At 71.0% G+C, this 45,233-nt stretch carries 33 protein-coding genes and 3 pseudogenes (1 of these 36 only partly in view); 16 read left to right on the forward strand and 20 right to left on the reverse strand.

Annotated features, from left to right (window positions below; translation table 11 throughout):
• The 4 genes from QIS99_RS23335 to QIS99_RS23350 form a co-directional block, all read left to right on the forward strand.
• Window positions 1-947, forward strand: the 3' portion of a protein-coding gene (locus QIS99_RS23335) for an AraC family transcriptional regulator (protein ID WP_282515564.1). The gene continues 91 nt to the left of window position 1, outside the view; the window shows 947 of its 1,038 coding nt (coding positions 92-1,038); its start codon lies beyond the left edge, outside the window; the stop codon is at window positions 945-947.
• Window positions 948-1,101: 154 nt separating this feature from the next.
• Window positions 1,102-2,343, forward strand: coding sequence for an MBL fold metallo-hydrolase (locus tag QIS99_RS23340; RefSeq protein ID WP_282515565.1), 1,242 nt, complete (start codon window positions 1,102-1,104; stop codon window positions 2,341-2,343).
• Window positions 2,340-3,329, forward strand: coding sequence for an SDR family oxidoreductase (locus QIS99_RS23345; RefSeq protein WP_282515566.1), 990 nt, complete (start codon window positions 2,340-2,342; stop codon window positions 3,327-3,329). The genes QIS99_RS23340 and QIS99_RS23345 overlap by 4 nt, the downstream gene beginning before the upstream one ends.
• An 86-nt stretch (window positions 3,330-3,415) precedes the next feature.
• On the forward strand, window positions 3,416-4,825 hold the full coding sequence (locus tag QIS99_RS23350) for a lipase family protein (protein WP_282515567.1): 1,410 nt from the start codon (window positions 3,416-3,418) through the stop codon (window positions 4,823-4,825).
• 125 nt (window positions 4,826-4,950) lie between these two features.
• Here QIS99_RS23350 and QIS99_RS23355 read toward each other — a convergent pair whose 3' ends face one another.
• From QIS99_RS23355 to QIS99_RS23365, 3 genes are all read right to left on the reverse strand, one after another.
• Window positions 4,951-7,245, reverse strand: a complete 2,295-nt coding sequence (locus tag QIS99_RS23355; protein ID WP_282515569.1) for a UvrD-helicase domain-containing protein — start codon at window positions 7,243-7,245, stop codon at window positions 4,951-4,953.
• Window positions 7,242-14,195, reverse strand: coding sequence for a DEAD/DEAH box helicase (locus tag QIS99_RS23360; RefSeq protein WP_282515570.1), 6,954 nt, complete (start codon window positions 14,193-14,195; stop codon window positions 7,242-7,244). Before QIS99_RS23360 ends, QIS99_RS23355 begins: the two co-directional genes overlap by 4 nt.
• A 185-nt stretch (window positions 14,196-14,380) precedes the next feature.
• Window positions 14,381-14,848 (reverse strand): ATP-binding protein, encoded by a 468-nt coding sequence (locus tag QIS99_RS23365; RefSeq protein WP_282515571.1) that lies wholly within the window; start codon window positions 14,846-14,848, stop codon window positions 14,381-14,383.
• Window positions 14,849-14,993: 145 nt separating this feature from the next.
• Here QIS99_RS23365 and QIS99_RS23370 point away from each other — a divergent pair, with 145 nt between their 5' ends.
• Both QIS99_RS23370 and QIS99_RS23375 read left to right on the forward strand, forming a co-directional pair.
• Window positions 14,994-15,878, forward strand: coding sequence for a helix-turn-helix domain-containing protein (locus QIS99_RS23370; RefSeq protein ID WP_408909614.1), 885 nt, complete (start codon window positions 14,994-14,996; stop codon window positions 15,876-15,878).
• A complete protein-coding gene (locus QIS99_RS23375) occupies window positions 15,875-16,075 on the forward strand; it encodes a DUF397 domain-containing protein (RefSeq protein ID WP_282515572.1) in 201 nt (66 codons plus the stop codon). The genes QIS99_RS23370 and QIS99_RS23375 overlap by 4 nt, the downstream gene beginning before the upstream one ends.
• A 57-nt stretch (window positions 16,076-16,132) precedes the next feature.
• Here the strand turns inward: QIS99_RS23375 and QIS99_RS23380 are convergent, their stop codons facing one another.
• From QIS99_RS23380 to QIS99_RS23420, 9 genes and pseudogenes are all read right to left on the reverse strand, one after another.
• The gene (locus QIS99_RS23380) at window positions 16,133-21,766 is read right to left on the reverse strand and encodes a DNA methyltransferase (RefSeq protein ID WP_282515573.1); all 5,634 of its coding nucleotides are present in this window, start codon (window positions 21,764-21,766) and stop codon (window positions 16,133-16,135) included.
• Between the two features lies 1 nt (window position 21,767).
• Complete coding sequence (locus QIS99_RS23385; protein ID WP_282515574.1) at window positions 21,768-24,878, reverse strand: helicase-related protein; 3,111 nt, start codon at window positions 24,876-24,878, stop codon at window positions 21,768-21,770.
• Window positions 24,879-25,018: 140 nt separating this feature from the next.
• Complete coding sequence (locus tag QIS99_RS23390) at window positions 25,019-26,248, reverse strand: serine/threonine-protein kinase (protein ID WP_282515575.1); 1,230 nt, start codon at window positions 26,246-26,248, stop codon at window positions 25,019-25,021.
• 173 nt (window positions 26,249-26,421) lie between these two features.
• Window positions 26,422-26,751, reverse strand: a pseudogene (locus tag QIS99_RS23395) (hypothetical protein); the annotation flags it as partial.
• 95 nt (window positions 26,752-26,846) lie between these two features.
• Complete coding sequence (locus QIS99_RS23400; RefSeq protein ID WP_282515577.1) at window positions 26,847-26,990, reverse strand: hypothetical protein; 144 nt, start codon at window positions 26,988-26,990, stop codon at window positions 26,847-26,849.
• Window positions 26,991-27,216: 226 nt separating this feature from the next.
• Entirely contained in the window at window positions 27,217-27,660 is a 444-nt protein-coding gene (locus QIS99_RS23405; RefSeq protein ID WP_282515578.1) for an MFS transporter, read from the reverse strand.
• 230 nt (window positions 27,661-27,890) lie between these two features.
• Window positions 27,891-28,697: an SDR family oxidoreductase gene (locus QIS99_RS23410; protein ID WP_282515579.1), complete on the reverse strand. Its 807-nt coding sequence runs from the start codon at window positions 28,695-28,697 to the stop codon at window positions 27,891-27,893.
• Between the two features lie 162 nt (window positions 28,698-28,859).
• On the reverse strand, window positions 28,860-29,615 hold the full coding sequence (locus QIS99_RS23415; protein ID WP_282515580.1) for an SDR family NAD(P)-dependent oxidoreductase: 756 nt from the start codon (window positions 29,613-29,615) through the stop codon (window positions 28,860-28,862).
• A gap of 113 nt (window positions 29,616-29,728) precedes the next feature.
• Entirely contained in the window at window positions 29,729-31,174 is a 1,446-nt protein-coding gene (locus tag QIS99_RS23420; RefSeq protein ID WP_282515581.1) for an MFS transporter, read from the reverse strand.
• Window positions 31,175-31,472: 298 nt separating this feature from the next.
• Here QIS99_RS23420 and QIS99_RS23425 point away from each other — a divergent pair, with 298 nt between their 5' ends.
• Window positions 31,473-31,976 (forward strand): MarR family winged helix-turn-helix transcriptional regulator, encoded by a 504-nt coding sequence (locus QIS99_RS23425; RefSeq protein ID WP_282515582.1) that lies wholly within the window; start codon window positions 31,473-31,475, stop codon window positions 31,974-31,976.
• 582 nt (window positions 31,977-32,558) lie between these two features.
• Here QIS99_RS23425 and QIS99_RS23430 read toward each other — a convergent pair.
• Entirely contained in the window at window positions 32,559-32,942 is a 384-nt protein-coding gene (locus tag QIS99_RS23430; protein ID WP_282515583.1) for an ArsR/SmtB family transcription factor, read from the reverse strand.
• 149 nt (window positions 32,943-33,091) lie between these two features.
• Between QIS99_RS23430 and merA the strand changes: the two genes are divergently transcribed.
• The 4 genes from merA to QIS99_RS23450 all read left to right on the forward strand — a co-directional run bounded on the left by merA (window position 33,092) and on the right by QIS99_RS23450 (window position 36,613).
• Window positions 33,092-34,528: a mercury(II) reductase gene (gene merA, locus QIS99_RS23435; RefSeq protein WP_282515584.1), complete on the forward strand. Its 1,437-nt coding sequence runs from the start codon at window positions 33,092-33,094 to the stop codon at window positions 34,526-34,528.
• Between the two features lie 49 nt (window positions 34,529-34,577).
• Window positions 34,578-35,057, forward strand: a complete 480-nt coding sequence (locus QIS99_RS23440; protein ID WP_282515585.1) for a MerR family transcriptional regulator — start codon at window positions 34,578-34,580, stop codon at window positions 35,055-35,057.
• A 105-nt stretch (window positions 35,058-35,162) separates the two neighbouring features.
• On the forward strand, window positions 35,163-35,801 hold the full coding sequence (gene merB, locus QIS99_RS23445) for an organomercurial lyase MerB (RefSeq protein ID WP_282515586.1): 639 nt from the start codon (window positions 35,163-35,165) through the stop codon (window positions 35,799-35,801).
• A 212-nt stretch (window positions 35,802-36,013) separates the two neighbouring features.
• Window positions 36,014-36,613 carry an NUDIX hydrolase gene (locus tag QIS99_RS23450; protein ID WP_282515587.1) on the forward strand — a complete coding sequence of 200 codons (600 nt, stop codon included), beginning with the start codon at window positions 36,014-36,016 and terminating at the stop codon, window positions 36,611-36,613.
• A gap of 142 nt (window positions 36,614-36,755) precedes the next feature.
• On the opposite strand, the pseudogene QIS99_RS32380 reads toward QIS99_RS23450, so the two are convergent.
• The 4 genes and pseudogenes from QIS99_RS32380 to QIS99_RS23465 all read right to left on the reverse strand — a co-directional run.
• A pseudogene (locus QIS99_RS32380) lies at window positions 36,756-37,109 on the reverse strand (ATP-binding cassette domain-containing protein); the annotation flags it as partial.
• Window positions 37,110-37,156: 47 nt separating this feature from the next.
• A pseudogene (locus QIS99_RS32385) lies at window positions 37,157-37,468 on the reverse strand (ABC transporter ATP-binding protein); the annotation flags it as partial.
• A gap of 468 nt (window positions 37,469-37,936) precedes the next feature.
• Complete coding sequence (locus QIS99_RS23460; RefSeq protein ID WP_282515588.1) at window positions 37,937-38,350, reverse strand: DNA-binding protein; 414 nt, start codon at window positions 38,348-38,350, stop codon at window positions 37,937-37,939.
• Entirely contained in the window at window positions 38,332-38,616 is a 285-nt protein-coding gene (locus QIS99_RS23465; RefSeq protein ID WP_282515589.1) for a hypothetical protein, read from the reverse strand. Before QIS99_RS23465 ends, QIS99_RS23460 begins: the two co-directional genes overlap by 19 nt.
• Window positions 38,617-39,015: 399 nt before the next feature.
• Here QIS99_RS23465 and QIS99_RS23470 point away from each other — a divergent pair, with 399 nt between their 5' ends.
• A complete protein-coding gene (locus QIS99_RS23470) occupies window positions 39,016-39,291 on the forward strand; it encodes a hypothetical protein (protein WP_093723595.1) in 276 nt (91 codons plus the stop codon).
• The gene (locus QIS99_RS23475) at window positions 39,288-39,695 is read left to right on the forward strand and encodes a PIN domain-containing protein (RefSeq protein ID WP_282515590.1); all 408 of its coding nucleotides are present in this window, start codon (window positions 39,288-39,290) and stop codon (window positions 39,693-39,695) included. Before QIS99_RS23470 ends, QIS99_RS23475 begins: the two co-directional genes overlap by 4 nt.
• Before the next feature lie 184 nt (window positions 39,696-39,879).
• Here the strand turns inward: QIS99_RS23475 and QIS99_RS23480 are convergent, their stop codons facing one another.
• Window positions 39,880-40,740, reverse strand: coding sequence for an ABC transporter permease (locus QIS99_RS23480; RefSeq protein WP_282515591.1), 861 nt, complete (start codon window positions 40,738-40,740; stop codon window positions 39,880-39,882).
• Window positions 40,737-41,657, reverse strand: a complete 921-nt coding sequence (locus tag QIS99_RS23485) for an ABC transporter ATP-binding protein (protein ID WP_282515592.1) — start codon at window positions 41,655-41,657, stop codon at window positions 40,737-40,739. The genes QIS99_RS23480 and QIS99_RS23485 overlap by 4 nt, the downstream gene beginning before the upstream one ends.
• A gap of 133 nt (window positions 41,658-41,790) precedes the next feature.
• Between QIS99_RS23485 and QIS99_RS23490 the strand changes: the two genes are divergently transcribed.
• Entirely contained in the window at window positions 41,791-42,963 is a 1,173-nt protein-coding gene (locus QIS99_RS23490) for a sensor histidine kinase (RefSeq protein WP_282515593.1), read from the forward strand.
• Window positions 42,960-43,616, forward strand: a complete 657-nt coding sequence (locus QIS99_RS23495; RefSeq protein ID WP_282515594.1) for a response regulator — start codon at window positions 42,960-42,962, stop codon at window positions 43,614-43,616. Before QIS99_RS23490 ends, QIS99_RS23495 begins: the two co-directional genes overlap by 4 nt.
• Before the next feature lie 144 nt (window positions 43,617-43,760).
• Here QIS99_RS23495 and QIS99_RS23500 read toward each other — a convergent pair whose 3' ends face one another.
• Window positions 43,761-44,234 (reverse strand): NUDIX hydrolase, encoded by a 474-nt coding sequence (locus tag QIS99_RS23500; RefSeq protein WP_282515595.1) that lies wholly within the window; start codon window positions 44,232-44,234, stop codon window positions 43,761-43,763.
• A gap of 241 nt (window positions 44,235-44,475) precedes the next feature.
• On the opposite strand from QIS99_RS23500, the gene QIS99_RS23505 reads away from it, so the two are divergent.
• Window positions 44,476-45,233, forward strand: a 758-nt coding sequence (locus tag QIS99_RS23505) for a TetR/AcrR family transcriptional regulator (protein WP_282515596.1), incomplete at its 3' end; no start/stop codon positions are given.

Below are 45,233 nucleotides of genomic sequence, written 5' to 3' on the forward strand. Positions count from 1 at the left end.
TCGCGATCCCCGCGGCCGCGCTCACCTCCGAGGAAGGGCTCGTCCCGATCGACGCCCACGACCTGATGCTGGACGCGGTCGCGCGTGACCTGGACTGCCCCGACTTCGGCCTCCGCCTCGCCGACACCCAGGACGTCAGCATCCTCGGCCGCCTCGCCCTCGCCATCCAGGCGTCCTCGACCCCGGCCGAGGCGCTCGACTGCGCCTCGCGGTTCCTGTTCGTGCACAGCCCGGCGCTGCGGGTCGGCGTGGAGCCGGATCCGCGGGGGCGGCGCGAGGTGGTCGCCCTGACGTACCGGAAGGACCTGCGCGACTCCCCGTACTCCCCGCAGGCCACCGAGCTCGGGCTCGGGGTGTTCCACCGGGTGGCGGCTGCCCTGGCCGGGGGGCTGCGGGGGCTGCGCTCAGTGGAGCTGCCGCACCAGCCCCTGTCGCCGGTCGCCCGGTACACCGGGTTCTTCGGCGCGGACGTGAAGTTCGGCTGCCCGACGGCCGCGCTGCGCGTCGAACGGCGGCTGCTCGACGAGGAGTTCGAGGGCGCGGACGAGACGATCCGCAAGCTCGCCCTCGACTACCTGGCCAGTCACCACACCGACCCGGAGGAGCTGGTCTCCACCCACGTACGACGGACCCTGGCCGGCAGCATCGGCGCCAACCCCGCCTCCCTCGCCCAGGTCGCCCGGCTGCTCGCGCTGCACCCGCGCACCCTGCAACGCCGCCTCGCCGCCGAGTCGACCACCTTCGCCGAGATCCTCGAAGACGTCCGCAGGGACCTCGCGCTGCGCTACCTCACCACCACCGACCTGCCGTTGGGCCAGGTCGCCGCGATGTCCGGCTTCGCCGACCAGTCCGGCCTCAGCCATGCCGTACGACGCTGGCGCGGCACGAGCCCGAGCGAGGTGCGGCGCCGGGTGCGGCCCCGGGTGCGGGGCCGTCGCCCGCACTGAGCCCGGCCGCGCGTACCGAGCCCGGCCGCGCGTACCGAGCCCGCCCGCGCGTACCGAGCCCGCCCGCGCGTACCGAGTTTGTCGCGCTGGAACAAATCCCGCCGCCCGCGGCCCGGCATCCTGCTGGCTCGACAGCGACAGCGAGGAGTAGTCCATGGCGACAGCCGGAACCGACCAAGGAACCGACCGAGGAACCGACCGAGGAACCGACGACCACCTGACCGCGATCGGCGCCCGGCCGATCCCCGAGTTCGACGGCGTGCACGACGTGTGGCCGCGCGGCGACCGGCTGCGGGCGGTCCGGGAGGCCGCCGCCGCGTACAAGGAGCGCTTCAAGGCGCAGGGCCGGGTGCGGGCCGTGAAGTCGGTGGACATCGCGGCGGCCCCGTACCCCGTGAAGTACGCCTTCCACGACGCCGTCTCGGTGCCCACGCTCCCGCTGATCTCGATGATCAACCGCATGATCGTGGTGCAGTACGAGGACTTCGACGGCCGGGCCCGCACCCTCGTGTTCGAGCCGACGGTGCCGGACGGGTCGGCGGAGGCGCCGTTCTACCGCAACCTGCAGAAGCTGACCGCCAAGGTCCCCGGCGGCAGGCTCCTGGAGCGGGTGGTCCTCAAGTACTACGCCGAGCCCGGCGACGTACTGCGCCGCCTCGGCCTCACCCCCGACGACATCGACTTCTGCACCTTCGACCACCTGCACGTCCAGGACCCGCGGATGATCCTGGGCTCCACCGAGGTCATCGAGGGCGAACACGCCCCGCGCCGGGCGCTGTTCGGCGGGGCGCGGATGCTCGTGCACCGGCGCGAGCTGGACACGCTGCGGTCCCTGCATCCGATGCAGTGGGCGTGGTACGTGGACGGCGGGCTCGGCGGCGTGGACCCGGAGCAGTTCGTCGCCTTCGACGGCGACATCGAACTCGGCCCCGGCATAGCCCTGTTGTGGACGCCGGGTCATACCGACGGCAACCACTCCCTCGTACTGAACACGCCGGACGGGGTGTGGGTGTCGTCGGAGAACGGCATCTCCCTGGACAACTGGCAACCGGAGCTGTCCCGCATCCCCGGAGTGCGGCGCTACGCCAGGGAGTTCGGGCGCGAGATCTGCCCCAACGCCAACACCCTTGAAGACTCTCTCGACCAGTACGACTCGATGGTCAAGGAGAAGACCCTCGCCGACCGCTGCAAGGCCGACCCGCGCTGGCTGCAGATCCTGCCGTCGACGGAGCTGGCCCCGTGGAAGCGGTTCTGGCCGGTCGTTCCGACGTACGTCCACGGCGGCATCGCGTACGGGACGATCACGGGCGGGACGAACGCGGGCGGGACGAGCGCGGGCGGGACGAGCGCGGGCGGTACGAGCGCGGGCGGTACGGTCACGGGCGGTGCGCGGTGACCGCCGCCAGCGCGGGCGCGGTCGTCACGGGCGCGGGGCGCGGCCTCGGCCGACTGATCGCCGCGGAGCTGGCCGGGCGCGGCCACCGGGTCCTGGTCACCGACGTGGACGCGGACGCGGCCCGCGCGACGGCGGACGAGCTGGGGCCCCAGGTCTCCTGGGCGGCCGTGGACGTACGCGACGAGACCCAGGTCGCCGCCGCCCGGGACCGCATCGTGCGGGAGGCCGGGCGCCTGGACGTCTGGGTCAACAACGCCGGTGTCCTGGCAACCGGCCCCGCCTGGGATCAGTCGGCCGACGTACGCCGCCTGATGGTCGAGGTCAACGCGCTCGGCACCGTCAACGGCACGGTCGCGGCGATCGAGGCCATGCGACGCAGCACCGACGCCGGAGGCGGCACCGGCGGCACCGGCGACACAGGCGACACAGGCGACACAGACGGCACTGGCGGCACCGGCGACACAGACGGCACAGGCGACACAGGCGACACCGGCGACACAGGCGACACAGGCGACACCGGCGGCACCGGCGGACACATCGTCAACGTCGTCTCGCTTGCCGGGCTGACCCCGGTCCCCGGCGAGGCGGTGTACGCCGCGTCCAAGCACGCCGCGCTCGGCTTCAGCCTCAGCACCCTCGCCGACCTGCGCCTCGCCGGGATCAGGAACATCCGGATCTCCTGCGTCTGCCCCGACGGCATCTGGACCCCGATGCTCCACGACAAGCTCGACGACCCCGGCTCGGCGCTGTCGTTCTCCGGCAGGCTGCTCAGGCCCGAGGAGGTCGTCGACGCGGTACGCCAGGTCCTCGACCGGCCCCGCCCGGTCACCGCGGTCCCGAGGGGGCGGGGACTGCAGGTCCGGCTCGCCGCCGCACTCCCCTCGCTCGGCCTGCGAGCGCTCCCGCTGGCGGTGGCGCGGGGGCGGCGGGTGCAGCGCAGGATGCTGGCGCGGCGATCGGCGCCGGGGCGTCGGCCGAACCGGTAACGTCACGCCCCTTTCAACCAGCCGTTACCTCCCGTAACTTACTCCGCGGTAGCCACCTGTGTTCCACTTCACGCACTGGGGGAATCATGCACCGGAGGTACTCCGGCCTGGCGGCCGCGGCCGCCGTCACCGCCCTGACACTCGGCACGGCGCCGACCGCGACGGCCGCGACGGCCACGACGGCCACGACGGCCACGACGGCCACGACCGCCGCGACCGCCGCTCCGGACGCGGTCCAGTCCGGGCGGCAGCACACCGGGGCCACGTCGGACGACGACCCCTTCTACCGCTACGACGGCAGCAAGCCGCTCTCCTCGTACCGGCCCGGCGACGTACTCAAGAAGCGCACCCTGAACTACCACCTCGTCGGCATCCCCACCCCGCTCCGCGCGACCCAGCTGCTCTACCGCTCCACCGACGCGCAGGGCAGGCCCTCGGCCAACGTCACCACCGTGGTCCGCGCGCCCGGCGGAGACGGCACCAAGGCCGTGTCGTACCAGTCGTTCTACGACTCCCTCGACCCGGCGCACGGCCCCTCCCGCGCCATCGCCGGCGACGTCTCCCTCGGCGGGCTCATCCCCAACGCCGAGGCTCTGGTCATGGCGCCTCTCCTGGCCCAGGGGTACGACCTCGTCATCCCCGACACCGAGGGCCAGACCGCCGACTTCGCGGCCGGACCGGGGTACGGGACGGCCACCCTCGACTCGATCCGCGCCAGCACCAGCGCCGCCGCGCAGACCGGTCTGGACGGCGAGACGAGGTTCGGCCTGCTCGGCTACTCCGGCGGCGCCATCGCCACCAACTGGGCGGTCGCCCTGGCCCCCGACTACGCCCCCGAGGTCGACGAACGGCTCGTCGGCTTCGCCGAGGGCGGGGTCCTGGTCGCGCCCGCCCACAACCTCAAGTACGTCGACGGGGCGCTGGTGTGGAACGGCGTCCTCCCGATGGCGGTCATCGGCGTCGCCCGCGCGTACGACATCGACATCGAGCGGTACCTGAGCGAGCGGGGCCTGGAGGTCTTCAAGGAGCTCGAACACGCCTCGATCGCCGACGCGTTGGGCCGCTACCCGGGCATGACCTGGAAGGACCTCGCCAAACCGGCGTACGAGAACCCCAACTCCATCCCCGCCTTCCTGGAGGCCGTCAACAAGATCAACCTCGGCGAGGCCCCCACCCCGACCGTCCCCGGCTTCATCGGCCAGGGCAACGCGGGCCACCTGGAGGGCACGCTCAACAACCCGCCCGGCATCGGCACCGGCGACGGCGTCATGGTCGCCGGCGACGTCCGCGCCCTGGCCCGCCAGTACTGCGCCACCGGCAACCGCTCCATCAAGTACGAGCAGTACGACGCCCTGAGCCACATCACCGCCATGCCGTACTGGGCCCCGCGAGCCATGACATGGCTGACGGCCCGCTTCAACGGCGAGACGGCTCCGAGCAACTGCGGGAGCATCGCGCCGGGGAACTCCTTGGAGCCGGAGCGGCCGGGCAACTGACGGAACGCGGAAGGGCCGTCACCGACCCGCATCAGGACAGTTCAAGGGCTCGCCGGGCTTCACGGGCGAGCCCTTGAGGCGCGAGTCGACCGTCACAGGCGAGCCCTTGAGGCGCGAGTCGACCGTCACAGGCGAGCCCTTGAGGTGCGAGTGGCCCCGGCAGGTCCGAGTGGCCGCAGGAACCGGCTCGGCTCACCGCTCCAGAAGATGGCGAGCGCGTCACGAGCCCGGGTCGCGGCGACGAACAGGAGAGAGCGGGCCATATTGAGTTCGCGGCGGTGACGCGTCGTGTCGTTCTTCTGCCAGGCGTCGACCGAAGCGCGGGGGACCAGCCCTTCACGGACGCCCGCGATGATCATGCATCGGTACTCAAGCCCCTTGAAGCGGTACATCGTGCCGATGTGTACGCCTTCATCGCTCTTCGGGCCGTCCCTGGTGATCTCGGTGGACGTGATGCCGCGCTGCGCGAGCCGGTAGGCGACCTGCGTGACCATGTCGTTCGTCGGGACGCAGACGGCGACGGACTCACGGGCGATGTCGGCCCACTGCTTCACCTGGTCCACGATCAGGTCGAGCTCCCTGTCCCAGTCGGGAGCCGAGCGCAGAGTGGGGCGCCTGCCACGCAGGACGGAACGGTAGCCTGCCAAGTCCTCGCCGGAGCCGTCGAGATCGTCGTAGTCGGTGCCTTCCAGGAGGCCGATGGCGGAACCGAGGATCTCCCTGGTGGTGCGGTAGCTGAGGGTCAGCCTGGCGGAGCGGCCGCGGATGTTGACGCCGAGACTGCCGAGGGTGACCTGATTGTCGTAGATGCGCTGGTGGGTGTCGCCGACCAGGAAGATGTCGTTCGGCTGCCCTTCGGGAACCATGGCCCGCAGCATCTTCCAGTGGGCGGCGCTCAGGTCCTGGGCCTCGTCCACCACGATGTGGCGGTAGCGGTAGCGCAGCCAGGCCCCGGAGCCGGCTTCGAGGTGGATGTTGTCCAGGCCGCCCCGTTCGTCCTGCTGCCGGGCCTTCGCCTCGATCTTCTGCTTGCGGTGGATCTCCAGCTGGGCTGCTCGTTCGGCGACTTGACGGTGGGTCTCCACGCCCAGGGCATCGAGACGCTGGGTGTAGCGCTCGGCGAGCTGCCAGATCTCGGCCCGCTCGGCCCTGCTGATGCTTCGTCCACGGCCGGCGCGGCGGACCCGGAAGTAGTCGGCACGCGATCCCACGGCCTGGCCGAGGATCACCTGGTTCCACTCGTCGCTGAGGAACTCGGCGTCCCAGCGGGTCTCGCCGGTCTCCGCGAGCATCTGCCGCCACTCCCGCAGGGCCGCCAGGTCTTCGAGCCTGCGTTTGGCGTTGCCCGGATCGGCTTCGCGCACCACCCGGGTCGCCAGCTGGTCGACGTGCAGGATGTCCACGCGGGCCAGCGTCTGAGGGCCGCCGAGGGACAGGAGCCGGGACCGCAGGTCGGCGGCCAGGTTCTTGTTATACGTCGTGAACAGCACCGGTTTGGTGTGTCCGGCGGGGAGCTGGTCCACCAGGTGCTTCACGCGGTGCAGGGCGACGATCGTCTTGCCCGTGCCGGGGCCGCCGCCCACCCGCGCGGGGCCCGAGTAGGTGCGGTGCACGAGCTTGGCCTGGGTGGGGTGGAGGAAGACCTTCCAGCGGCCGAAGTCGCCTTCCTCCAGGATGCTTTCCAGCGACGCGTCGTCGGTGATGACCGCGACCGCGGACCGGCCGACGGCCGCCTGCCAGTCCTCGGTGTCCAGCTTCTCCGGCTCGACCGCGACCGGCTCGGTGACCTGCTGCCTGACCTTCTCGTACGGGACGCCGTCGCGCAGCCGGAACAGCACCTCGCCGGTGTGGCGCGGGGCGTACTCGGCGAGGCCGCGCAGCTCGTCGTCCGTCGTCAGCTTGAGCACGATCGGGATGAGCGGTTCGACCACACCGAGGTCGGCGAGCTGCTGCGCGGTGTACTCCGCGAACAGGGGCGTCTCGGGGGGCGGCGCGGGCGGCGCGGGCGCCAGGGGTGCCTTGGCGGTCGGTTCGGGCGCGGGCTTGCGCAGGACGTCTTCCTCGACGACCTGCAGGTCCACGTACTCGATGGCGCCCGTGACCTGGTTGATGCCGTAGGTGAGCCGGTCGAGGTGGGCATCGACGTGGCTGCGGTGTCTGACCGCGACGAGCAGCCAGTCGTTGTGGCCGAGATGGAGGAGGAGTGCCCGGTGGTCCTTGTTGACCCACGCCGACCACAGGCGGCGGTCGTCCTTCAGCGACGTGAGCCGGAAGCTGCCCGCCTCGGGGTTGCGTCGGAAGTCGTGCTGGAACCTGTAGACGGCGTCGACGACCGGCTGGTCCAGCTTGACGATCTCCTTGTCGGCCTTGTCGAGGAGGCGCAGCGTCGCGCCCTTGGTCGGTGCTCCGGCGCTGGTCATCGGTCCTGCTCCTCGGTGTCGTGCGCCTCGGGGTGTCGCGCCTCGGGGTGTCGCGGTGCGGGGTGTCGCGCTGCGGGGTGTCGCGGTGCGGGGGTGGCCTGCGGGTCCGCCAGCAGCCCGGCCAGGCTCCCGGGGTCCCACTCGGGTGCGGTCCGCACCGTCCAGCCCGCCCGCGCGTAGGCCCGGTCGCGGTCCTCGGCGTCCGGGTCCGTGCCGTCGGGGCCAGGCGCATGCGCGAGTACGACACCCAACTGCCGCTTCGGCCATGCGAGTTCGGTCGGCCAGGCCGCGTCTCCCAGTTCGTATCCCGCTTCCGGGGCGGGGGCGCCCAGGGCTGCCAGCTGTTCCGCGAGGTCCGCCAGGCCCGGTTCGTCGACCAGGTACGGCAGCACGTCCGCGTCCCAGACCGGGTCCCGCGTGGTTGCGGTGGCGGACGGTTCCGGCTTCGGCTCTGCGGGAACCTCCGCGGCCTCCGCGGCCTCCGCGGCCTCCGCGGTCTCCGCGGTCTCCGGGGCCTCCGCGGCCTCCGCGGTCTCCGGGGCCTGCGCCTGGTACCGCCCGCGCTCGGAGGTGAGCCAGCCCGCTCCCCCGGTCACGGCCAGCTCCAGCGGGTCGAAGCCGGGCAGCTGGCCGACGGCCAACTGGACGCCGTCTCCTTCCCCTTCGTTGAGGAACTGCAGCAGGTTGGTCCAGTACAGCCAGGACCGCCAGCGCCTGCGGTGGGCCTCCTCGGGGCCCTGGAAGGCCTGCTCGGTGTCGTCGAGGACGGTGATCGCGCTCCAGACCGCCCCGGCTTGTCCCCGGCGCAGGTCGAGGACGATCGTGAGCGGGCAGCCGCCGGCATCGCGCGTGGCCATGACCTGCACCGCGCCCTGCCCTCCGGACAGCTTCTCGCCGTGCAGGGCGGCCTCGATGCGGCGGCCGATGTCGGGGCCGTCGGCGAGTGCCCTGCTGGTGGCCGGGACCGCGGCGAAGGCGGCGAGTGCGCTCTGCGTGCGCCGGCGCCACCGGCCGTTGTCGGGGTCGGTCAGGTAGGCGATGAGTGTGTCGATCGGGTTGGTCCAGACGTAGCGCCGGAGGTCTCGGGGGTCGCCCTGGTGCAGGCGCCGGTGCAGGTCCTGGGCGGTCTTCTGCGCCCCGTTCTGGTACGGAATCCAGGCCGGGTCGGCGGGGGGCCGTCGCTGCCCGGTCCACACCTGCACGTCGTCCCACGTGAACTGGAACACCTGCCAGCCCTGTTCGGAGCGGAGCCGGGTGCGCTTGGCCGCGTCGCCCGCGATGCGGTTGCGGTCGCGGTGGGCGTGGTGGCGGTACCCGTCCAGGTAGACCGCGACGCGCCGCCGGTCGTCGTCGAGGCTGCGGAACACCACGTCCGGGATGGTGAAACCGAGGTCGGTCTGGGTCTCCATCCGCCAGCCGGTGACCGTGCCGTCCGGCGCCTTGAAGCGGAGCGTGATGTCGCGTTCCCCGTCCGGGGTCAGCGCGTTGCGCACGCTGACCTCGTCGACCTCCTCGGCCCAGTCGAGCAGGCCGCGGCGGAACAGCGCTTCCAGCTCGCTCTCCAGCTGCGGTACGAGGGTGACGTCGCGGGTGGTTTCCGTCTCCTTGACGTTCCAGCCGTCCCGGTCCCGGCCGAAGAGTTCGCCGAGCATGTCGAGGGCGTGCTCGCGCGAGACGAGTTCGTACTCGCCGTTCTCGACATGCCGCAGCAGACAGCGGTGGCAGGCGGGCCGCCCCTCGGCGAGGCACACGCAGGTCTCGATGGTCTCGCGGGCGCGGTCGAGCACCTCGCGCAGTCCGTCCGGCCCGGCGAGGCGATGGAGGTAGCCGGTGCCGCCGGGCAGCGTGTCGTAGAGCACGAGGAAGTGCCTGCGTACGTCACGGTCACCGCCCGCGTCGTCGGGTACGGAGTCGGTGACGACGGCGAGGTGGTCCGGGTCACCGCCGTAGGCGCGGGCGATACCGGCCAGCAGCAGGGCCTTGAAGGAGACCAGGCGTTCCTGCGTGTGGGCCGTGACGGCCGGGATCAGGATGCGCAGGGCTTCGGTGCGCAGTTCGTGGGCGAGCAGCAGCTTCACCCCGGCCTGTGCCGCGTGTGCGGCATCGCCGCTCCCCCGCAGATGGGGGCACCAGGGCCGGTGGTACCGGCCCAGGCGGAGCGGGGCGCCCGGCACCAGCGCGTCGTGGTCGGCGGCGGGCCCGCCGTCGGCGTCGGCGAAGCCGCAGCTGTCGCACACCCAGAAGGGGTTGAGGTTCACCCTCTGTCCGGCGACGGCGGTGTCCGCCCCGGGGTCGGTGCGCAGCGCCCCGACGTTGAGGTGGCGGACCATGGCCCGCCGGGTGAACTCCCAGCCGAACGTGGCCTTGTCGTGCCGCCAGGCCTGTTCGATGTCGTTCCTGTCGATGTCCACGGCGGGGATGACCGTGTAGTGCCCGCGCTCGCGCTCGTCCCGGTCGTCGCGCACGCGCACGTCGTCGCGCTGGTCGCGCGCGTACACACGCTTCGGGACCAGGACCTTGTGCAGGCAGCCGACGTCGCCGATGGCCGTCGACGCGCAGCGCGGGCAGGCCGAGGTGTCCTGTTCGGCGCGGTGGGTGCGGACGTGCCCGCAGTCCGGGCAGACGCGCCACCACAGCCAGGTGGGGCGGCGTGGGCTGCCGATGTCGAGGCCGGAGATGCGGTGCTTGTAGCCCTGGACGTAGTAGTGGTTGCCCGGAGCGAAGTCCTTCAGGGCGAGGCGTGCCGAGCGCTCGTATCGCAGTGGCTTGCTGCAGTATTCGGTCTCGGGCCCCTTCAGGGTCTGCTTCTCCTCCTTCCAGCTGAGGGTGGCTTCGAGTTCGGTCGTGGCGTCGATGAGGCTGTAGTTCGGCAGCAGTCCGAGGTCGACGAGCGCGGCGTGTGCGGTGCCGTTGCCGATGGTGCGGGCCTGTTGGTTGACCGCGCGTCGCTCGGCCCGCAGTTCGCGGCCCTGCCGCTCGTGGTCCGGGTCGCCGTCGGTCAGCTGGTCGTGGGCCTCGTCGATCGCCTTGACGCGGCGCTGCAGCTCGCGCCGTGCGGCTTCCCATGCCCTGTGGGCCTTGTCCAGGGCGCCCCGCAGGCCCTCGGTGGCGTACTCGGTCAGCTCGGCGCGGGCCTGCGGGCTCACGCCGGTGCCGCGCTTCTCGTCGTACGGCGGGAAGAGCGCGAGGAAGTCCGCGGCCAGACGTTCACCGTCGGCGAGGGCCGCCTCGGTGAACTCGGGCAGCCAGGCCGACTCGCCGAACAGGTAGGACGCGAGACGCGGCAGCGGAAGAACCGCGTCCCGCCCGCCGCCGGGGAGGAGCAGCCTTCCCGCGCCGGCCAGGTCGAGCAGGTGGGCGAGGTACTGGCGGCGCAGGATCTCGACCGCCGAGAGGAAGCAGCCGGGCGGCTGGATGTCCCCGGCGATCATCATGGTGGGGTCGTCGAGGTAGTAGCGGTCCCGGGGGCCGCGGTCGACCATGGTGAGCAGGTACGCGTTACCGGTCTTGCGGCCCGCGCGCCCCACCCGCTGCGCGTAGTTGGCCGGCCCCTTGGGCAGGGAGGCGAGGACGACGGCCGACAAGTCGCCGATGTCGATGCCGAGTTCGAGGGTGGGCGTGCAGGACAGGACGTGCGGGTTGGCGTAGTGGACGTCGGAGCCGTCCCGGAACGCCTTCTCGACCGCTTCCCGCTTGGCGCGTCCCAAAGTGCCGGTGTGTTCCGCGGTGTTGATGGTGTACACCCCGGCTTCGCGGTACATGCGCCGGTAGAAGTCCTCGGTGAAGTCCCTTCTGCGGATGCCGCTTTCGAGGTCGCGTCCGGTGCGGAGCAGTCCGCGGCAGCGGTAGGTGGGGCAGGTCTGGCCCTGCCACCGGTCGGCGAGGTCGGGGTGGACGGTCTGTTCCCAGGAACAGACCGGGCAGTGGGCCGAGGCTTCGGCGACGGTGTCGTCGGCGAGCTTGCGGACCTGGACGTGACCGGGCTGCAGGCCGTAGACGCGGGTGGCGCCGTCCTTGGCGGTGTGGACCGACAGGACGTCGCGCTCGGCGAGGCCGGGCAGCAGCCGCCGCAGGAATTCGTTGGCGGCGTCCGCCGAGCGCACCCCGAGGGCGCGGCGGGTGAAGTCCTGATACCAGCCGAGCCGCCCGGTGACCACGTCGAAGTCGTCGCTGCCCTGCTTCGGGCCGCCGAGCAGGAAGGCGGGCGCGGAGACGCCCCGGGGGAAGGCGGGCGTGCCGGGCTTGCGGCCGGGCCCGATGAGCCAGCGCCGCACGCCCGCCTCGTCGATCCAGCCGTCCAGCCAGGCGTGCCGGATCGCGCCCCGGGTCCGCAGCCGTTCGACCAGGCCGCGCACGTAGCCCACGTACCGGGCGTGGTCCGGCAGCGAGCCGTCGGGCAGCGCGATGTCTCCGGGGGTGGTGTGCAGCAGTTCCCGTACGAGCTCGCCGACGGCGTCGGGGTCGGGCAGCGGGACGTCGGCGGCGACGGTGCGGGTCAGTTCCAGGGTGCGGCCCTGCCGGGACCGGAGCCCGAACTCCATGACGGCGGCGAACGCGAGCCGCTGGGCGATCAGTTCCCAGGTGCGCTTGGAACCACGGCTGCGCCCGGCGAGCAGGGTGTCGACCCCGCGGAAGACATGCAGATCGGGCGGGATGACGGCGGTCTGCACGGCCTTGCTGTCGACCACGTCGGCGATGATGTCGGCCGCGAGGTCACTCAGCCTGACCGGCTCCTGTTCGTCGATGCGGCTGGCGAGCAGGGAGCGGAAGGAGAAGGTGTACGAGCGGGAGGCTACGTATCCGGCCCGGTGCGCGGCGTCCTGCACCGAGTCGTTGAACAGGAGGGTCTTGTTCTCCTTCAGGTTCTTGTCGAGTTCTCCGCCGGTGAAGAGCTGGGTGAGGGCGGCCGCGGCGAGCGAGGCGAGGCCGGTGCCCAGGTAGCGGATGGCGTTCGAGGTGCGGCAGGCCGGGCATTCGTCGCGCTGCGCGGCCCGGTCACCGGCCAGGTCGACGACGACGAAGGCCGCGTTGTGCAGCGGCTTGGCCACGCGGCCCGCCGCCCCTTCCCCGCGGCCCGCCGCCTCTTCCGCACCGTCTGCGGCGGGTGCGGCGGGTGCGAAGTCACGCTCGGGCGAGACGGGACGCAGCCGCCCGGAGCCCCCGTCGAGCACCATCACCGTCGGCCCCGCACCGCGCCCCGTGTCCTGGGCGAACGCCGCGTCGTACGTCTCCTTCGCGGTCGCCGCGATCATGTTCCGTACGCGGCGCTTGTCCCGGCCCACCGAGGCGGAGCGGATCTTCGCGGCCCGCAGCTCCAGCTCCGACGGGTCCGCCTCCGGCGACAGGGCGGCCCAGCCGGAGCGGCCGCATTCGCGGCAGTAGACGGCGGGCAGGAAGACCTGCGCGGGTTCGGGGGCGCTGTCGTCCGCGGGCTCGGCCTCGCCGGCCTGCCCGGCACTGCTCTCCCCCACCGGGCCCTGACCGGCCGCGCCGCGGCTCCGCCCCCGGGCGAGGCGTCCGCCGGAGGCCACCCGCTCGTCGTCCCAGCGGAATTCGGCCCGTGCGCCGCTGATCCCGCGCAGGACGCGGGACACCGACCGCACCCAGTGGTGGATCTCGATGGACAGCAGCGGCCGCGACGGAACGTCCGGGTCCCGCGCCATGGACAGCAGGCCGACGTACCGCGCGAGTGCCTGCGCGGCGATGTCCGGCCGCTGCTGCACGGCGACGCCCCAGTGGTACGCGTACCGCGGCAGGACTTCCATGACTTCGGCCAGGGTGCGCGGCCGTCCGTCGAGGATCTCCAGGACCGCCGAGGTGAGCCTGTGCCTGCGCAGCAGTCCGCCGAGCTCGGCCGGGCTCAGGTCGCTCCTGCCGGTGAACTCCGCGATCAGCCGTTCAAGGGCCTGGGCGTCGCGGGTCGGGTCGCCCAGCGCGGCGATCGCCTGGGGGTCCGGGAACGGCAGCGTGAAGTCGGCATCCCCGGCGAACTCCCGCACACTGTGCCGGTCTTCGCCCACCACCGCCTCCGGCGGGAAGGGCACGCCGAAGACCTGCTCGGCCACCTCCAGCATCCCGCCACTCGCCCGGCCCTGAGGCACCGCGCCCCCCTCGCCCAGGGTGGCGGACGTGGCGACCGGGCAGACCCGGCCGAGCGGACGCCCCGGCTCGGCGAGTCCGGCCAGGGCGCCGAGGCGGCGGAGCAGCATCGCCACGTCGGTGCCCTGTGCGCCGTCGTACGTGTGGAACTCGTCCAGGACCACGTACGCGAGCGAGCCGCCCTGCCACAGCGGCTGGTCCTCGGCACGCTGGAGCAGCAGGTCCAGCATCTTGTAGTTCGTGATCAGGATGTCCGGGCGGGTGCGCCGGATCTCCTCCCGGTCCACCGCCACCCGCGGGTTGGCCTGCTTGAACTCCTTCGACGGGGTGTCGCCGACGTACAGCCCGGCCCGCACACCCGCGTCCCGCAGCCGGGTGTCCTTCGGGTCGTCCAGGTAGTCGTTGATGCGGTGGGCCTGGTCGGTGGCGAGGGCGTTCATCGGGTACAGCAGGACGGCCTTCACACCGTCCCGGCCGGCGAGCCGTTCCCGCCGGCAGTGGTCGAGCAGCGGCACGAGGAACGACTCGGTCTTGCCGGAACCGGTGCCGGTCGTCACCAGTGTCGGCTCGGCCGGTCCGTGCAGGGTGGACAGGCGCCGCCAGGCGAGCTCCTGGTGGCGGTGCGGCGTGATGCCCGGCCACCACTGCAGGTGCCGCTGCCAGCTGTCGTCCTGCGCGGGCCGGAACGGCGTGCGGATCCGCAGGTACGGGCCGCGGAAGATGCCGTCCTGCGGGTCGCCGAGGAACTGCTCCAGGGCCCCGCGCGTGCCTTCGTCCGCCAGCGCGTACGTGGTGGACAGGTACTGGCTCAGGCTGGCCCGCACCTGCTCGGCGGCGAGAGTCGGTCGCACGCGCTGTTCTCCTCGTCGTGTCCGTCGTGACGGCGCGAGGTCCCCCCTGCGCGCACCCGCCCCACGGTAGCCGGGACCACCGACAACGCCCCTGCCATCGGACTGTTGACCTGCGGTTTCCGGCCAGCGAGGCGGCCCTGCGGCGCCGCACGTCCGACCAACCTACAAAGCGCCGGGCGGCCCTGTCAGGCGGTCTCCCCAGGAAGATCCAGTTCGGCCCGTACGGTCTTGCCGACGGGCGCCCGGTCCCGCACCTCCCACCGGTCGGCGAGCGCGTCCACCAGGGCGAGTCCGCGCCCGCCGTCGGCCAGGTCCTGTTCCGGTACGAGCGCGCCGGGCGACGGCGGGCGCCGCTCCCCGCGCGCGTCCGACACCTCGACGGCGAGGGTGCGGTGCGGTACGAGCGTGAGGCACAGCTCGAAGTCCCGGCCCGGCACGCGGCCGTGGGTCACGGCGTTCGCGGCGAGCTCGGCGACGACGAGGGCGGCGGCGTCCGAGAGGTCCGTGCCGTACCCCAGCCCCCACTCGTGCAGTCGGTGGAGCGTGAGGTGCCGGGCCAGGCGGGCGCCTCGCGGGGTCGAGCTGAAGCGCTGGCGGAACACACGTACGGTGAGCGGCTCTTGGCGCGTACCGGCGGTCGAAGGCGGCGTCATGGCCCTCAATCTGGCGTGCGCGAGGCACAGTTGGGGAGGTCCTGGCCGCGTACGCTGAGCGAGCGTACGCGTACGCAGGGTGGACAGTACTTGTGACGGGCCGTAACCATGGTGCGGGCGCGTTCTACGCAGGAGGTGAGCCACGGTGGGCGACTACACGGACGGCGCGGGCGGTACGGCAGGGGCGGGTGGCGGAGGCCGTACGGGCCCCGCGGAACCGGAGGCATCGGACAGTCTGCGAACGTTCGGCGCGGTGGTCCAGGCGCTGCGCGAGCATGCGGGCCTGAGCCGCGAGGAGTTCGCGGAACGGGTCCGGTTCTCCCGGCACACGGTGGCCTCGGTGGAACAGGGCCGCCGCATGCCGGACAAGGTCCTGGTGGAGCGGGCCGAGCACGCCCTCGGCAACACGGGCGCCCTCCGCAAGGCCTCCCGCCACCTGGCCCGGCATCCGGGCCTGGCCCGCTGGTTTCGCGCGTGGGCCCGCATCGAGCAGACAGCGATCAGCCTGTGCACGTACGAGTGCCGGGTGGTGCCGGGCCTGTTGCAGACCGAGGCGTACGCGCGGGCGGTCTCGCTGAGCGTCCCGCCCCGGCCGGATCCGGCGGTCCTGGAGGAACGGATCGCGGCACGCATGGCCCGCCAGGCGCTGCTGTCGCCCGACCGGACACCGCCCGCGAACTTCAGCTTCATCGTGGAACAGGCGGTACTTGAGCGGCGCACGGCCGGGGAGGAGGTGACGCGGGAACTGCTCGACCACCTGCTGGGCGTGGTGGAGCGGTGCTGGAACGTGGAGATTCAGGTGATGCCGTTGCGGCAGGTGGTGCATGCGGGGTTGGACGGGTCGTTGCAGCTGGCGGAAACTCCGGAGAACGAGTGGTTCGGCTACTCCGAGGGGCAACAGAACGGCCGCCTGATCGGCGATGCAAAAGAACTCAGTATGCTCCAGCACATCTATGCCAAGATGCGCTCACAGGCCCTGACCCCCGAGGACTCCCTGGGCCTGCTGAAGCGAATGCGAGGAGCGCTATGAGCACGGCGTGCACGTCCGAACTGGCCTGGTTCAAGAGCAGCTACAGCAGCGGCTCGCAGGGCGACTGCGTCGAAGTGGCCATCGCACCACGGTCTGTTCACGTACGAGACTCCAAGGACAAGCAAGGCCCTCGGTTCACCGTCTCGCCTGCCGCATGGACCGGATTCGTCGCCTACGCGGCCGAGGACCAGGCCTGATTCACCCAGTTCACCACTGCCCCGCACTGGACCAACTCCGGTGCGGGGCAGCTGTGTTCAGCCCAGCCACGCCTTCTTGAGGCGAGCCTCGAAGACCGCGTGCGCGGCACGCATCTCGCCTTCACGGTCGGCCTTGTGGAAGGGGGCGACGTAAGGCTCGGGCGGCTCGGCGCGCTCCTTCTTCTCGTAGGCGAGGAAGTCCTCGTAGTGCTGTTTGGTCTGGCCGTGGCCGTACGTGTTGTGGTTGCGGGCGATCTTGCGGCCGTTGACGTCGAACCAGGTCTCGGATTCGTAGTCGGCGAGGATCGCGTAACGGGCCTTGTAGACAGCGACCAGCTCGTCGGCACTCATCCCGAGCCACACCGCCACCAACGCATCGATCTCGACGAGCGCGGCCCGGCGCTCGCGCTCCGTACGCAACGGAGTGCCGTGATCCCAGGCCGACTTGAGGTGCCCGGCGAGCGGCGCAAGGTCCGGCCACTCGACCGCCCAGTCCTCGTAGCCCGGCCACGTCATGTCGTACAGCTCCGCCCAGAGAGGGGCGTAGGCCTCCGTGAGGCAGTTTAGGCGGAGGGTGCGCAGGAGGAGGGGGGCGGCGAGGGGGTGGGCGGGGTCGGCGTAGGGCATTTTGCGGGCTTCGGCGACGCGGAGGTCCGAGCGCCCTGTGATGCGCAGCAAGTAGTCGATCGGCAGGGACGCCCACAGGCCGACGTTGAGTGCAGTGGCCCGGTTGTCGTCCAGGGCCGCCGAGTTCACGGCGTCTACGTGCGCCGGTCCCGGCGGGATCAGCGCGGCGAACAGGCTCCGCTCCGAATCGAACGGGATCATGCGACGCCAAGCCAACCGGTAGAACTCGGTGTACGGCCTGAACCACCACAGCCGTGTCCGCAACAGCTCCCGCTGCTCATCCTCGGAGAGCTCCAACTCCTCATCCTTCAGGACCTGTTCACGCTGCTCCCACTCATCAGGGCTCGGCTCCCACTCGGCCTTCAGGCGGGAACGGTCCAGCCAGCGGTCCTGCACTCCCCGGAACCGTTCGGGCCCGCAGTCGCGGACGTAATTGGTGACCGGCACGGCGTCGACGGGCAGGGCGGTGAGGTCCCAGCTCGACCAGTCACGGTTGGTGCGGCAGGGGATGTTGGGCTGCTTGTTGAACGGCAGGGCCACGCCCAGGTGCGGCCCTTGGAGAATGACGTCGCCGAGCGACTTGACTGATTGTGTGTCCCAGCGGTAGAGCCCCAGCTTCTTCGTCGCCAGGTTCTCGAACATGCCGATGGTGATCCGGGGCTCATGCCCCCCAAGCCGGTCCCCCACCCCCGCCAGTGCCTCGACGGCCCCCTGCTCCTGCGTGGTCACCGGGTACAGCAACGCCGCCTGCCCCTCCGGGACCTCCGTGTTGCCGGACAGCCGGTGCCACTGCCCCAGCAGATTCCCGTCCACCTCGACGAGCCGCGCCTGGTGCGGCCGTACATCCCACTTGCCGTCGGACTTGATGCCGGGCAGCTCCCCCTTTCCGTCGTGGTCGAAGGAGTCCCGCAGGGTCGACGGGTCGAACAGCCAGCTCAGGTGGGTGAATCGGGGCTCCTGGGCCTCGCCGTAGATCTGCACTCCGAACTCGGTGTTGGCGTGGATCTCGCCGAAGACGCCCCGGCGGTTGGAGAAGTGGCCGTGCGTCCGCAGGTGCCGGTACGCAGCACCACGCAGCCTGCCTTCCTTCACGCCGCTGAAGTGGGTGTCCGGGTGGACCAGTCCGGCCACACCACCCCCACCGAAATGCCGCCACACCTGGCACATGAACCCCCGGTACAGATCCGGCCGCGTCCCCGCGATCAGCGGATACGTGGTCCGGTCGCTGAGGAACCCCGACGTGCCGACGATCGTGGCGAGTTCCCCGAGGTACGCCTGGCGCCGGGCCGGCACGTCCAGAGCCGCGTCCTTCTGCTCCCGCCACCGCTCCGCCGCAGGCTTGTCCGCCAGCTTGAACCACGGGTCGAACTCGGCCAGGACGAGCCCCTCGTCCCAGTCCGGCCGCACCCAGGGCGGATTCCCCACCTGCAGATCGAACCCACCGGACGCGCCCCGGAACACATGCGCGAAGTGCAGCTCCCAGTGGAAGAAGCCGTGCCCCTCCTCGGGCCTTATGTCCTTCTCCGTCGACCCGGCGATGTCCTCGACCGTGTGCAGCCACGGGAACTTGGGCCGAACGGCGAAGCCGTGGTCCATGCCGAGGACGACGTGCAGGTCGCGCTCGTAGTCCTCCAGGACGGGCAGCGCCTCGTCGACGTCGAGGTCGTCCAGGCCCGCGAGGAACGACGTGTCCGGGTCGCGGTCGCCGAGCAGGGACTCCAGGAAGTCCAGCCAGTCGGTGAGGTCGTTCAGCGGGATGACGCCACGGGCGCGCCCCGTCGGCTCCTTCGCCCGGCCCCGGCCGCCCTTGCCCTGCCCCGGCCCCTCCGCCTGCTCCTGCTCCTCTCCGCCACCGGAGGCGGCCCCAGCGGCCCCTGAATCCGCACCGGAATCCGCACCGGAACCAGAATCGGAACCGGAATCGGCGGCCTCCTCGAACTCGCCCTGCTCTCCGCCGAGTCCGGCGAACAGCCCGTCCGCCTGCCACGCCTGGTCCCCGGGCGCGGGCCCGGTCGGCTCCGGCGCCGCGGGGACGGACGGAGCCGCCGTACGGGAAGCGACGGCCCGCGCCACATCCGCCTCGGTGACGACGCCGCCGCCTCCCGCGTAGTCCACGCTCGTGCCGTCCAGTTCGGCAACCTTGTCCAGGGGCCAGAACCACAGCGCGCACCAGGCGTCCATGACGGTCTTCAGGCGCCAGTACGGGGTGCCGAGTCCGGTGAGGTCGTCGAGGATCTTCCTCTTGTCCGTCGCCTCGGGGGCCGCCTTCAGCCAGTCCGCACCCCAGACGTCGATGTGCCGGGACACCTTGCGCTCGGAGAGTTCCAGGCGTTTGGCGACCAGGTTCCACAGGAACTCGGCCCGGCGGGCCAGCCGTTGCAGACGCCACAGCTCGCTCTTCCCGGCCCGGTTGACCCACTGCGCGTACCGGGCGCGGTGCTCCTTGCCGGTCTCCGGGCGCCAGGTCACCTCGCCGGTGTGCCGGTCGGTGACCTTCTTCTTCCCCTGCTCCTTGAACGGGTTCGGGCCCTTGGGTGCCTTCTGGATGCCGCGACGCCACGCCTTCATCGCCTTGGCCTCGGCCGCGGCGAGCTTCTTCGCCTCGCTCTCGCCCGCGACCGCTCCCCATCCGAGGGCGGGGAGGAGAAACTGGTGAACCGCCCCTTCGGGCAACTCGCCGTCACGGAGGGGGAGTTCACGCGGAGCCTGCGGAGCCTTCTTCGCCAGCCAGCCGCCCTCCTCCAGGGCGTCGCCCGCGTACACCTTGCGCCCCGCCCCGATCAGCGAGTTGCCGCGCCGCAGGTGCAGTCCGAACCAGGGAGCGCGCATGCCGGTGTGCATGGAGTTGAGCCAGAGCGAGACCTCGGCCAGCTCGACCGCGGTGGCGTTGAGGTCGACTCCGTACGCGTTGTGCAGGGCGATGTGCGCCTTGGCCTTCTGGAGTTCGAGCCGGCGCCGCTCCGGGTCGATCCGGCGGCCCAGCTCCCTTTCCCTGCGGCGCAGATACTCGGCGGCCACCTGGTCGACGGCCTCGTTCAGGAACGCCCCGGAGCCGAGCGCCGGCTCGCAGATCTTCCACTCCAGAAGCTCACGGGCCAGTGTCGTCCCGCCGTTCTGGTCGAGGCGGTGGCGCAGGGCCAGTTCGACGGTGACCTCGGTGAGGGACTTGGGCGTGTAGTAGGAGGCGGAGGTCTGCCGGTCGCGGCCCGCGAGGCGGTACACGAACGTACCCTCGGGGTGGACGACGCGCTGGGGCTTGCCGGTCTCCTCGTGCGGGCGCACGACGAAGGCCTCGTCCGGGCAGTCCTTGATCCTCCCACCCGGGATCAGCCAGCTGCCGCCCGACGGATCGCCGCCCTTGGCGACCTCGTACAGGTCCTCCTCGGCGATGAAGCCCGTGTAGGACATCAACCCCTCGTAGACCGCGCCGAGTTGGTTGATGCCGAGCTGCGCGTACGAGATGAAGCCGCCGCGCTCGCGCCCCTTGCCGCGGGTGAGCATCAGGCGGCGGAGCACCTTGTGCAGGGTGGCGTTGCGCAGCCGGGTGTCGAGGTACGGCTTCGAGTCCGGGTCACAGGCGTCGTACGCCGGGTTCTCGATCCGGTCGTCGGAGATGAGCTGGACGGCGTCCGTGGCGAAGAGCTCGGAGCGCAGCGGCTCGAACCGCAGCCCCGCGCCCTCGCTGCGCTCGGCGGCCCTGCGGGCCCGGTCGGCCTCGCGGAGCCGGTCGTCGTGCTCGGCGCGGGTGATGGCGCTCGCGGCGAGCAGGTCGGCGGCGTCGCGCTCGGCTTCGGCGGCGGCCCGGCGGGCCTCCTCGGCGCGGACGTCCTCGGGTTCGGTGCCGTACTCGCGGTGCCCCTTCTCGACCTTGCGGAAGAGCAGGTCCAGGGACTCGTACAGGTGGTACCCGCTCCGGGAGCGCTCCGAGACCAGGTCGCGTACGACGAGGTCGCCCAGGCGCTGCAGGCCGTAGCCCCGCTCGTACTCGGGATGGCCGGCGGGCAGGATGCCGAGCGCGGGCTGGGCCTCCGCGTACAGGAGGAACAGGATGCGGTAGAGGTAGCGCAGCGACTCGCGAGTCAGCTGCTTGGCCAGGCGGGCCGGGTCGTCCAGGTCGCGCGGCCGTACGCCCTGGGTGCGCAGCCGGGCCAGGACCTCGTCGGCGATCCACTCGACGGACAGGCGCAGCCCCTCGCGCAGCTCGGTGGAGACGCCGACGGCGTGCTTGCCGGACTTGTCGACGAAGCCCGCCAGTGGTGCCGTACCGCCGTCCGCCGGAACGCGCAGCGAGTCCGCGCCGAACAGCGCGGCGACCGTGTCGAGTTCGCCGCCGTTGCGGGGGTCGCGGCGCGTCAGGGCGGCGTCCAGGCACACCGCGAGGTAGCGGCCCTCGTGCCAGGCCATGCGGTCGGCGAGGATCAGGACGCCGCCGACGAGGAGCAGGACGTAGCGGGGCGGCTCGTCGCACTCGAAGAGGAAGTCGCAGAGGGCCTTGGCGTCGGTGAGGCGCGCGGACGCCTCCAGGTCGACCGGGTGCAGCAGACGCCCGGCCCCGTCCGGGTCGAGGGCGGCGTCCGGCTTCGCGGTCCAGCCGCAGGAGACCGCGTACAACCCCGGCTCCGCGTGCGCGAGTTGCACCGTGTACTCGTGTCCGGACCGGTGGACGGTGACCTGCTGCTCGTGCGCCTCGGAGTAGCCGAGGGCGCGGAGGGTGGCGAGGTGCAGCCCGGCCACCCGCTTCGGCCAGTCCGCGGGGACCGGGGCGTCCGGCTCGGCGAGGGCGGCGGCATCGCGCTCGAAGTCGGCGCGGGCGGCGAAGTAGGGGCCGTGCAGCGCGCGCAGGCCCTCGCGCGGGGTGCGGGCGCGCGGCGGCACGGTGGTCTGCGGGTCGCCCTGGCGTCCGGCGTCCGCCACCGCCCTGTTGTGACGGCGGCGTTCCTCCTCCTCGGTGGCGGCCCAGCGGGCGAGGAGACCCTCCTTGGCCTTGAGATCCTTCGGCAGGACCTCGGCCAGATAGTGGCCCGAGAGATAGTCGCCCTGGTTGACGAGCGATTCGTACGTCACGTCACATCTCCGCCGGGTCGTCGTGATCGGTGCCTTCGGTGGCAGCGTTGCCTTCGGTGGCGGCGTTGCCTTCGGTGCCTTCGGTGGCGGCGGCGCCTTCGGGGGCGGGGTTGCCTTCGGGGGCGGGGTTGCCTTCGGTGGCGGCGGGCCGGTCGAGGACGGCGAGCACCCGCAGCAGCGGCAGGCCGGAGGTCGTCAACTGGTCGAGGAGATCGGTGAGTTCGTCCGCGGTGTCCTCGATCTGCCGTTCGCGGCGGCCGGTCGCAGCCGACTCGCCGAGCCGCGGGAGCGTGTCCTGACGCCAGCGTTCGACCCGCCTGCGGTACGCGGCGAGCGGTTCGCTGATCTCGTCCTCCCACTCGCCCCTGGACTTCTCCAGGTGGTCGCGGGCCGCATCGACGGCGGCGGGCACCAGCGCCTGGAGTCCGTCGAGGTCCCGGGGGCCGCCGGTGCGGGCGAGGCGCGGCCCGACCCGGGCCCGGTCGAGCGCCTCGGCCATCGGGCCGACCCGCGGAGTGCCGGGCAGTCCGGTGACGGCCATCCAGCGGACCACGGTGGGCCGGCCGAGCGCGTTGGAGTAGATCCCCTGGACGAGGAAGACCGGCTCGTCGACGTGGGGGGAGCTGATGACCGGCGCCTCCTGCCGGCCGAACCGGACCAGCGCCTTGTCGGTGAGCCACTCCACCACGGGATGGATGTCGGTGAGGTAGGAGACGTCCGGCCACATGGTGTTCGTGGACTCGCGGGCCTCGGTGAGCTTGCGCAGCGCGAGCGCGCGGTCGAAGGTCACCAGCATCCTTTCGGCCACGCCCTTCTCCTTCAGGTAGGCGGGCGGCAGGGCCTTGAGCCGGTGCAGCAGGTCGGGCGCCTTGGCCGGGGACAGGCCGAGGAGCAGCCGGCCGTCGGAGTCCGTCTCCCGGGTCAGTCCGACGGCCGACGCGGCCTGGTCCTCGTACAGCTCGGCGAGCGCGGTGTCGACGAAGGCAGCGGTGGCCGCGGCGGGATCCTGCGCCGCCGCGCCGTCGCCGGTGAACAGCGAGACCGTCTCGGCACGCGGCGGCAGCTCCTGCTCCGTGATGGTGTCGACCTGGCCGAACAGGTCGGCGAGGATCTCACCGCCCTCGTCGCCGTCCGCGGCGGGCGCCGACGCCAGGAAGTCCTCGACCGTGCCGCCCTCCACCAGTTCGCGGATCAGCCTGCGCTCCTCCTCGTCGGCGCGGTAGTAGCCGGTCTCCGCCTCGGCCGTGCCGTTCAGCTTGTGCGCCTCCTCCTCGCGCTGGAGGAGCTTCTCCGCGACCGTGCGGTCATCCTTCGCGCCGGGGTGCACGGAGGTCAGGATCATGGCCCGGAACTGCGGCTCGTGCTGCTGCCCGTACCGGTCGATGCGCCCGTTGCGCTGCTCGATGCGGATCAGTGACCACGGGATGTCGAAGTGGATCAGGTGGTGGCACTGCCGGTGCAGGTTGACGCCTTCGGAGGCGACATCGCCGGTGAACAGCAGGCGCACCGCGTTGTCGGCGAGCCCGAACTCCTCCAGCACCTTCTGCTGTTCGTCGTCGCTCAGGCCGCCGTGCATGACGCGTACGGCCTTGGCGGCGCCGTCGTCGGCCACGGGGAAGCCGAGCCGGGCCGGCACGACTTCGGCGAGCCACTTCAGCGTACGGACGCGCTCGGAGAAGACCACGACCCGCGTGGCCGACCGCGGGCCCACCCCGATGTCCTGCAACTGCTCGACGAGCGCGTCGAGTTTCGCCGTGTCCCCCGGTGCGGTGCCGTCGCCCATGGCGTCGGTGAGCTCCCGCAGGCGGTCGAGCGCCGCCCGCTCGGGGCCGATGGCCGGGTCGGGCACCTGCCCTGCCGCGCGCGCCTCGCGCTCCCTCTTGTCGAGCGCCTTCACCCGGTTTCCGACCGTTTCGGCCAGGGCCCTGTGGGAGGAGAGGAAGGACTTGAGCAGGTTGAAGGCGAAGAGCCGGTCGCTGCCGGCCATCGCCCTCTGCCGGTCGGCGGTGCCGAACTCCGTGCTGCCGGACGGAGCGCCCAGCCAGTGCTCGGTCAACTCGGCGAAGATCCGCTCCTCGGCCGGGTTGGCGGGGCAGTGCAGCGAGCGGGTGGGGCCTCGGTCGGCCCATTCGGTGCCCATCTCGTTGCGTACTTCGGGACTGATCTTCGTACGCCGGAGGTAGAGGTGGCCGAGGTCGCGCACCGGGTCGTACTGCTCCGGGTCGGAGATCGCAGCGGGGTCGAGCAGCGAGACCAGGTCGGCGAACGACCGCTTGTCCCCGTTGTGCGGGGTCGCACTGGCGAGGAGCAGAGCATCGGTGCGCGGGGCGAGGATCTCGGCGAGGGCCCGGCGCTGGCTGCCGGGGTTGATCAGGTTGTGCGACTCGTCGATGACCACCGCGTCCCAGCGGATCCGCTCCAGGTGGTGCCGGTACTGCCCGATGTTCTTCAGCGTGTCCACGGAGATGATGACGCGCTTGTAGTGCGTGAACGGATTGCGGCCGGCCGGGATCTCCCGCCGGATGCGCTGGATCCCGAGCGAGTCGAGCCGTACGAGCGGAAGGGCGAAGCGCGTCCACAGCTCGTGCTGGAACTGTTCGAGCACGCTCTGCGGCGTCACCACGAGAATCCGCTCGCCCCGGCCGCGCCGGATCAGCTCGGCCAGGGTGAGCCCGATCTCCAGCGTCTTGCCCAGACCCACGACATCGGCGATGAGAATGCGCGGGCGCAGGTTCTCCTTCGCCAGCGCGAGCTCGGCCGGCCGCTGCTGGTAGGCGAGCGGGTCGAGCAGAAAGCGGTCCGCGAGCGCCAGGCCCCGCTCCGACTGCGGCAGCGGGGTCTTGCGCAGCACGGCTTCCAGGAACAGCCGCCCCCGGCGGAAGTAGGAGGAGGTGTCCGGGACCAGCCGGGTCTGCGCGGGATCGACGAGCTCAACGTCGTCGAGGCCGGAGAAGAAGACCGCCTCTTCGTCGCGGACGAACTCCGAGACGCCGACCGCTTCGATCCGCGCGCCGTCCTTCCCCGGCGGGGTGGCGTTCTTGACCAGCCACTCCTCATCGCGTACGAGGATCTGGGCGCCCGGCGGGTATCGGTTCTCGCCCTGTTCTGCCACCCGTCCTACCTCCGTCGTGAACGCCGGGAATGCCTGCGCTTGCCTACGAATGCCTGCCAACGCGGGGATCAAGTTTTCCACGCGGTCGATGGCGCCTGATCCCCGCACCTGATCCCCGCACCTGATACGCGCAACGTCGCTCAGCGGCGCGGCAGGAAGGGCGCCTCACGTGCGTACGCGGCACGCAGGCACTCGGCGATCTGCAACGGCGCGCTCGAACGAGTCTTCGGCGCCCCAGGAGCCGACGGCCGGGAGCGGTCTCCGTCCACCGCCGGGCCATCCGCAGGGCCGGGGAGTTCCGCGCCTGTGCCCTCCCGGTCATCGGGCTCGGGCTCGGGCTCGGGCTCGGGCTCGGGCTCGGGCTCGGGCTCGGGCTCGGGCTGCGCGGGGACCGCGTCGTCCTCCCTCGCGGCCACGTCCACCAACGTCGGTGTATAGCCGGTCCAACCGGGAGACGCCTGCAGGGGCACGGTCTGCGGCGCGGGCGGTCGGGTGTGCGGCAGGGAGATGTGGCCGGTCAGCTGCCGCTTGGCCTGAGCCGGTGTCAGGCCACAGCCACGGACGACGTCGACCAGGCCGGCTGTGACCCGGTCCAACGTCGGCCGCTCAGCGGCATCGTGGGCCAGCATCGGCACGATGACCGCTTCGAGCGGGGACGGAAGACCGCTGAGGTCCGGCGGGGTGTGCGGGTCCTCGATCTGCAGGGCGACCGCCTGCCAGTTGGGACCCGTGTACGGGTAGTGGCCGGTGGCGGCGTACAGCAGCGACGCCCCCAGCGCGTACACGTCGGCGGCACGGTCGAGCTTGCGCTCGCCCCGCGCCTGCTCAGGCGGCATGCACAGCACGGAGCCGACGACCACCCCTGTCGCGGTCAGCGCGGAACGCCGCTCGGCGAGCACCGCGAGACCGAAGTCGATCACCTTCGGCCCGTACGGCGAGAGGAGAATGTTCTGCGGCTTGAGGTCGCGGTGCAACAGTCCCGCCTCGTGCACGGTGCCGAGCCCCTCGGCGAGCAGCGCTCCGAGACTGGCCGTCTCCGCCGGTGCGAGCGGACCCCGGTCACTGACGAACGTCCGCAGATCAGGCCCGTCCACATACTCCACGGCGAGCCACGGCCGGTCCGCCGAGGCATCGGCCGCGATGAACGCGGCCACGAACGGCCCGTACACCGTCTTCGAGCTGTCGACCTCCTGCAGGAACCGCTTCCGGGCGTCTTCGTCGATCACCGACGGCCGGATCACCTTCACGGCGACCTGCTGCCCCGCCAACGACTCGGCGAGGTAGACCTGCCCCATACCGCCCGCACCGATCCGCCCGATCAGGGTGTACGCCCCGATGGTCTGCGGATCGTCGTCCCTCAGTGGCTCCACGACTGCCCGGCCTCCCCCGCCTGTGCGTCTTCTCTCTGCCCGGACGGCCTCAGCGCTCTGCTCGGCCCCCACGGCGCAGTTCTGTGCAGCCTATGCGGTCGGCGACCCAGCACGACAGCTCCCGCCTCGCCGGCTGCCGGCGCCGACGAGTGGACTCGCCTGCAACCCGCCCCTCACAACGGCCAGGCCGTGAGCAAATCGCCGGGGCCGTAGGCGGCGTCGAGCCCCGGGCAGTCGACTCCGCTCCGCGAGACCGCCACGACCGGAACGGGTTCGTCGGTGAGAGCGGCCCGGTGTCGGTGGAGGGCTGCCAGGTCGTGCCGGTCGAAGGGGGACTGCTCCTGCCACTTGATGGAGCCGACGAATGTTCGCAAGCAGCTCCAGCGCTCGGCCGACACCAGCAGCGCCGAGACCGGATCACTCAGCGCCTCGCCGAGGAAGTCCCACAGCCCTGCGCCGCGCGGCCACTCCGCGCAGATCAGCGGCAGCCCGCCGGTGACCACCGGCCTCCACGCATGACACTAACAATGATGTTAGTAACGTAGATGTCAGTGGTGCGCCATGGCTCTCCCGGCTCCAAAGCCCCAGCCGGACGTGGTCACCGGGGCGGGCGGATCTCCCGCTTGAGGATCTTCCCGGTCTGTCCCTTGGGCAGGGTGATGACGTGGCCGTCGAAGCGCAAGGCGGGCCGGGCCGGATGGCGACGGGCCGTCTCCGACAGGTTCTGCGCGATGTTGGGCATGGGTCCTCCGTAAGTACTGCGGCTCGCCTACAGGTGATCTTCAAGTGACGAGGCGGAATGGGGCGTTCAGACGGTCCATGTGGAACGGCCGCCGAAGTAGGCGGAGACCACGCGGTGCGCTTCTCCTGGAAGGAGAGCTCGGGGTGGGCGTGCAGGTCCTCGTACAGCTCCCGCAAGCCGGGCAGCAGTGCGGGCAGGCCGGCGAGCAGCGGGTGTTCGGTCGACGTCATGTCAGGTCCTTTTCGTACGCAGGAGAATCGGCGAGGGCTCCGGCCTTGATGTGCGCATCGGCCGTGGCGAGCAGGGCAGCGGTGTCCTGCGGGGTGAACCAGGCCATCACCGCGGCGATCGCCGCCCCCAGGGCGAGGAAGGCGAAGGCGACCTGGAAGGAGAAGGCGTCGGCGAGGACGCCCATGACGGTGGGCGCGACGATGCCCGAGAGCTGGCCGCCGAACAGCACGACTCCGCTGGCCACGCCGATCTGCTGGGCCGACAGGCTGCGCACCGGGACGGCGAGGATGGGCATGTAGCTCGACACGGCGAAGACCGCGGCGGTGGCGAGGACGATGAACACCGCCAGGCCGTCCGCGTAGGCCATGGCGGGCTCGAGGCAAGCCTCGCCGACCGTCTGCCCCATCTGGCCGTCGAGGACCGGACCATCATCCTCCACACCCCCAAGCGCATGGGCTGGCTCCTTGACCCCCTCGGCCGCGCCATCGGACACATCCCCCTCGCGCTGCCTGCCGACAGGCCCTGACAGGTCAGGCTCCTGTACGCCTCCTGCCCCTCGCCGAGGAACTCCCGGGCGCCACGGAGCCTGGTGGTCAGGCGATGCTTGGGCAGCGCGGCTGTCGAGCCGCACGTCGAGCGGCCCAACGCCCCTTGCCCTGCCTCGGCCCGTCAGGCTTCCGGCGTCCGCGCCTTCGGCCAGTCCAGGCCGCGCAGCCTGGCGTCCAGGCCGCCGTCGCAGTACATCAACGTACCGACGCAGTACCCGGATTTGGCGGACAGCAGGAAGAGCACGAGCTCCGCGACCTCGTCCGGGCAGCCCGCCCGGCCCGCCGGGATGGACTTGAGGAACGCCTCGACACCGGCCGCGGTCCGCGGATCCTTCTGGGCCGCCTGCGTCATCGGCGTGTCGATGAACCCCGGCGCGATCGCGTTGAGGCGGATACCGTCGGCGATGTAGTCGGCGGCGCGGGTGCGCGTGTAGTAGGCGATGGCCGCCTTCGTCGCCGGGTACGTGAGGACGCCGCCTTCGTCCGTCAGCGAGTCGGCGAGGGCGCGTGCCGCTTCCTCGCCGCCGGCCAGGCATGCCTCTGCCAGCTTCGGGTTCCAGCCGGGTTGCGTGGTGACGGAGTTGGACGACGCGAGCACCACGGAGGACTCCCCCGCGGCGGCCAGCGTCGGGCGCAGTTGCTCCAACAGCCCGATGGCACCGAAGTAGTTGACGGAGACCAGCAGGCTCGCGGGCCGGCCGGCGCCGCCGGAGACACCGGCGAACGGCACGAAGCCGTCGAGCCGCCCGTCGGCGAGGCGGGTGACCTCGACCGCCGCGGCTGCCCGGCCCTGCGGGGTGCCGAGGTCGGCGTCCACGTCGGTGCCGCGCAGATCGACACCGATGACGCGGTGTCCTTGGTCGGTGAGCCGGGCAGCGATCGAGGCGCCCATGCCCGAGGCGGCTCCGGTGACTGCGATGGTTCCCATGAGGGTTGCTCCTGGTGGTTTCGGGTGGGCTATTGGGTGTTGGCTGTTCGGTGTGGGCTGTTCGGTGTTGGCTGTTCGGTGTGGGCTGTTCGGTTGCTATTTGGTGTTGGCGTACTCGGGTCTCAGCGGCCGGTGGTCCGACGATCAGGCCGATCAGGCCGATCAGCGGAGTTTCACGGACCCGCCGTCGGCCATGACGGTCTGCCCGGTCATGTACTGGGCGTCGTCACTGGCGAGGAAGCCGACGATGGGGGCGACATCCCGGTCCGGGTCACCGAAGCGGCCCAGCGGCACCGACGCCGCGGACTGGGCGTACTGCTCGGGGCGGGCGTCGGCCCAGGCGGCGACGCCCGCGGTCAGGGCCATCGGGCAGACCACGTTGACCCGGATGTTGAACGTCGCCCACTCGTTGGCGGCGACCCGGCTCAGGCCGCGGATGGCCTCCTTCGCCGCCGCGTAGGACGCCTGGTTCGGCTGGCCGTTGAGGCCCGCGCCGGATCCGAAGTTGACGATGCTGGCGTTGCCGGTCTTCTTCAGCTCCGGCAGGGCGGCGAGCATGAAGTTGCGGGTGGCGTACAGGCCGGTGTCCATCGCGAGGTTCCAGTCGTCGTCGGTCTGCTCCTCGAACGGCTTCTGTCGCGACACGCTCGCGTTGTTCACCAGTACGTCCAGGGAGCCGAAGCGGTCGACGGCGGTGGCGACCGCGGTGTCGGCGACCGTCCGGTCGGAGACGTCGCCGGGCAGGAAGACCACGGCGTCGCCCAGTTCCTTCTCGATCGCCTGCCCGGCCTCCTCCTGGAGGTCGACGACGACGACCCGGGCGCCGCGTGCGACGAACAGCCTGGTGATGGCGCCGCCGATACCGGACGCGCCGCCGGTGACGATGGCCGACTTGCCCTGCAGAGTGCGTGAGGTCATGACGAGTTTTCCTTTCGTGTGTGCTTGCGTCGCAGGCGGTCCACCCGAGTGACGGGAGGGGTTCGTGGGACTCTGCGACGGGGTCCGGCACCTGCGCTCCGAAGGCGCGGTGGTCAGCGAGGGGTGCCGGTGGCCTGGGCGGGGGTGGCGTTCTGCGGGGCCGCGGCGCGGCGGACCCGGGGAATGAGGAAGGTGAAACCGATACCGACGACTGCTGCGAGCATCGCCACGACGTAGGTCATGCGGAAGCCGTGCTCGGTGGGGACGGAGACCGGGCCGAGCTGCACGGTCATGTTGGCGAGCATCGCGGCCATGACCGCGCTGGACGACGACGTGCCGACCGAACGCATCAGGGAGTTGATGCCGTTGGCGGACGCGGTCTCGGTCACGGGGACGGCACCCATGATCAGGGCCGGGCTCGCGGCGTAGGCGATGCCCACACCGGCGCTGACGATCATCGACATGACGATGATCTGCCAGACCTCCGCCATGAGCCCAAGCCCGATTCCGTAGCCGACACCGATCACGCAGAGGCCGGTCAGCAGCGTCGTACGGGCGCCGTGCCGGGCGGTGATCCGGGCGGACAGCGGCGCGAACGCCATCATGACGAGGCCGCTCGGCGCCAGGGCCAGACCGGCCGCGAGCACGGACTGACCGAGGCCGTACCCGGTCGCGGACGGCGACTGGAGCAGCTGCGGCAGCACCAGCGACGTCGCGTACATGGCGAAGCCGACCATGAGCGAGGCCAGGTTGGTGAAGAGCACGGGACGGCGTGCGGCGACGCGCAGGTCGACCAGCGGCTGGGCGACGCGCAGCTCGTACGCCCCCCAGACCAGCAGGATCACGACGCCGCCCGCGAACAGGCCAAGGATGGAGGCGCTCGTCCAGCCCCAGCTGCCGCCCTTGGTGGCGGCCAGGAGCAGACACACCAGACCCACGGCGAGACCGCTTGCGCCGAGGATGTCGAACCGTCCCGGAGACTGGTTCGGGGACTCCTGCAACAGGACCACGACGAGCGCGAGGCAGATGACCCCGAGTACGGCGGCGACCCAGAACAGCACGTGCCAGTCGGCGTACTGGACGATGGCGGCCGAGGCGGGCAGACCGACGGCACCGCCGACACCGAGAGCGGCGCTGACCAGCGCGATGGAACCACCGACACGTTCGGCGGGCAGCACGTCGCGCAGGAAGCTGATGCCGACCGGGATGACACCGGTGGCCAGGCCCTGCAGTGCCCGACCCGTGATCACCAAAAGCAGGCTGTCGGACACGGCGCACAGCACGGAACCGACGACCACCAGGACCAGGCTCGCGATGATGACCCTGCGCTTGCCGTACATGTCGCCGAGACGCCCGGCGATCGGGGTGACCACGGCCGCGGCGAGAAGCGTGGCGGTCACCGCCCAGGAGGCGTTGGAGGCGTCCGTATCCAACAGCTGAGGCAGCTTCGGGATGATCGGCACGATGAACGTCTGCATGAGCGAGATCACGACACAGCTCAGGGTGATCACGGCGGTGACCGCCCCTGCCCCGGCGGTGCGGACGGTACTGGTTGACACGAGGCACTTCCTTGCAAGGTGCAGGCCCACGCATGCGGGCCGGAATGTACGGTGCGCTGAGCGCGCACGCCGTCAGCGGCTGTCCGGCTCCGCCTTCGCACGTCCGCTGCATCGCTCGAACGACGCGCCGGAGCAAAGGTCCGCCCTGACGCCGGAGCAGCGTCGGTCCGCTCTGCGCCACTGGGCACTGCGGCGGGAGAACTCTCAGCAGGCGAAGACCACGGTACGATGTGCATGTTACATACACAAGGTACCGCAACGATTCAGGCGACAAGCAGCGGAAGGAACACGTGCACACATGACGGAGCCGAGCGAACAGGAACGCCGCCTGGGCGACCTGGAACGCGAACTGACCCTGATGTCACGGCATTTCATCGCCTCGCGTGGCCCACGTATCGGACAGAGCCTCGACCGATCGGCGTATGTGCTGCTCACCCGGCTGGAAACGGGGAAGCCGCTCACGCTGAAGGAGCTGGCGCACACGTTCCAGGCCGACGTGTCGACCATAAACCGGCAGGTGGGCGCCATGCTCAAGCATGGCCTCGTCGAACGCCTGGAAGCCGCCACCAAGGGAGGTGCCCGCACGTTCCGCCCCACCCCTCTGGGCCTGGAGCGGCTGGAAGCGGACCGGGCCATCAGCCGGGCGGGGGCCGCTCGGCTGATCGAGGCGGCGGGGTGGGGTGAAGAACGTACCCAGCAGTTCCTCACGTTGATGATCGAGTTCAACCATGGCATCGAGCAGCTTGAGGGACTTGCCTGGGCCGGCACGGGCCGGGCGCCCGGCCCGTCATCCACGGACTGAGCGGGCGGCCTCGGAGCCGCCCGGCTGTCTTCCTGCCCCACCCGCACAGTCCCGGAGTCGCCAACTCGCAGGACGCCCGGGTGGGTTCGGATGTGCTACCGCGCGGCCTCGGTTTCCGCACGTCGGGGTCGCCGTGGCCGGGGAGGGCGGTGACGGCCGTCGGTCAGCCGACAGAGCAGGGGATTCGTATCGCGACGGCCCGGCAACGAGGGCGGCGCTGAAGAGCGACCCGAACAGCCCAGCGTCGGCGTCGCTGGGCGGACGCCGGCGAAGCGCCGCCGAGGCCCGCAGCGCCGAGAGCGCCGGCGCCGGTGGCCAGGACGGTGCGGCGGCGGAGGGTGGGCAACTGCCCCGGAGAGCGTGCCGGATCGTCGGGGGAACGGACGTCGTGAGCGTGCGACATGCCTTCATGGTGGTCGCGTGCGCCGGCCGCGCGGAATGGAGTTGGCCACCCGCACGGCCACCCGGAAGACGGGAGGGCCCGCACGGGGGACAACCCCATCGACAACCCGGACCGAGAACGGAAACGTCACCCGGCCTCGTTCAGCTCCGGCTCCACTCCTCGCGCCCGCCCCGAGGGTCTCAGTCCTGGTTGCCGGGGATGCGGGTGCAGCAGGTCAGGGCGGCGGCGTTGTCCGCGGCCAGCGAGCGGGCCAGTACCACAAGGTCCGCGACGCGCGGGTCGCCGACGGAGTAGCGCAGCTTCTTGCCGTCCCGGCGGGCGGTGACGTAGCCGCAGTCGACGAGGCAGGACAGATGGACCGAGACCCGGGGCTGGGAGATGCCCGCGTGTTCGACGCACTCGGCGGAGGTGCGCTCGCCGCGCAGGATGAAATCCAGCAGCTTCAGCCGGGTCGGGTCCGCGAGGGCGCGGAAGAACTTCGCGACCGTGTCCAGATGGGTGCACGCCACCTCATCGGTAGCCGCCGGCAGGGTCGCGGCGGGGGCGTCAAGGCGCTGGGGCATACGTACGGCCTCCACAACTGGAACTATTCGCCTATCCGCATAGTATGGGGGCAGTGAGCTATTCGGCAAGACGCATAGCAGTGGGCCATAGCAGGGGCCATAGCAGTGGCCCCGGAATCGCGGGGGCTCCGCACGAGGAGGGCAGCACCGTGACCTGGACGGAATCCGGCATCGACCTGGCGGTCATCGGCTCCGGCTCGGCGGCCTTCGCCGCCGCCATCGCCGCCACCAACCAGGGCAGGCGGGTGGTGATGGTCGAGCGCGGCACCACCGGCGGCACCTGTGTCAACGTGGGCTGCGTACCGTCCAAGGCGCTGCTGGCCGCCGCCGAGACCCGCCACACCGCCGCTGCGGCCGGACGCTTCCCCGGACTCGCCCCGGCCGACGCCCCCGTCGACTTCGGTGCGCTGATCTGCGGCAAGGACGCCCTGGTCGCCCAGCTGCGCACGGAGAAGTACACCGACCTGGCCGCCGACTACGGCTGGGAGAACGTGCACGGCATCGCTGCCTTCACCGGGACCACCGACGCCCCGCTCCTGGACATCGCGCTGGGCGACGGCGGTTGCCGCCGTATCGAGGCCGCGCACTACCTGATCGCGACCGGATCCGCCCCCTGGGCCCCGCCCGTCGACGGCCTGAAGGGGACCGGCTACCTGACCTCCACCACCGCGATGGAACTCGACACCCTGCCGGAGTCGATGGTGGTGGTCGGCGGGAACGCGGTCGGCCTGGAGCAGGCCCAGCTCTTCGCCCGTCTCGGCACCCGCGTGAGCGTCATCGAGGCCCTGGACCGGCTCGCCCCGTCCGAGGAGCCCGAAGTCTCCGCCGCCATCGAGGAAGTCTTCGCCGACGAAGGCATCACCGTCCACACCGGCGCGGCCCTCACCGCCGTCCGGCGTGACCAGCATGGCTACACCGTCACCGCCCGCCGCGACGGCGCCCGCACCGAGCTGCGGGCCGAGCAGCTGCTGATCGCCACCGGCCGCCGGCCGGTCACGGAGGGGCTGAACCTCGACGCCGTCGGGGTGAAGACCGGGATACGCGGCGAAGTCGTCGTCGACGAGTACCAGCGCACCACCAACGAGCGGATCTGGGCCGCCGGGGATGTCGCCGGCGGCCCTCAGTTCGTGTACGTCGCGGCCGCTCAAGGCACCTTGGCCGCCGACAACGCCCTGACCGGGACAGAACGCACCCTGGACTACACGGCGCTGCCCCGCGTCACCTTCACCAGCCCGGCCATCGCCGCCGTCGGCATGACCGACGCCGAGTCGGCCGAGGCCGGAATCCGTTGTGACTGCCGCGCCCTGCCGCTTGAGTTCGTGCCGCGCGCGCTGGCCAACCGGGACACCCGCGGCCTGGTCAAGCTCGTCGCCGAGGCCGGCACCGGTCGCGTACTCGGCGTCCACGTGATCGCCGACGGCGCGGGCGACCTCATCACCGCCGCCACCTACGCGATCAGCGCGGGGATGACCGTCGACCAGCTCGCCCACACCTGGGCGCCGTACCTGACCATGGCCGAGGCCCTCAAGCTCACCGCCCAGACTTTCACCGCGGACGTCGCCAGGCTCTCCTGCTGCGCGGGCTGAGCAGACGGCGACGAACAGGGCGCTCATGGAGACGATCAGGGAGGCGCTCATGGAGACGAACAGGGAGGCGCTCATGGACACGAGCCGACCTGCACAGCCTGCGCGTCGCAGGCGCGCGATGACCGTCGGGGAGCTGTCCCGCCGCACCGGCGTGACCGTCAAGGCGCTGCGCGAGTACACCGACCTCGGCCTGATCTGCACCCTCGGCCGCAGCCCGGCCAACTACCGCCTGTACGACACGGATGCCCTGTGGTGCGTACGGTTCATCGGCGAACTGCGTGGCCTCGGACTGACCGTCGCCGAGATCCGCCGGCTGACCACCACCGGGGCGGACGGCACCGGGCGCATGGTCGGCTCGCACCTGGCGGAGCTGCTGCGCCGCTCCCGCGAACGCATGCGTCAGCGCATCGCCGCCCAGCAGCAGATCCTGGACCGGATCGAGAAGTTCGAGGCCGAGCACCAGACGGACCTGGCGGAGGGTGACCTGCGCCGGCCCGGTGATCCGCACGGCTGCGACCGGCGTACTTGACCCTCACCCCGGGGGTAGACCCTACGGTCCGGCGTATCGACCCCATCCACACTCAGGGAATCGACCCCATCCACACTCCACACTCAGGGAAGGGAAGAACCCGCCGTGGACACCGACACGCAGAAGCTCGCCACCCGCTTCACCGATACCGTCAACCGCGCCCCCGGCGTCAAGCTCTGGCTCCTGCGGCCCCTGCTGACGCTGCTGGCCACCGGCGCACCGGTCACCATCGACCGCCTCGCGCGCCAGGCCGGCCGCACCGTGCAGGAAATCCGCGAGGCACTGGCCGACATGCCCGACACCGAGTACGACACCGCCGGCCGCATCATCGGCAACGGTCTCACCCACAACCCGACCCCGCACCGCTACGAGGCCGATGGCCGCACCCTGTACGCCTGGTGCGCCATGGACACCCTGGTCTTCCCGGCCGTCATCGGCCACACCGCCCAGGTGACGTCGCCCTGCCGGGCCACCGGGGAGCCGGTCCGGCTGACCGTGACCCCCGACGGGCCCACCGACGTGGAGCCGGCCACCGCGGTCGTCTCCGTGGTCACCCCTGACGCGCCGGCCTCGGTCCGCGCCGCCTTCTGCAACCAGGTTCACTTCTTCGCCGGCGCCGACGCCGCCAAGGACTGGCTCACCGAGCACCCCGAGGCGGAGGTTCTGCCCGTCGCCGACGCCTACGACGTCGGACGCCCCCTCATCGAGCAGATCCGCTCCTGTGGCGCTCGGACGGACTGCTGAACTGCTGAACACGCACAGGCGTTCCTGCCCGGGAACGGGGGTCCGGGCAGGCACGTCAGGCGAGCGCCCGCCGCCGGGCGGATCCTCGGGCAGCGGCAACGCGACGGCCCCGCCCGGAAGGGAGCCAACGGCGACCCGGCTGTGCTCGGCGGTCGGTCGCAGGCAGCCGTTGGGGAAGTGTGAGGTGACAGCCCGCGTGCGACGGAGGAACCGTGACTGACAACTGGGATGCCGCTGTGCCAGGCGATGCTTCCGCTGTACCAGGCGATGCTTCTGCTACGGATGCTCGGGGAGGCCCTGTTGATCCTCGCGTCGACCCGCAGCCCGTCGACGAGGTCGACCGTCCCGCGACGTTCACCTTGATGGCGCCGGGCTGGCGTCCGCCGCCACGGCTCGTGACCCAGGCCTACGGCTTCTGTTTCACGCCCGGCGGGCAGGTCGTGCTGGTGGTCCTCCGTGACGGGTTCGTCAATCTCCCCGGCGGCCAGGTCGAACCCGGCGAGGATCCGTCCGAAACCTTGTCCCGCGAGGTCGCCGAGGAAGCGTGCGCCCGGGTGACCAGCAGCAGCTACCTCGCCTGCCAGCACGTGTGGGATCCCCAGGCACCGGCCGGGCCCACAAGCCACTACCAGACCCGCTGGTGGGCGCGGGTCGAGCTCGATCCGTGGCGGCCGGAGCACGAGACGGTGGCCCGGCGCCTGTTTCCGCCCCATCGTGCCGTCGATTTCCTCTCCTGGCGGCGCAAGGAGATCGTGGGCTGCCTGATGGACCAGGCACTCGTCGCTGAGCGCCGCATGCGACGGCGACGCTGACCGCCGCCGCACACTCGACGGCCTGCGCCGAGACAGTCGAGTCGCAGCAGGTTCAGCGTGCCGCACCGGCTGAGCGTCCGACTGAGTATCCGAGTGAGCCCATACCGGCTGCCTTGCGCCGGGCAGAGCGGTGTGTCAGGCGTCAGTCGACGGCGGTGAGGAACTGGGTGGCGGCGAGTTCGGCGTAGAGGGGGTCGGTGGTGACGAGTTCTCGGTGGTCGCCCACTGCGCGTACCTCTCCGGCGTCCATGACGACGATGCGGTCAGCCGTGGTGACGGTGGACAGCCGGTGGGCGACGACGAGCACGGTGGTGGTGCGGGCGACGTTGGCGACGGTGTCGCGCAGGGCGGCTTCGTTGACGGCGTCGAGCTGGCTGGTGGCCTCGTCGAGGAGGAGCAGGCGGGGACGGCGCAGCAGGGCGCGGGCGATGGCCACGCGCTGGCGCTCGCCACCGGAGAGCTTGGTGCCGCGGTGGCCCACGATGGTGTCGAGGCCGAGCGCAGCAGCGTGGTGTCGGAGGTTACCCGGGCCATCAGGTCGCCGGGCTCGCTGCGGTCCACCGCGGAGATCCGCAGCCGCAGCAGATACGAGGTCAGCGCCCGGCGCGCGCCCAGGACCACGGACTCGGCGGTGCGCTGCAACACATACGAACCCACCGCCCCGATCCCGGCGTTGGCCAGCACCAGACCGGTCATCACCAGCAGCGGCCCGGCGATGGAGCGGTCGTGGCCGAGGTCGTCGATGAGTTCGCGCGCGACCAGAGGCAGGGCCAGCCCGGAGGCGCCGGTGAGGAGCGCCAGCAGTGCGCCCGCGAGCAGCGCCCAGCGGTACGGGCGCGCGTAGCCGAGCAGCAGCCGTCAGGCGGGCTGGGGAGCTACGGCGACCGGCTCGGGAGCCGGTGTGCTGTCGTGCGGTATGTCCATCGAGGGTCCTCACACCGGTATCTGGTATCTGGTATCTGCGTGGCCGTTCAGAGGCGGATGCGCAACGTGACGTGCAACGTACTCGGTACGCGCTGAGGCACCACAGCGATGCCGGCCGCGAGAAGGAGGTGCTCGCTGCGCGGGCAAGGCCCACCGCGCTGTGCGTTCACGAGAATTGCTCCACCCACCCCGGAGCACGAGCTGTTCCCGCTTCGGGGACGGCAACACAGCGGCGGATCCCCGGTTACCGAAACCGGGGATCCGCCGAATACTTGTAGCTCCACCACCACTCCCTGACCACCCCTCGAAAGGCAGCAGCAAGCGGCGATCTGCAACGTCACCTGTGAAATTCGCGTAGCGCAATGGGACTGGCCTTTACACCGCAGGCCAAAAGGGAAATCACACCGCCACGAGCCGGACCCGATCGCCGCAGAGCTGGGTCATGTCGTCGATATCGGAGGTCAGCATGACCACAGGGCGGTGCTGCCGCAGCGCGGCCTCGGCGACCGCCGCATCGATCGCGTACTTGTGCCCGTGCAAACCGGCATCCATCAGCAGCTTCGAGGCCGCCCTCGCCTCCTCGTCGCCCACCGGGACCACGCGCAATCCGGAGAGCACCCAGTTGAGGCGAGACTTGTTCGTACGGGCGTGGACGGCCTCGATGATGGTGAGCGCACTGATCACCACCTCCATGCCGCGCGAGCGCGCTTCAGCGATCAGAGCCACCACCTGCTCGTCGTCGGCGAGCAGGTTCGATAGTCCCTCGCTGTCGAGGATCAGCGTCCCCTCGTGGCTCAGCCTGCGGCGGGCCATTCACCCTCCTCGGTAAACACCTCGTCGAAGACCTGCCGCGCCTGCCGGCGGGCCGGCTCGGAGACCGGCCCCTTGCGGTTCTCGTAGTCCGCCAGGTACTCGTCAAGAACCTGCCCGCGCAGCTCACGCTCGACCGCCTCCGCGATGAACGCGGAGAACTCCCGCTTGCCCACCCGCGCCCGGATTGCCTCCGCGGTCCCCTCCGGCAGCGACAGGCTCACCCGCGTCGCCGGCCCTTCCCCGATGCTGTACGCCGTCTCACTCATGCCCCGAGTGTGTCAAACGAGTAGGAAAGGCGCCATGGCCCGCGCCGCCCACAAGCACCCAACAGCACACAACCCAGCACGGGCCACTCATCCCATCCCAGCACCATCCCAGCACGGGAAAAAACCAAGGGCCCGACCCCGAAGAGCCGGACCCTCTCTGACCTGTACGTCTGCCAGATCAGCGACGTGGTGACACGTCAGCCACCGTCAGCCGCTACACGTTGAAGCGGAACTCGACCACAAGCCTCTGACCTGCGGAAATGTAGGCGCATCCCAGCACCATCCCAGCACGGGAGCCGCGACAAAGTACGAGAAGATTCGGGGCGCCAAGCCTACGCATCAACGATGAGGCTGCACAGCACCCCAACGCTGTAATAGTTCATGTACTAGACTGACCTCATGAAGTCACCCCGCCCCGGTGGCACGGAGAACATCTCCGTCTCGATGCCCTCGGAACTCCTCGGTGCTCTGCGCACGCGCACCGGCAAGCGTGGTGTGTCCGCCTACGTCACCGCGGCCGTCCGGCATCAGCTGGCGATGGACGGCCTCGCCGAGATCGTGGCGGCCTACGAAGCCGAGCACGAACCGTTGAGCGAGGCCGAGGTCCAGGCTGCGCAGCGCGAATTGTTCGGTGACGCACCGGCGCCGTACGCGTCGGGCGACAGCGCCGCATGAAGGCACCCGCGGCCAGGTCCCTGGTTCTGGACTCCCAGGCGCTGTCACTGCTCCTGCGCAACGACCGCCAGATGGTTACCCGGATCGAGGCCGCTCGGCGCATAGGCGTGCCCGTCCTCGTGTCGGCCCTGACGGTGGTGGAGGCCGTCTACGGGAAGACAGATACTGCCCGGCTGCGCTGGGTGCTCTCCAGGCTTCAGGTCCAAGACGTCACCCAGGCGGACAGCCTCACCGCGGTGCAGCTGCTGAGCGACGCCGGCGGCCTGCACGGCCACAAGTACGCCATCGATGCCCTCGTCGCCGCGATGGCGCTCCGCTCCCCGGCGCCCGTGCTCGTTCTGACCTCGGACCGCGACGACTGGTCGAAACTGTGCGGCGACCGCGTACAGATCAAGGACGTCTGAGCTCGGCGTCTGCCCCTTTGTCGATGGGTTCCGTAGCGGCGGCTTCTTTTGTGGCTGCCCAGAAGGCGCAGGCCCCCTTTCGGAGGGTGAGCCGGGTTCGGCGGTGTAGACGGTGAGGGTGAGGCCGGGTAAGAGCCTGCTGCAGCGGCCCGGTGTACACCTTGGACAGCCAGGCACTGTGGACTCACAGATCCTGTCGGCGGACGGCGACCACAGCGACGACTGCTGCGGCGAGGGGCCAAGCCGCATAAACGATCCACGACCCGCTGATGGTCGCCGGGTAGGGGGCCGATCCGAAGGGGTCGCCCGTCTGCACCAGTCGTTCCCACGCACTGCGGGGCAGCGCGTGGAGGACGGCGGAGGACCAGCGGTGGCGGTCGTTGAGGAGAAACGGCAGCAGCAGCAGAATGCCGGTGAACGTCACGAGGGTGGTTGCGGTGTGCCGGATGAGGGCGCCGAGGCCCATGCCGACGAGCGCGCACACCGGAGCGAGCAGCGTGGACGCCGCGACGGCGCGGAGCGCGCCGGGGTAGCCGAGGGACAGGCCGATGCCCCGACCGGACAGGATGGCCTGTGTCACGCCGAACGAGGTTCCCGCGACGACCGTGCCGTAGACGAGCATGACTGCCGTCACGACGGCCATCCTGGCCGCTACGACTGATCGGCGTGCCGGTACTGCCGCAAAGGTCGTGCGGATCTGTCCGCTGCTGTACTCGCCGACGATCGTGAGGGCGCCAATGCTGCCGGTGGCGAGTATCAGGACCATGCAGGCGCCGATGGTGAAGGCGTCCCGCATGGCCCAGATCGGAACGAAGAGGGCCCGGATCCCTTCGTTGTAGGTCGGCCAGTTGTTGTAGTCCGCGACGGCCGCGCTGATGTTGATGGCGAGGACGGCCAGCGCGCTGGCCCCGAACGCCCAGGAAATGGACCGCAGCGACCAGAGCTTGATCCACTCGGCGGCGAGGAGGTCCCGGAAGCGGGCGCCGGGCTCGGTGGCGCGCACGGCGGTCGAGACGGCCGTCTGCTGCGCGGTGGTTGAGGTCATCGGGATTCTCCTGCGAGGTATTCGACGCTGTCGGCGGTGAGTTCCATGAACGCCTCCTCCAGTGAGGAGGTGCGGGTGGCCAGCTCAAGAAGCACGATGCGGTGGTGGGAGGCAAGTTCCCCGATGCGGGCCGCGCTCAGACCGATCACGGTGAGCAACCCCTCGGCGCCCGAGGCGTCCGGCTGTACCGAAGCGCCCTCGGCTTCGACCACAGCTGCCAGCGCTGTGGGATCAGGCGTCCGCACGGCCACGCTCTGGCGGGTGCCGCGGGCCGCGAACTCCGCCACGCTCTCGTCGGCGATCAGCTCGCCCCGGCCGATGACGATCAGGTGCTCGGCAGTGTTCTGCATCTCGCTCATCAGGTGGCTGGAGACGAACACGGTGCGCCCCTCGGCGGCCAGTCGCCTGAACAGGCCGCGTACCCACCGCACGCCCTCCGGGTCCAGGCCGTTGACAGGCTCGTCGAACAGCAGCACCGGAGGGTCGCCGAGCAGAGCCGTGGCGATGCCGAGCCGCTGCTTCATGCCCAGGGAGAAACCGCCGATGCGGCGCCGGGCCGCAGAAGCCAGTCCCACCTCCTCAAGGACCTCGTCCACCCGGCGCCGCGGGATACCGTTGCTGCGGGCCAGGGCGGACAGATAGGCCCCTGCGCTGCGACCGCCGTGGACGTCATGGGCGTCGAGCAGGGCACCGGCACGGCGCAGGCCACGCGGGTGGTCCCGGAACAGGTGACCGTCGATGGTGGCGGTGCCGCTGGTGGGTTCGGTCAAGCCGAGGAGTATCCGCAGCGTGGTGCTCTTGCCGGCACCGTTGGGACCGAGGAACCCGGTGACGTGCCCGGGGCGCACGGTGAAGGTCAGGCCGTTGACGGCAGTGGTCTTGCCGTATCGCTTGGTCAGTTCGTTGACTTCGATCACCCGGCCAACGGTGCCGGGGAGGGTGTCCGTCCGGCATCGGCCCGTCGGCTGCACTCGCGGGAGGGCTGGTATCCCGTGGGCGTACGCCCACGGGCCAATGTTCCGCCGCTGGTCAGGCGATTACGATCACCTCATGTCCGCCAAGCCGCGTCCCCTGCTGTCCTGGCACCTGCGGCCGGCCGTGCGGGCGGCTCTGGCCTGGTGCGGGGCGATCGCCTACCCGTTCGCGCTGTTCTTCGCGGCACGCGGCACACCTTTCGACTCCCCCGGCTTGCCCTTCGTCTCGGCGGCCGCGGTCACGGTTCTGCCTCTCGGACTGCTGCGCCGCCGTCCACTGCCGGCCCTGGCACTGATGCTCCTGGGTACGTACGTCACGGCGACGACAACCCCGTTCTGGCAGGTCGTGTATCTGCTGGTTGTGGCGAACGACCTCGCCGCCGGATACATCGTGGCCACCCGGCCGCGCCGCATCGCGGTCACCGCTGCCGTCACGACGCTCGGCGTACAGGTCGCCTTTGCCGCACGCCTCGGGACCGGGACGGACGGATTCGCCCGCACGGTCGTGGTCCTCGTCCTGGCGCTCGCCGCCGCCTGGATGACCGGCCATTCGGTTCGCGAACGCCGAGAACACGCCGCGGCACTGCGCTCGCAGACCGCCGCCCAAGCCGTCGCCGCCGAACGGCTCCGGATCGCCCGTGAGCTGCACGACATGATCGCGCACAGCATCGGCGTCATCACCATCCAGGCAGGCGTGGGACGCCGGGTCATCGACACACAGCCGGACGAGGCCCGCAACGCGCTGGCCACCATCGAAGACACCAGCAGGGAAACCCTCGCCGGGCTGCGGCGCACCCTGGGCGCACTGCGGCGCACCGAACCGGACCCCGGGGCGGAGGCCGCGCCGCGCGAGCCTGCCCCGGGCCTTGCCGACCTCGACCGGCTGACCGCGTCGACGAAGGGCGCGGGCGTCCATGTCGACGTGCGATGGCTCGGAGAACGACGGCCCCTACCTCCCGATATCGACCTGGCCGCCTTCCGGATCGTCCAGGAAGCCCTCACCAACGTCGTACGCCACGCGGACACCCCCGACTGCCGCGTCACCATCGGCTACCAAGACGGCGAACTGACCATCGAGGTCGCCGACGACGGCCGCGGCGGCCCCGCCTCCGGCACCGGATACGGCATCACCGGCATGCGGGAACGCGTCAACCTGCTACGCGGCCAGTTCACCGCCGGGCCGCGACCCGAGGGCGGCTTTCGCGTGGCAGCCCGGCTCCCCCTCTCCGAAGGAGTGCACATCTCATGACGGTCCGCGTCGTGCTTGCCGACGACCAGCCGCTGGTCCGCAGCGGTCTGCGCGTCCTGATGGCCGACGCCCCCGACATCGACGTCGTGGGAGAGGCTGGAACCGGCGCCGAAGCGGTCCAACTGGTCCGGAACACCGAGCCCGACGTGGCGGTGATGGACATCCGCATGCCAGGCATGGACGGCATCGAGGCCACCGAGCTGATCACAGCAGCCGCTGGAGCGACGCGCGTCCTTATCCTCACCACGTTCGACGACGACGAGTACATCTACGGCGCGCTCCGAGCGGGTGCGAGCGGATTCCTCGTCAAGGACATGGCACTGGACGACATCCTCGGGGCTATCCGCGTGGTCGCCGCCGGAGACGCCCTGATCGCCCCGAGCGTCACGCGCCGCCTGATCGCAGAGTTCGCCGCCCGCCCCGAACCAGCCCCGCATCCACGAGCAGTCGGGAACATCACCGAGCGGGAACGCGAGGTACTGACCCTCGTCGGACGCGGCATGTCCAACAGCGAGATCGCCGCCCACCTCTACATCAGCGTGGCCACCGCAAAGGCACACGTAGCGCGGCTACTCACCAAACTCGAAGCCCGCGACCGAATCCAACTTGTCATCACCGCCTACGAGATCGGCCTGGTAACGCCACCTCGCTGAACACCAAGCACCTCAGCCAGCCGCGGTCGGCCGGCTTCCCGCGCAGCGGTTCCAGCTTGCCTCAACACCGAGGTACCGATCGCATCGTCAGTTCATCCGAATCGGTCATGTGCGGAGGACCGGACTAGCCCATCCCGAGGCGAATCACCTCGACGACCCTCTGCCTGGCATTTCAGGAGTCAGGGCAGAGGCGGTTCCATCACCGAGCATGCGCACCGCATCGGCGGCGGCCGGAGAGAGCATCCATTCCCGCAGGTCAGACAGCGGGATCCAGCTCACCGCGTCAGTGGAACCGTCCACCTCGCCCACCTCCGGCGCGTCAGCCTTGAGCTCGACGGCATAGAACAGCCCGGTCATATGCCAGTCCACTCCGTCCCGCCTCGCCGCATAGGTTCGTGCGTCGACCAACCGGGCATCGACAAGCTCAAGGCCGGTCTCCTCGCGGAGTTCACGCGCCAGCGCCTCCATCGGTTGCTCTCCATAGTCGATCCCGCCACCCGGCAGATGCCACAGGCCCGGAGCGAAGACTGGCGACGACGCCGACAGCCGAGTCAGCAGCAGCAGTCCCTCCCCCAGCGCGAGCGCATACGCGGAGACACGAGTCCGCACCTCAGTCATGAATCTCGTCCCCCTCTCACCGAGCCCGCCGACAGCTCGGGGAGCTCTAACCTCAGCCTGCCCCACACGAAACGGCCGCCTGGGGAATTACGTGATCGTTGACACCCGGAGGCCGATACGCCGATTGCCTATCACTTCCCATCGGGTTGAGGACTTGCGGCGCCCGTTGTCCTTACGGTGTTTTGAAGATGGAGGAAATCCTCCGTCTCCGGCCGGACTTCACGTACCTCGGAGGCGTCCCATGCGTGCAGACGCACGGCACAACCGTGTTCGGATTCTGCTGGCCGCCCGGCAGGTGTTCGTGGACGAAGGGCCGGACGTTCCGCTGGACGAGATCGCCGGCCGTGCGGGCGTCGGGATCGCCACGCTCTACCGGCATTTCCCCAGCCGCAGTGCGCTGATCCGGTCGGTGGCGGTCGACGTCATGGAGGTGTTGTACGAGGCGGCAACGGACGCAGCGCAGCGGGAGAGCGACCCGTTCGAGGCCCTGCGCAGCTTCATGCACGCCGCCCTGGACAGCAAGGCCGGAGCCGTCATGCCGGCACTCTTCGGCCGGGTCGAGAACGTCAAGCCGTTCGACGAGGAGCGGGACGCCGTCGGCCCCCTCGGCCGTCTGATCGCGCGGGCCCGGGAGGCGGGACTGCTACGCGAAGGCGTGGTGACCGGGGACATCGTCTTCATGATCCTTCGCTTGGCGCGTCTGATGCCCGGAGCAGGCTTCTCCCAGGACGAGGCACTCGCGCATCGCCAACTCGACATCTACCTCGACGGGTTGCAGCCTCCAGCGGCCGGCCCGCGCCGCGGGGAGCTGCCGGAGCCCGCGATCTCAGCCGGGCGGGTGCGGCACATCCGCGCATGGATGGCGACGGCGACCAGCGGACCCGCAGCCATGTCCCGTTCTCTGTCCGGCACTTGGCGCGGCCGTACCACCGTACGAGCACGGCCCAAGGGGAACCTGAACGGCCGCCGATCGACCAGGCATCGACCGAGCAACGGAGG

This window comes from Streptomyces solicavernae (assembly GCF_029968095.1).
Lineage (GTDB): Bacteria > Actinomycetota > Actinomycetes > Streptomycetales > Streptomycetaceae > Streptomyces > Streptomyces solicavernae.

Coding starts and splice junctions, on each gene's coding strand:
- QIS99_RS23425 (WP_282515582.1), top strand. CDS start 31,473: ATGACGGAGCCGAGCGAACAGGAACGCCGCCTGGGCGACCTGGAACGC.
- QIS99_RS23475 (WP_282515590.1), top strand. CDS start 39,288: ATGAAGGCACCCGCGGCCAGGTCCCTGGTTCTGGACTCCCAGGCGCTG.
- QIS99_RS23430 (WP_282515583.1), bottom strand. CDS start 32,942: ATGCCCCAGCGCCTTGACGCCCCCGCCGCGACCCTGCCGGCGGCTACC.
- QIS99_RS23495 (WP_282515594.1), top strand. CDS start 42,960: ATGACGGTCCGCGTCGTGCTTGCCGACGACCAGCCGCTGGTCCGCAGC.
- QIS99_RS23440 (WP_282515585.1), top strand. CDS start 34,578: ATGGAGACGAACAGGGAGGCGCTCATGGACACGAGCCGACCTGCACAG.
- QIS99_RS23490 (WP_282515593.1), top strand. CDS start 41,791: ATGTCCGCCAAGCCGCGTCCCCTGCTGTCCTGGCACCTGCGGCCGGCC.
- QIS99_RS23340 (WP_282515565.1), top strand. CDS start 1,102: ATGGCGACAGCCGGAACCGACCAAGGAACCGACCGAGGAACCGACCGA.
- QIS99_RS23460 (WP_282515588.1), bottom strand. CDS start 38,350: ATGGCCCGCCGCAGGCTGAGCCACGAGGGGACGCTGATCCTCGACAGC.
- QIS99_RS23480 (WP_282515591.1), bottom strand. CDS start 40,740: ATGACCTCAACCACCGCGCAGCAGACGGCCGTCTCGACCGCCGTGCGC.
- QIS99_RS23350 (WP_282515567.1), top strand. CDS start 3,416: ATGCACCGGAGGTACTCCGGCCTGGCGGCCGCGGCCGCCGTCACCGCC.
- QIS99_RS23400 (WP_282515577.1), bottom strand. CDS start 26,990: ATGCCCAACATCGCGCAGAACCTGTCGGAGACGGCCCGTCGCCATCCG.
- QIS99_RS23465 (WP_282515589.1), bottom strand. CDS start 38,616: ATGAGTGAGACGGCGTACAGCATCGGGGAAGGGCCGGCGACGCGGGTG.
- QIS99_RS23365 (WP_282515571.1), bottom strand. CDS start 14,848: ATGACGCCGCCTTCGACCGCCGGTACGCGCCAAGAGCCGCTCACCGTA.
- QIS99_RS23410 (WP_282515579.1), bottom strand. CDS start 28,697: ATGGGAACCATCGCAGTCACCGGAGCCGCCTCGGGCATGGGCGCCTCG.
- QIS99_RS23415 (WP_282515580.1), bottom strand. CDS start 29,615: ATGACCTCACGCACTCTGCAGGGCAAGTCGGCCATCGTCACCGGCGGC.
- QIS99_RS23375 (WP_282515572.1), top strand. CDS start 15,875: ATGAGCACGGCGTGCACGTCCGAACTGGCCTGGTTCAAGAGCAGCTAC.
- QIS99_RS23470 (WP_093723595.1), top strand. CDS start 39,016: ATGAAGTCACCCCGCCCCGGTGGCACGGAGAACATCTCCGTCTCGATG.
- QIS99_RS23500 (WP_282515595.1), bottom strand. CDS start 44,234: ATGACTGAGGTGCGGACTCGTGTCTCCGCGTATGCGCTCGCGCTGGGG.
- QIS99_RS23355 (WP_282515569.1), bottom strand. CDS start 7,245: ATGACCAGCGCCGGAGCACCGACCAAGGGCGCGACGCTGCGCCTCCTC.